Genomic DNA, 57,671 nt, shown 5'->3' on the forward strand with positions numbered 1-57,671 from the left:
TGCCGCCAGCGTTCAATCTGAGCCATGATCAAACTCTTCAATTTAAGTTTGATGCTCGTAGAATTAAACTTCGTAATGAATTACGTGTTCACTCTTTGAGACTTGGTATTCATTTATCGTCCGAGGACGTTAAGAATCCATGTCACTTTGAGTGCCCACACAGATTGTCTGATAAATTGTTAAAGAGCAGTGCAACGCGGCTTTCGCTCACCGTTGCGAGGTCCCGTATAATACATTTTCCTCTTTCAGAGTCAAGCGATTAATTTCGCTTTTCTCTTCTGACCCGGCGGCTTGTTTGCCGTTGTTCCGTGTCAGTGGTGGCGCATTATAGGGAGTAATTCTGAAGTGACAAGCATAAATTCAAAAAAACTTTTCGTTCGTTCACTTTTCACTCAAATCATGCGCCGGACAGTAAGTTTTGCCTGGTTTTTAAACAAAAACGAGCCCCGCAGGGCCCGTTTTTTTTGTTTTGTGACTTACTGCACTGCCACAATCTTGTCGTCTTTGACTTCCAGACGCACCGTTTTACCCGGAACCAACTCTCCGGACAGTATTTGTTGCGCCAGCGGGTTTTCAATCTGCTGCTGGATTGCACGTTTCAACGGACGCGCGCCATACACCGGATCGTAACCATTCTCGCTCAACAGCTTCAGCGCATCATCTGAGATGTGGACTTCATAGCCACGCTCCTCAAGACGTTTATAAAGACGCTGCAGCTGAATGCTGGCAATAGAAGCAATGTGTTTTTCACCTAACGGATGGAACACGACCACTTCATCAATACGGTTGATGAATTCCGGACGGAAGCTGTGGCTCACCACACCTAACACCAGATCCTTCATATGGCTATAGTCCAGCTCGCCGAAACGCTCCTGAATCAGATCAGAACCGAGGTTAGAGGTCATGATGACAACCGTGTTACGGAAGTCGACCGTTCTCCCCTGCCCGTCGGTCAGACGACCATCATCCAGTACCTGCAACAGAATATTGAACACGTCCGGATGCGCTTTCTCTACTTCGTCCAGCAAAATGACGGAATACGGACGACGGCGCACAGCTTCTGTCAGATAGCCCCCTTCTTCATAACCGACATATCCCGGAGGCGCACCGACCAGACGAGACACGGAGTGTTTCTCCATAAACTCGGACATATCAATACGCACCATTGCATCGTCGCTGTCGAACATAAAGTTAGCCAGCGCTTTGCAAAGCTCGGTTTTACCGACCCCGGTCGGCCCGAGGAACAGGAATGAACCAATCGGACGGTTCGGGTCAGACAACCCGGCACGGCTACGACGAATCGCATTTGATACCGCTTCAACCGCTTCGTTCTGGCCAATCACGCGCTGATGCAGGTCCTGCTCCATGCGCAGCAGCTTATCGCGCTCGCTTTCCATCATGCGAGCTACCGGGATCCCGGTCCAGCGCGCCAGCACGTCAGCAATTTCAACGTCGGTCACACGGTTACGCAGCAAACGCATGGTCTTACCTTCAGACTGCGTCGCCGAAGCAAGCTGTTTTTCCAGCTCAGGAATTTTACCGTACTGCAGCTCCGACATACGGGCGAGGTCACCCACGCGGCGGGCCTGCTCAATGGCAATTTTCGCCTGCTCAAGTTCTGCTTTGATCGTCTGCGTACCGGAGAGTGATGCTTTTTCTGCCTTCCACTCTTCTTCTAATACCGAATACTGCCGCTCTTTGTCGTCGAGCTCTTCGTTAAGCATATCCAGACGTTTACGGCTCGCTTCGTCGGACTCTTTCTTCAACGCCTGCTGCTCCAGCTTGAGCTGGATGATGCGGCGGTCAAGCCGGTCGAGCTCTTCCGGTTTAGAGTCAATCTGCATACGAATGCTGGACGCGGCTTCATCGATAAGGTCGATAGCTTTATCCGGCAGCTGACGGTCGGAGATGTAACGGTGCGAAAGCGTCGCCGCTGCCACAATCGCCGGGTCAGTGATCTGCACATGGTGGTGCAGCTCATAGCGTTCTTTCAGACCACGCAGAATGGCGATGGTGTCTTCTACCGTCGGTTCGGCAACAAACACTTTCTGGAAACGACGCTCAAGGGCAGCATCTTTCTCGATAAACTGGCGATACTCATCAAGCGTAGTCGCCCCCACACAGTGCAACTCCCCTCGCGCCAGCGCCGGTTTCAGCATGTTACCGGCATCCATCGCGCCGTCTGCTTTACCGGCCCCAACCATGGTGTGTAGTTCGTCGATAAACAGGATAACGTTGCCTTCCTGTTTCGCCAGATCGTTCAGCACCCCTTTCAGGCGCTCTTCAAATTCCCCGCGATACTTAGCACCGGCCACCAGCGCCCCCATATCGAGAGAAAGCACCCGGCGGCCCTTCAGCCCTTCCGGCACTTCGCCGTTGACGATCCGCTGCGCCAGCCCTTCAACGATAGCGGTTTTACCAACGCCAGGTTCACCAATCAGCACTGGGTTATTTTTGGTACGACGCTGCAGTACCTGGATGGTACGACGAATCTCTTCATCACGGCCGATAACCGGATCGAGTTTGCCCTGCTCAGCACGCTCGGTCAGATCGACGGTAAATTTCTTCAATGCCTGACGCTGATCTTCAGCCCCCTGGTCGTTCACGCTTTCACCTCCACGCATATGTTCAATCGCCTGAGTCACGTTGGCCGTTGTCGCGCCAGCGGATTTCAGTAAATCAGTCAGCGTGCCGCGCGAATCAAGTGCGGCCAGAACAAACAGTTCTGACGAAATAAAGTTATCACCTCGTTTTTGCGCCAGCTTGTCGCAAAGGTTCAGGACCCGGACCAGATCCTGTGAAGGCTGGACGTCGCCGCCGGTGCCTTCCACTTGTGGAAGACGGCTCAGCGCCTGCTCAATAGCAGTACGCAGCGAATCCGCATTAATGCCCGCCGAGGTTAATAAAGGACGTACCGATCCCCCTTCCTGATTCAGCAAGGCGCTCATTAGATGAAGAGGTTCGATGAATTGGTTGTCGTGCCCCAGTGCCAATGACTGGGCATCGGCAAGAGCAAGCTGGAATTTATTGGTAAGACGATCCAGACGCATAACTCCTCCCATAACAGGTCAAATTTGCTACTGGAGATTAAATGAGGTCATCCCTCAATTATTCAAGGTTAAAGACCTGGACTATGCGAAAAATAAATCTGCGTACTGGATCGTCTTGATTCTTTAGGTTATATCAGCCAAACGAAACTTGCCATACGACCTGTCGTTCTGTCGCGGCGATAAGAGAAAAAATCATCCTTTTGACTGAGCGTACAGTGGTCTCCACCGTAGACGCTATCAACCCCGACGTTTGCCAGACGCTGACGTGCAAGCTCATAAATATTCGCATAAAATTTTTCACCGACCGGACGAAATGCGCGGTTCGCGTTGGCATCTTTAGCCATGAACGCTTCACGTACTTCTGGCCCCACTTCAAACGCGTCAGGGCCAATAGCAGGCCCGAGCCAGGCCATGATGTTTTCCGGTTTATCAGCGAAACAGGCTACCGTTTCCTCCAGTACACCTTCACACAGCCCACGCCAGCCGGCATGAGCTGCAGCCACTTCCGTCCCATCACGATTACAAAACAGCACCGGCAGGCAGTCAGCGGTCATCACTGCGCACACCAACCCTGGCGTATTACTGTATGACGCATCCGCCCGCTTCGATGAATAAGATCCACCGTGTAATCTAAGCACATCTTTCCCGTGCACCTGCTCAAGCCAGACCGGGTTTGACGGCAAGGCACCTGCCGCAAACAGGCGCTTGCGGTTTTCGTCAACATGCTCAAGGTTATCGCCACAGTGGGCACCCAGATTCAGCGAATCATAGGGCGGCAGGCTTACGCCTCCGACACGTGTAGAACTACAGGCCGCAACTCCCTGCGGAGCAGGCCACTGTGGAACGATTACCTTAGTCATAACCAGTCAACTTCATCCTTATGAGCTTCAAAATCGGCGCGCATCGCGTTAATCAGATCCACCATATCCTGAGGGATAGGCGCATGCCACTCCATTTCAATACCGGTGATAGGATGATACAAACGCAGCATCGTTGCGTGCAGCGCCTGACGGTCAAATTTGCGCAGTTCGGTAATAAACTCGTCAGAGGCATGCTTCGGCGGGCGCGGACGGCCACCGTACAGCTGATCGCCCACCAGCGGGTGAGTGATATGCGCCATATGCACGCGGATTTGGTGTGTACGACCGGTCTCCAGACGTAACCGCAAACGCGTGTGCACACGGAAGTGCTCCATGATGCGATAGTGAGTAACCGCCGGTTTACCCATCGGGTGAACAGACATGTGGGTACGCTTGGTCGGATGACGGCTGATAGGCTCTTCCACCGTGCCACCGGAAGTCATATGACCGATGGCCACCGCTTCATACTCACGGGTGATTTCACGCAGCTGCAGCGATTCCACCAGGCGAGTCTGCGCCGGGATGGTTTTAGCCACCACCATCAGCCCCGTCGTGTCTTTGTCCAGACGGTGTACAATCCCCGCACGCGGCACGTCAGCAATAGGCGGATAGTAATGCAGCAGCGCATTCAGCACCGTGCCGTCCGGGTTACCGGCACCCGGGTGAACCACGAAATCACGCGGTTTGTTGATGACCAGAATATCGTCATCTTCATAAACAATGTTCAGGGGGATATCTTGCGCTTCGAAACGAACTTCTTCTTCGATCTCGACGTCGACCGCAATGATTTCACCACCCAACACTTTCTCTTTCGGCTTGTCGGTGACCTTGCCGTTAACCAGCACACGCTGGTCGAGGATCCATTCTTTTATCCGCGAACGTGAATAATCCGGGAACAATTCGGCCAAAGCCTGATCTAAGCGTTGACCGAGTTGGTTTTCGGACACCGTTGCGGTGAGTTGTACTCGTTGTGCCATATACAGCTTCTTCGTTTATCGTTGGGGTTTTACGGCTTTGCCGTTTAATATAGTGTGCTATTGTAGCTGGTCTTAACCGGGAGCAGGAACAGAGAATCTCCCGTATAAACATTTTGAGGAAAGTCAAAACGTCATGACGCGCATGAAATATCTGGTGGCAGCTGCCACGTTGAGCCTGGCTTTGGCGGGGTGCTCGGGTTCAAAGGAAGTGGTGCCTGATAATCCGCCGAATGAAATTTATGCCACCGCCCAGCAAAAGCTGCAGGACGGTAACTGGAAACAGGCGATAACGCAACTGGAAGCGTTGGATAACCGCTATCCGTTTGGCCCGTACTCGCAGCAGGTGCAGCTCGATCTGATCTACGCCTACTACAAAAACGCCGATCTGCCGTTGGCTCAGGCCACTATCGATCGTTTCATGCGCCTGAACCCGACTCATCCTAACATTGATTACGTCATTTACATGCGTGGTTTAACCAACATGGCGTTGGATGACAGTGCGCTGCAGGGCTTCTTCGGGGTTGATCGTTCTGATCGCGATCCGCAGCACGCTCGTGACGCGTTCCGTGACTTCTCGAAACTGGTTCGCGGCTACCCGCAAAGCCAGTACTCTACTGATGCCTATAAGCGCATGGTATTCCTGAAGGACCGTCTGGCGAAGTACGAGCTGTCCGTCGTAGATTACTACACGGCACGTGGCGCATGGGTCGCGGTGGTGAACCGTACCGAAGGCATGCTGCGTGACTACCCGGATACGCAGGCAACCCGCGATGCGTTACCGAAGATGGAAAACGCCTACCGCCAGATGCAGATGACTGCGCAGGCCGACAAAGTCGCGAAGATTATTGCCGCTAACGGCAGCAAAACCTGAGTCACTCGATGAACATAAAAACGGCAGCCAGATGGCTGCCGTTTTTTTATGCGATTTTGGCGTTGACGGAGGCGTAGTTTCGTCAGCGCATCCCATCAAATATGGCTCTCTTTTCGCAATCCGACAAGGTAAAAATCACTTCTTCCTGTCCTTTCTCACAAAAAGAATCCATTGACAAAAAGTGACAAAATAATGTGATTTACATCACACATTTTGACATTAGGAACGGTATGCTGGAATCACCAAGACGGGAAAGACAAGAGGTATAATTTATGACAATGAACATTACCAGCAAGCAAATGGAAATCACCCCGGCTATTCGCCAGCATGTCGCAGACCGTCTCACCAAATTGGAAAAATGGCAGACCCATTTAATTAACCCACATATCATTCTGTCGAAGGACCCACAGGGCTTCATCGCTGACGCCACAATAAATACGCCAAACGGACACCTGGTCGCCAGCGCTAAACACGAAGATATGTACACCGCGATTAACGATTTGATCAACAAGCTGGAACGGCAGCTCAATAAGGTACAGCACAAAGGGGAAGCACGTCGCGCCAATGCATCGGTGAAAGACGTTAACTTCGTTGAACAAGAGTAACCTTCACAATTGAGTGTATCGCCAACGCGCCTTCGGGCGCGTTTTTTGTTGACAGCATGAAAACAGTACGGGTACTGTTAAGTCAGGCAACTCAAGGAAATCGCCGTGAAATCTACACCGTTCTTCTTCGCATTCTTTTTTACCTTCCCCTGACTGGGAGGCGTTTCGTCGTATAAGAAAGAATGCGAAGACGAACAATAAGGCCTCCCAAGCGGGAGGCCTTTTTTATTGATAACGATAAAGGCAACACGACATGACATCTGAAAACCCGTTACTGGCGTTACGCGACAAAATCAGCGCCCTGGATGAAAAACTGCTGGCACTGCTGGCAGAACGCCGTGAGCTGGCGGTAGAGGTAGGTAAAGCGAAGCTGGCTTCACATCGCCCGGTGCGCGATATCGACCGCGAGCGCGATTTGCTGGAGCGCCTGATTGCCCTCGGGAAAGCTCATCATCTGGATGCCCACTACATCACCCGTCTCTTTCAGCTCATCATTGAAGACTCGGTGCTGACCCAGCAGGCTCTGCTTCAGCAGCATCTGAATAAAACCAATCCACATTCCGCACGCGTAGCGTTCCTCGGCCCGAAAGGTTCCTATTCACACCTGGCAGCCCGCCAGTACGCCGCGCGTCATTTCGAACAGTTTATTGAGAGCGGCTGCGCGAAGTTTGCCGACATCTTCAATCAGGTTGAAACCGGACAGGCTGATTACGCCGTTGTCCCCATTGAGAACACCAGCTCCGGCGCCATCAACGACGTTTACGATCTGCTGCAGCACACCAGCTTGTCTATCGTCGGCGAGATGACTATCCCTATCGATCACTGCGTACTGGTGTCCGGCTCTACCGATCTCAGCAAAATTGAAACCGTCTACAGCCACCCGCAGCCTTTCCAGCAGTGTAGCCAGTTCCTCAACCGCTATCCGAACTGGAAAATTGAGTACACCGAAAGCACCTCGGCAGCAATGGAGAAAGTCGCGCAGGCAAATTCTCCGCACGTGGCAGCTCTCGGCAGCGAAGCGGGGGGTGCGCTGTACGGATTACAGGTGCTTGAGCGTAACCTGGCAAACCAGACGCAGAACATTACCCGCTTCATCGTACTGGCGCGTAAATCGATTAACGTCTCTGACCAGGTTCCGGCGAAGACCACGCTGCTCATCGCCACCGGACAGCAGGCCGGTGCTCTGGTTGAAGCGCTGCTGGTCATGCGCAACCACAACCTCATCATGACCAAACTCGAGTCACGCCCCATCTACGGCAATCCATGGGAAGAGATGTTTTATCTGGATATCCAGGCCAACCTGGAAGCCGGGTCGATGCAGCACGCGTTGAAAGAGCTCTCAGACATTACTCGCTCGATGAAGGTGCTGGGCTGCTACCCCAGCGAAAACGTCGTCCCGGTCGACCCGGTTTAAGCGAGAAACAGAAAGCAAAAAGCCAGCGGAAATGCCGCTGGCTTTTATTATTTCAGGAAGCATTACAACCGGCTGTCATTCGCCTGACGCAGTAATCCCCGACTTTCATTCTGGAAGCGCTTCGCGTAATCGCCAAACCAGTGTTCGACCTTGCGGAAACTATCGATAAACGCCTGCTTGTCGCCCTGCTCCAGTAAACCTATCGCTTCACCAAAACGCTGGTAGTAGCGTTTAATCAGCGCCAGGTTACTCTGCGACGACATGATGATGTCGGCGTAAAGCTGCGGATCCTGGGCAAAGAGCCGTCCGACCATCGCCAGCTCAAGGCGATAAATCGGCGATGACAGCGCCAGAAGCTGTTCAAGCTGCACGTTTTCTTCCGCCAGATGCAGGCCATAGGCGAAGGTGGCAAAGTGACGCAGCGCCTGAATAAAGGCCATATTCTGATCGTGCTCAACCGCACTGATGCGATGCAATCGCGCGCCCCAGACCTGAATCTGCTCCAGGAACCACTGGTAAGCCTCAGGCTGGCGGCCATCGCAGTAGACGACCACCTGCTTTGCCAGGCTCCCGCTGTCGGGGCCAAACATTGGGTGCAGCCCGAGCACCGGACCACCGTGCGCCGCGAGCATCGCCTGCAGCGGCCCCGCTTTTACCGAAGCCAGATCGACCAGAATGCAATCAGCTGGCAGCGGTGGCAGCTTCGCGATGGTTTGCTCCGTCACGTGAATCGGTACACTGACAATCACCATCCCGGCATCGGCGACAATCTCTTCTGCCCGCGCCCAGTCCTCTTTCTCGAGGATGCGCACCTGGTAGCCAGAGAGCGTAAGCATCTTTTCAAAAAGACGCCCCATCTGCCCGCCGCCGCCGACGATCACCACCGGACGCAGGTTCGGCCGCAGTGTTTTAAAGCCCTTATCATTTTCGCTGGAGTAAGACTCCCGCATTACCCGACGCAGGACATCCTCAATAAGATCGGGAGGAACCCCGAGCGATTCCGCCTCCGCGCGGCGGGATGCCAGCATTGAGGCTTCGCGCTCTGGCACATAAATCGGCAAGCCGTATTTGCTTTTGACTTCGCCAACTTCTGCAACCAGCTCCAGACGGCGCGCCAGCAATCCCAGCAGCGCCTTATCCACTTCATCAATTTGATCGCGTAATGCGGTCAGTTCAGCAACCATAACTATCCTCTTACCCCTGGCGAGCGGACAGATGCCCGCGCAGGTCTTTATCAAGCTCACGCAGCAGCGCGTCAGTGGTTTCCCAACTGATGCAGGCATCGGTAACCGAGACGCCGTACTTCATATTGCAACGCGGCTGTTCGGAAGACTGATTGCCTTCATGAATATTGCTTTCAATCATCAGGCCAATGATAGAACGATTTCCGTCTTTGATCTGCGCGACGACGGATTCTGCCACCGCTGGCTGACGGCGGTAGTCTTTGTTCGAGTTTCCGTGGCTACAATCGATCATCAGCGACGGTTTGAGTCCCGCCTGCTCCATCTCTTTTTCGCACTGCGCAACGTCCGCCGGGCTGTAATTTGGCGCTTTACCACCGCGCAGGATCACATGACCATCCGGGTTGCCTTGGGTCTGCAGCAGGCACACCTGGCCCGCCTGGTTAATGCCGACAAAACGGTGCGGCATCGCAGCGGCACGCATCGCGTTAATCGCCGTCGCAAGGCTTCCATCAGTACCGTTTTTAAAGCCTACCGGCATCGAAAGGCCGGAGGCCATTTCGCGGTGCGTTTGTGATTCCGTGGTGCGCGCCCCAATCGCGGACCAGCTAAACAGATCCCCCAGGTACTGCGGGCTATTCGGATCCAGCGCTTCCGTCGCCAACGGTAGCCCCATGCTCACCAGTTCCACCAGCAGCTGACGCGCAATCTTCAGACCCGCTTCAACATCAAACGAACCATCCATATGCGGATCGTTAATCAGCCCTTTCCAGCCCACCGTGGTACGTGGTTTTTCAAAATAGACGCGCATGACCAGGTAGAGGCTATCGCTGACCTCTTCTGCAAGCGTTTTAAAACGACGAGCGTATTCCAGAGCCGCCTCTGGATCGTGGATAGAACAAGGACCGCACACCACCAGCAAGCGCGGATCGCGCCCGGCAATAATATTGGAGATGGTGTTACGCGACTGCTCGATCTGCGCTTCCTGTGATGCTGTCAGCGGGAATTCTGCTTTCAGCGATTCAGGCGTAATGAGGATCTGTTCGTCGGCGATATGTACGTTGTTCAGCGCGTCTTTTTGCATGATGGTGTCCTGTGTAGCTCGTTTGCGATAGTCATGTCTTAGTGAAGATGAAGTCACAATACCACAGACAGTAAAGATTACAAGCCACAATGCGTACACATAAGTTTACAGCAGGCAATTTATCGCCATTTAATTACCCATTATTATGTACACATTAATTTACACCCTCCATTTTCGTCAGTTCAACTATGCTGAGATCAGCGCAAGGAGAACCCAATGATCCGAATAATGATGGTGGTGATGCTGCTGTTGTTGAGCGGCTGTCAGATCAATCCTTATACCTTTTCACCTCACTGGACAAGCACCAACTGGTACGAAGCAGGCCGGGAAGATGGACTTTCGGGTATTAATGCTAAAAGTGACGACGATCTTGCCGATGACTGGAATGATAAAAAGGTCGATCGCGTTAGCTACATGAAAGGCTATAACGAGGGTCTGTCACATATCTGTCAGGAGAAGCTTCTGTATGGCTGGGGAATGAATGGGAAAATATATCCTGATGGCTGCGACTCGCGCGAAAATGCCCGTGAGTTGCGCGCATCATGGCAAAAAGGACTCGATGATGGCAGTCGTAATTCTCGACTTAATTAAATTTAACAGCACAAACTGCGATATTTTCGGCATTTAAGATTTAACTTAAGTACAAACAAACCGTTTCAGGACGTAATGACTGCCTGGAGCAATAATGATATCCTTAATATTACATTCACTTATGTTTTTATTTCAGGCTGTACGGCGGACCCTGGTGAGCAACCAACTGTTGAAATTTCTGTGCCAACTGATGTTGATGCTGCCCCTTATATTTATTGGCCCGCCACTGTTTGCCGGGACACAGCCTGTCCCGGAGAAATCAGTACGTGCTATTGTTTCAGGCATTGTCAGCTACACGCGCTGGCCGGCGCTCTCCGGACAGCCACGCTTATGCGTTTTTTCATCATCACGCTATGTGAGTGTGCTTACCGGAACAACTGCCGACCCGCAACCCTATTTCCCTGTGCTTATTCACAGCGAACAAGAAGCGCTAACGGCGCGCTGTGACGCGATATATTTCGGTCATGAATCGCCGTCACAACAAATAGCGCTGGTGGGAAAGTACCAACCAAAGCCTTTGCTAACCATCGCCGAGCAGAACCAGGATTGCACGGCGGGAAGTGCTTTCTGCCTGATATTTGATGCAAACGAAGTGAGATTTTCAGTAAACCTTGACGTGCTCTCCCGCAGCGGTGTCAGGGTTAACCCTGATGTGTTAATGCTTGCCCGGACTAAAAAGCATGAATAAGGATATTATCCCTCCTCAACGTCCAACGTTTAAAAGAACGTTGCGACGAATCAGCGTCATTAGCGTCATCATTACGATGGTGCTGGTGTGGCTGCTATTGTGCATTGCTTCTGTCCTGACGTTAAAACAGTATGCCCAAAAAAACCTCGAGCTGACCGGCGCCACCATGAGCCGTAGCCTTGAAGCCGCGCTGGTGTTTGGGGATAACACGGTCGCCAACGAAACGCTTGCAACGCTTGGCAAACAGGGGCAATTCTCTGAAGCCGAGGTCGTGGACCGCAATCACCAGCGTTTCGCCTACTGGAGTTACCGCCCGGGCGAAGAGCAGGACACGCTTAACCATTTGATCAACCGCTGGCTGTTCCCGGTGCCGGTCTCTCAGCCCATCTGGCACAATGAGCAGTTTGTCGGAGCCCTGCACCTGACGGCCCGAGCGAGTCTGATAAGCCACTTTATCTGGATGTCGCTGGCGGTACTAACCGCCTGTATCCTGCTCGCCTCGGCGGTAGCGCTGCTGGTGACGCGGCACCTGCATTCCGACGTGGTCACCGCGCTGCAAAACATTAACGACGTCGTGCACGATGTGCGCACCAACCGTAACTTTTCACGCCGGGTTCCTGAAGAACCCATTGAAGAATTTCACCATTTCGCCCAGGACTTCAACAGCCTGCTGGACGAAATGGAGGAATGGCAGTTGAAACTGCAGGCCAAGAACGCGCAGTTGCTGCGTACAGCCCTGCATGATCCGCTGACCGGGCTTGCCAACCGTGCCTCTTTCCTCAGCTGCATTGCCGCACTGATGAATGACAGCAACGCGAAGACCAGCTCAGCGCTATTGTTCCTTGATGGCGATAATTTTAAATATATTAACGATACCTGGGGCCATGCCGCAGGGGATTGTGTATTAATCGAAGTGGCCAGAAGGCTGATAGAATTTGGCGGTAAACGCCATATTGCCTATCGTCTCGGCGGCGACGAATTTGCTATGATCCTCTATGGTGTACATAGCGAGCATGAGGTTCAGCGTATTTGCACTGCCCTCGCACAGCACTTTGTTCATCCTTTTGATCTGCGTAATGGTCTATATACCCCATTCAGCCTGAGTGTCGGTTATGCCCTGACGTGGGAACATAATTCGGTAGAAAGCCTGCAGGAACTGGCCGATCGAAATATGTATTTAATGAAAAACCAACGCGCGAAGAAAACTACATAAGCAATAAGGAATCTATTATGCTCAGCCGTTATATCGCACCGGCTTTGCTGGCAACGCTCTTTCTGACGGGCTGCCAGGCGCCGCAAGGCAAATTCTCACCCGAGCAGGTTGCCGCCATGAAGTCATACGGCTTTAACGAGCTGAACGGTGACTGGTCGTTGGGGCTTTCTGACAAAATTCTGTTTGGCAAAAATGACTACCAGCTTAACAGCGACAGCCAGCAGCAGATTGCCGGAATGGCCTCCCGCCTGGCCGCAACCGGGATCACCCATGCACGCATGGACGGTCACACCGATAACTACGGTGAAGACAGCTACAACGAAGCGCTGTCGCTCAAACGTGCCAACATCGTGGCCGACGCCTGGGCTGAAGGCGCAAAAATTCCACGCAGCAACCTGACGACGCGGGGCCTGGGGAAACAGTTCCCGGTCGCCAGTAATAAAACCGCCCAGGGCCGCGCCGAGAACCGCCGTGTTGCGGTTGTTATCAGCGAGCCATAAGGCTTACTCCACTGACTGCGCCAGCGATGTTGTTACCGATTGTCGCCAGCGCAGCCAGTCAACCAGCATAAACAGCGCCAGACTTATTCCCATCAGCGGCATTGCCAGCCCAAATACCACTACCGTGGCCAGTACACCAGTCCGGGCCGTCCATGACAGCGCCAGCCAGGCCTGAGAAAGCGTCTGCAGAGGGCTATTGCTACCCTGCGCCGGACGCCGCATCCACCACAGTCGATACCCGAGCACGATAGCCACGCACAGCGCCGCGCCAAAGGCGATGAGCAGCAACTGGTTAAGCAGGCCAAACAATATACCCATATGGAAATCAACGCCCCAGCGGGTGAGTTTCGCCATCAGCGGGAAGCGCTCGAACTCTGTGCGGTCAATCACCCGCATTTGTTCAGGATCGATCGCCACCGCATCCACCTGAGTAGGCCAGCTACGGTCAATTTCGGTCACCGTCCACGCTTTATCGCTACGTTTCGCCGGGCGGATCTCCAGCTTACGGGCATCAATACCGGATTGCTGAGCAAGATGCAGCACTTTATCGAACAGCGCGCCGTCTACCGGCATCGACATCTCATCACCATTCATCATGTGCTCAGCATGCGGGTTATGCGCCATTGCCTGGCCCTGTAGCGAGGTATTCACCTGCGGCGTCAACCAGCCCATAGTGGCGCGCAGCTTATCGACGTTATTACCCGCCCACTGCGACCAGGTTAGCCCGGTGGCAGAGAACAGCAGCATCCCGGCCAGCAGGCACCAGCCTAGCGTCACGTGCAGCCGACGGGTATTCTGGAAGCGATTGTTGATACGCCGTTTCGGGCGGGTAAAACACCACAGCGCGATGCCACCGAGTGCCGCAATCCACATCCACGATGCCGCCAGCTCGCTGTAGTTCCGCCCTGCATCCCCCAACAGCAGCGAGCGGTGCGCGTAATCAATCCACTGGCGCAGCGGCAGGATCCCGCTGGTGCCATACACCGTGAGATCGCCTTTCACCGCCAGCGTTACCGGATCAATGAAAATAGCCCGATTCTCCGACTCCCCTAAAGACGGATCGGCATACATTACCCGGGTGGTTTCCCCGGCCGTTAACGCCGGACGTACCGCATGCAGGCGCAGATGCCCGCCGGTAAGCTGCTCGGCTACGGCTATTTGTGAGGCCAGCGGTTTCGGCTCCCCCTGTAATTCGCCCTGTAGCGCCTGACGATAAATCAGGCTCTCCAGCTGCGGGGCGGCAACGTACAGCGTGCCGGTTAGCGCCGCGACAAAAATGAACGGTCCGACAAACAGACCAATATAGAAATGGAAGCGCCGCAGCAGGTTCACCCATGCCGCACGCGAGGTGCAGGTCGTCATACTTTTCCTTTTAGAAAGCAGATTAAGATTGTTGTTATGTGAAGGAAAAAGCAGGACGACCAGGCGGAGCGCGGGTTTGCGGGTAGAGCCAGGGGAAGAAGTGCCAGAGTTGCACCACCGCACGCGCGATGCGCCGGCGGGTATAACGCTGGAGCACTGACACCAGCAGCGTAAGCACCATCAGCATTCCCGGCACATGAACCAGCAGAACGCAGTAGCCGCACGCCTCAGCGTGATCGACCGGCATCATCACCGGTGCACCGCTGTGGTGCTCCATCGGCATGCTCATTTCGTGATGCATACCCGGCATGGCGCTCATGGGATCTTTTTGCAACGAGACGGAGATAAGTGGCGCAATGATAATCAGCGCAACGGCGAACAGCGCCAGCCAGGCGGCAGCGCGTTGTAAGCGTAGATGCTGAAGGGGATTGCGGGTCACGACACCTCCGGTTGCGGAGGCCTAGTGTAAATGAATTACAGGGAAACTGTTAACGTAGAGATAAAAATCGCTTTATTGATACCTTTTTCTGGCTGCCAGTCAGAAGAGTAACACTTAGTTAAGACGCTCCTTTTATCACTCAGAAAAAAACATACACTTATCTTATCAAACAGAAGGTTAACGTTATATTTGGTGCAGTGAATTGCAGTGTTATGCAACCTCTGCCGCCACCTTGTCGCCAACATAGAGAGAAAGTGGATTGAGGGTAACCGCCTGTTCGAGATGGTCAGGGGCGAAGTGCGCATACTTCATCGTTTCGCGAATATTGGCATGACCGAGTATTTTTTGCAGAACCAGGATGTTTCCGCCATTCATCATAAAATGCGCGCCAAAGGTATGGCGTAAGACATGTGTTTTCTGCCCTTCGCTTAGCTCGATATTCGTCAGCCTGAGCATCTTTTTAAACTCCTGATAGCAGGGTTTAAACATCCTGCCCTGCCGCCCGGATAACTCATCGTAGAGCCATTCAGGTATCGGTACCGTTCGGTTCTTTTTGCCTTTTGTTTTGGTGAACGTCAGTTTGCACGGTGAGAGCTGCGGGCGTGTAAGTCTCTCCGCCTCGCCCCAGCGCGCGCCCGTTGCAAGGCACACTTTAACAATTATCGTAAGATGTTCTTTACCGTATTGCTCGCACGCTCGGAACAGCTCGGAGATTTGCGAAAGCGTCAGCCAGGACATCTCCTTCTCGGCTTCTTTGAACACCCGAACCCCATCTAGCGGGTTAGGCAAACTCCACTCCCCTAACCGCCGCAACTCATTAAACACCGCTTCAAGGTACTGCTGCTCGCGGTTGACGGTTATCGGCTTAGCGACCCATTTCGCCGGATCTTTATGGTATCCATTGTCTATCTCGCCACGCAGTCGACGGTCACGATAATGCGCCCAGTCTTTAGCGGTAAGACGGGATGCGACAGGGTCGCCCAACCCGTTACACACGATCTGAAGTTTTGCCAGCCGTGACTTGCTGGCAACTAGCGCCTGCCCATGTAAATTATGCCAAAGCTGGATAATCTCACTTAAGCGCCGGCGGTCCTCTTTCTTAGCGAGCCACGGCTTGTCGTCACTCTCATTTTTGGTGAATGACTCGAACGCCTCAGCTTCGCCTTTAGTATTGAACTGGCGACGAATGCGCCGCCCTTCCCGACCGTTCGGATAGAGCTCGCATAACCACTTGCCGTTTTTTTGTTTACTTACCGTCATAGCATTCCAGACTGAGGGACTCGCAGAAGATGCTCAAATAGGGGTAACGCTAAACCTGAGGTGTTCCCTCCCCCTTAAATATGTTTCTCCAGCGAGAAAATCACCGCTCCGGATGGCGTAATGTCCGCGATGTTGCACTCGAACTCTGCCGTCCGGTTAGACAATCTGACTTTATTACCCGGCAGGCGAATAACGTCAAATACGTCGAGAGCACCATCGATACTGATAAGCCAGCGCCCGTTGCTGATTTTTGACGCAGATTTATCGACGAGCCACGACGAACTCACCCCATCGATGTACATCAGCTCACCGTGGTTCTCAGGGATCATTGACGGATCCGGGCACCAATGTCCTGACGGCTTGAGCTCCCCGGCCTCAAGCCGGAATTTATTAATCTCAGGGCGGCTGACAGCCGGCGCTTCTTTGTTTTCCCACATGCTCCCTTTTCCTGTAGAAAGCCAGGCCAAAGACGCTCCGGTATCAAGGGCGCAGGTTACCACCACATCACCGGGGAAAAATTCACGCCGGACCCATGTGCTGATAGTGCCAGAAGAGATACCCAGTAAATCGCCCAACTCCTTCTGCATGGTGAATCCGTAGGCATCAAGGATCCGGCGTAAAACCGGCTTCCCACCGCTTGCCATTATCTCATCATAAAGCGGTTTGCCTTTGAGGTCGTTCTCGCGCCCACCATGATTTGCATTTGCAAACTCACCATTCACCAGCCAGCCTACATCAGCGCCAGTGTCCAGCGCACATTCAACAAAAACACTACTGGGGATTGTGTTTCTTGCAAGCCAACTACTGACGTTATTCGCATGAATGCCAAGCCTTTCAGCAAGTTCTTTTTGCTGCTTAAAGCCGTACGCGGAAAGCACGCGCTCAAGGGCTGCTGGCGCACTAACATCATTTTTAGACATATACCACCAACAATATTTTTGTTTACATCAAAATTTTAGCGATCTATATTGATGTTCATCGGCCAGGATGCACACCATTGCACTTCATTTCACACAACAGGAGATAATGCGACATGTCAGATGCAAAATCAATCTCGGCGTATGACTCGCAGAACTTACAAAATCAAACTGTGCTGTTAGATCCAGCACAGTTCAGCGCCATCGTCACGGCCATGCTTCCCGCAATGGAAAACATGATCCGCTCAGCAATGTCCGACACCATGACCGTGAAAGATTTTGCGGCCGCACGCGGTGTCAGTGAGCGTCTGGTCTGGCAATGGCTGGATGAGGGCATCTTACTCAAAGCCCCAACCAAAGACTTCTCGAACAAAGAAGAAGCTGGCAAACGTAGCCGCACACTCATCAACGTCAAAGCATGGCGCGACAAGTTGACTCAACAGGCGATTGATTGCCGCTACATCGATCACCGCTCCGCGGTGAACTTAGTTTGAATATGCAAACTTCATTGTCACTATCTGACGATATACCAACCTCACCACCGGTTAGCCTCTCTAACCTGAGACAGGGGGAATCATGGCTATCGAAGCTGCATCGGTAACGACCCCGCTGACAGCGGGAGAACGCCTGAACGGCCTCAATCATGTCGCTGAATTGCGTGCCAGATACTGGAGCGATAGCTGGAAAGACGTTGAGCAATTTGTCGATGATATGCGTGATAAACGTGACCCGCACGTTGTCGAAAATACCCGAGCGATGGCCGCCATTTTCTTTCTGGCAAAAATACCGGCGGCTCGTCATGAGCTCGAATTAAGTGAACTGACTACTGAGGAGAAAAAAGCGCTTATTACTGCCATGAACCATTTTCGCGCAGTAGTGAGTTTATTCCCCAAACGGCTAACCATGCCGAATTAACCCTAACCGCAAACAAATGGCGTAAACCCGCCGGGATTCTTATTGCCCAAAATCAGGAAAATTAACCATGCGAAATAACGAAAGCCATAACGTTAAAACCGATAGCGACACGCTGAGCGTATTACTGGCCGATGCCAAAAATGAAGAACGTAAAGACCGCGCTCGCGCCGTTGCAATGCGTCTGGAAACGCTGGCCTCTCACATTACCAACCGAGAACTGAACAGTACAGAAGCCGCAGAACTCCTGCGGCATGAGGCTGTGCGCTTTGCAAATGAATCACAGGAGCTGCACTAATGGCGGACGCGATGGATTTTGCACAACAGCGCGAGCAGGAGGACCGCGAGCGCCATATACATAACGCGCGAAGTCGTATTACTGCGCCCTCTCGATTCTTTTGCGAGGAGTGCGACGCCCCCATCCCGGAAGCTCGCCGAATCGCCATTCACGGGGTGACGTTATGCGTGACCTGCCAGCAAATCGCAGAGCTAAAAAGTAAACATTACCGTGGGGTATGAGTTGGCCATTCAATATGCTTACCCGTGGAATGCTCCGCGGCAGGCCATCGCCACACCTTATCTTACTCACGACCAACTGCAGCGCCGCGAACGTATGTTCGCGGCTTTGCTGCATGCGCGAAAAGCGCTTTCTCTCCAGCCCGAATGCATCCGCTTCGATGTTTATCGCAGCGCAGCGGCGCTGGAGCAATATCACGGCAGTCAACGAGCCAATGCTTTTTTAATCAGCTTCTGCAAAAAGGCATTGCCGCGTCTTGAACTGGTCGCAAAAAAATACGCGTGCGCGGGAATTACCTGTAACGTGTCCGCCGCTGTTTTTGGCGGGCATTTTGATAGCAGACTTATGCAGTACCTGGCGTCACGCATGGTCAATCTGGTCGCCAGATATAACCGTCTCCCGGATATGTCTCGCGCCGATATTGATCTACTGGCCGCAGACATCGCTAATTTCATTCGTGCCGAACTGGCCGACATTAATGACTCCGGTTTAAGTGAGCTTAAAACACTGCACAGCTGGTACATGCGAGCCGCGTTAATTTCACAGCAGTTCAATGTTCCCCCGCCACAATGGGAACGGGTAACGAAGAAATATGTCGGTGAGGAGGAAATCGCTCCGGCAGTGATGCGCATGTTTAACGAAATATGGTGGCGTGGCCGCCTGCGTCGCGCAGCAGCGGCATGGCGTGAACATCTGCAAATCGCTGTCGGTAATGTCAGCAAGAAAAGACACGTCTATGCGAGTAAAAAATGCGTGACGGAGTGGCGTGAGCAGAAACGCCGCACGCGCGAATTTCTTAAAGGAATGGAGCTCGAGGATGAAGATGGCAACCGTATTAGCCTGATAGAAAAATACGACGGCTCGGTCGCTAACCCTGCAATACGCCGCTGTGAGCTGATGACCCGTATTCGTGGTTTTGAAAACATCTGCAATGAGCTTGGCTATGTCGGCGAGTTTTACACCCTTACCGCCCCGTCTAAATACCACGCAACCACTAAAGCCGGCTATCGCAACAGCAAATGGAACGGCGCCAGCCCGTCAGACACGCAAGGTTATCTCACTCGTCTTTGGGCACGTATTCGAGCCAGGCTACATCGGGAGGAGATCCGCATTTTCGGCATCCGCGTTGCCGAACCCCATCACGATGGCACCCCGCACTGGCATATGCTGATGTTTATGCTGCCAGAGGACGCCCAACGCGCTCGCCGCATCATTCGTGACTACGCGTGGGAAGAAGACAACTACGAACTGAAAAGCGACAAGGCGAAAAAAGCGCGATTTCACAGTGAAACCATCGATCCGGAAAAAGGTAGCGCAACGGGTTATGTTGCTAAATACATCTCCAAAAACATCGACGGCTATGCCCTTGATGGCGAAACCGACGCCGAAAGCGGCGAACTCCTGAAAGAGACCGCACCCGCCGTTTCAGCCTGGGCCGCGCGCTGGCACATTCGTCAGTTTCAGTTTATCGGTGGTGCGCCGGTGACGGTTTACCGTGAACTGCGACGTCTTGCTGATAGTGAGACGGCACACGGCCTGAGCGTTGAGTTTGCCGCCGTCCATGATGCCGCCGACGCCGGTGACTGGGCTGGCTATGTAAATGCACAGGGGGGGCCCTTCGTGCGCCGCGATAACCTGCAGGTACGCACTCTTTATGAGCCCCGCAACGAATTCAACCGCTATGGCGAGGAAATGGTCTGCATCCGCGGCGTGTACGATCCCAGCATCGGGGCTGGCACCCCGATTTTAACCCGACTGACGCAGTGGAAAATTGTGCCAAAGCGGGCCGTTGACGTTAAGGGCGCTCCTGCGCCCTCTCGGAGTTCTGTCAATAACTGTACGGCAGGTGATTCTGATCCGCCTCTTATCGATTTAACAAAACCGTTGAACCGATACGAAAGACGGAAACTCACAAACCGGTTGAAGGTGCTAAAACCCGTTTCGGCGCCAGGAATATCCTCAAAAGAGCAGCGAACGTGTCAGTAGCCACAAAACCGATAGTGAGCTAATTCACATCCATATCATGCACATACATCATTTGCCTGATTGACATTTTTACTTCACATCATTTGCCAGAACGTGCTACTGTATAAATATACAGTAATTCGTATTGGGAGGGATTTCATGGTTGGGGAGCATTTCAGCCGAACGCAACAAAAATGGGCTTGCGTGCAATTCATCGCAGAGGTGTCTCTGATTGCAAACTGCAAACCGTCAGACCTTAAGCTCGCACTGACTCTTATTGCTGATTTAGCAAACAGCGAGAATATCGAACCAGAAAAAGAAATTTTTTATAAGGCTGAATAAAATATGGGGTTTCACCACATATCTGGCAGGGAAGCGCCAGGTGGTAGATTTCAACACCCCCTGAAAAACGAGAGCAAACAGTAATGACCTAATCGCGCTGACGCAAAGAAAGCCCTTTTGCGTCGGTGTGGTTGAATCCTGACCTCACAAAAACGCGTTCCCCCACTCCTTTCCCGTACTGGCGCCCTGCATGCCAGTTTTTTTGATCCCGCTTGATTTTCCATTTCTCCAGACACCACGCCGTAGCGCCTTCACCGCGGATGTTGTGCAAGACATCAGCAGGCCGTCATGAGTGGCCTGACATACCCGGAGTCTGGAAACTGGCGATAACCGCTCAGTCTGATGAGGTTGTCATGGCGACACGAGTATTGAAAAAATCCGATGCACAGCAGGATGCCCCCGGCGTGGTCAACCTCTCTTCTGACATCGGTGATGCAGTGATTAAAAACACGTTCTTCTTCCCTGATGTAGATCCAGCACGGATCCGCAAGCTGATGAGGCTGAAACAGCGCGTTTCTCCTCTTCGCCTTCGTCAGGTCATAAAAACCGTTATGGCAGAAATCAATGCTGAACTGTACGACTACCGGGCGCAGCAGATGGCGGCGGGGTTTGAGTTGTTGGCAGACGTACCGGCGGTAAAAATCGATGATGAGAGCGAACGCGTTTTCTACTACCTGAAGGCCGTGACCGCACTGGCAACGGCCACCCTGTCTGGACGCAACGGCAACATGATAGCGGCCGGCAATAACACACCATTCAACAATCCAGGACAACGCCGATGAAAGTTTACGCTCTGCAGGGCGACACCCTCGACGCACTATGCGCCCGCTACTACGGACGTACTGAGGGTGTGGTCGAGACTGTATTACAAGCTAATTCCGGATTATCTGAGCTGGACGTCGTCCTGCCGCACGGAACCGCCATTGACCTGCCTGACGTCCAGTCATCACCTGTTGCTGCCACGCTTAACCTGTGGGACTGAGAGGTATGACAGAAGGTGAAAAAGGTGTCCTGTCGTTATTTGTCATTGGAGCACTGATCGTCGTCGGGAAAGTACTGTCAGGTGGTGAACCTATTACTCCGCGCCTGTTCATCGGTCGCATGCTGCTTGGCGGGTTTGTATCGATGGTGGCGGGCGTAGTGCTGGTGCAGTTTCCCGACATGTCGTTACCCGCCGTGTGCGGAATAGGTTCCATGCTGGGCATTGCCGGTTATCAGACCGTTGAAATTGCCATTCAGCGTCGTCTCAAATCCCCGAGGAAAAAACAGGATGCCGAACATTAATACACACCCGAATATTGCGGCCTTCCTCGATATGCTGGCTTATTCCGAAGGGACCGCCACGCATCCGCTGACGAAAGATCGCGGCTACGACGTGATCGTCACCGGGATTGATGGCAAACCGGAGATTTTCACTGACTACCGCGATCACCCTTTTGCACAAGGCCGGCCTGCGAAAGTGTTTAACCGTCGCGGTGAAAAATCTACCGCCTCAGGCCGTTACCAGCAGCTTTATCGCTACTGGCCACACTATCAGCAGCAGCTCTCGCTGCCAGACTTTAGCCCGCTTTCACAGGACAAACTCGCCATTCAGCTCATCCGCGAACGTAGTGCGCTTGAGGATCTACGAGAAGGAAGGATTGAGAGCGCAATTTCACGTTGTTGCAATATCTGGGCCTCTTTGCCAGGTGCCGGTTACGGGCAGCGTGAACACAACCTCGAAAAGCTTATCACCGTCTGGCGCAACGCAGGTGGGGTAATGGCATGAAGATTTTGGCCATTTTACTGGCGCTGGCCGTATCCGGACTCCTGTGGATGCAGCGAACAAACAGCACGCTAACCCGCTCACTGGCGTCAGCAAATCACATCACCAGTCAGCAGAAATCAGAGATTGTCCTGCTGAATTCACAGCTCCGGGCAGCTGGCCAACTTGCCCGACGTAATGAATCTGCTCAGGTCACGCTGCGCGAACAACTCGCAAACGTCAACGAGGAGGCCCGGCGCCGCGAACAGGACATCACAAGGTTACTCAATGAAAACAAAGCATTTCAGCACTGGTACAACGCTCAGCTTCCTGATGCTGTGCGTCGGGTGCACATCCGCCCCGCCTGTGCCAGCGCCGGTGATTGCCATCCAGGGCTGCCCAAGGGTGAGCCTGTGCCCAATGCCGGAAAGTGATCCGAAAACCAATGGCGACCTGAGCGCGGATATTCGCCGCCTTGAAAGCGGGCTGACCGCCTGTGCGCTTCAGGTTAAAACTATCAAAGACTGTCAGGATGAACTCGATGCAGAAACCGAAAAACCTGCGCGACGCGCTGATTAACGCCGTACCGCAGCTAAGTACCCACCCGGAGATGTTACAACTCTCGGTTGAAAGCGGGCGCACAGACTCCCGGCTGGCCAGCTCACTGTCGTTTGAGAAGATCTACACGCTGAATATTCATATCACCAACTTCACCGGCGACCTTGACGCGATTTTCGTGCCAGTCCTGGTGTGGCTACGTGAGCATCAGCCAGACCTGATGACCACCGATGAGGGGCAGAAAAACGGGTTCACCTGGCTTGTTGCTGTCAACACCGACGACTCACTCAACATCACCCTCACCCTGAAGCTTACCGAGCGCACCCTAGTCAAAGAAGTGAATGGTGAGCTACACGCGAGCTATTCACCTGAGCCAGCGCTGCCGGAGCCGGTTACCCGACCGGTTGAGCTCTACATCAACGGCGAACTGATCAGTAAGTGGGTTGAGTGAAACAACCTTCTGAGCAAGTAAATATTGTGTGAGCCATCACCGCAGGCGCTACGGTTGGCGCCGCTGCAGACCAAAGGCATCCTTCCACTATGAATACATTATCTTCGATACAGGAACTCGCCCGCGCGGTACGCAACCTCATTCGTACCGGTGTGGTTATTGAGGTTGATACTTCACAGGCACTCTGTCGCGTCCAGAGCGGCGGGCTTCAGACGACCTGGCTTAACTGGCTGTCGGCGCGAGCGGGTCGCTCCCGCACATGGTGGGCTCCCTCTGTCGGTGAGCAAGTATTGCTGCTGGCCGTTGGCGGCGAGCTGGATACCGCTTTTGTCCTACCGGGAATTTTCTCCGATGACCACCCTGCACCTTCAGCCTCGGCGGATGCCTGGCATTCGGTATTCCCTGATGGTGCGGTTATCGAATACGAGCCCGAAACGGGCGCCCTGACCGCTAGCGGGATTAAAACGGCTGACGTCACCGCCTCAGCGTCGATTACCGCCACCGTCCCGGTCGTTCTGGTTAAAGCCTCGGAGCGCATTACCCTCGATACCCCGGAAGTCATCTGCACCAATAAGCTGACCACCTCATCGCTTGAGGTACAGAAAGGCGGGACGATGAGCGGCAGCATTCAACACACCGGTGGCAACTTTACATCGAACGGCGTGCAAGTGGATAACCACCGCCACGGCGGCGTGGAATCAGGCGGGAGCTGGACGGAGGGCACACAATGACCGAGCGATTTTTGGGGATGAACCGCAGCAGCGGAATGAGTATCACAGATGGTGAACATATCAGCCAGAGCGTACGCGACATATTGATAACGCCGATTGGTTCACGCGTGATGCGGCGCAACTATGGTTCCCTGCTCTCCGCCCTGATTGACCAACCGCAAAATGAGGCGCTCAGACTGCAAATCATGGTGGCGTGCTATTCGGCGGTCCAGAAATGGGAGCCACGCATGCGGCTTTCAAACATCACCTTCGAACGCGCAGAAACAGGGGCGATGTATGTCGACATTACTGGCACCCGGACAGACACCGGCCTGCCGTTTTCTTCCACCGTTTCACTGAGTTAAATCACTATGGCAACCGTAGACCTGAGCCTGCTCCCTGCCCCGGATATCGTTGAGGAGCTTGATTTTGAAAACATTCTCGCCGAACGCAAAGCAACGCTGGTTTCCCTCTATCCGGAGGATCAGCAGGAGGCCATCGCCCGAACGCTGACCTTTGAGTCGGAACCTCTCGTTAAGCTACTCGAAGAAAATGCGTATCGGGAAGTTATCTGGCGCCAGCGCGTCAACGAAGCCGCCCGGGCGGTGATGCTGGCTTATGCAGAAAAGCACGATCTTGATGTCCTTTGTGCAAACTCGAACGTTAAGCGCCTGGTTATCACACCGGCGGATAACTCGACCATTCCTCCAACTCCCGCGGTCATGGAGTCAGACACCGATTTACGCCTGCGCACGCAACAGGCATTTGAAGGATTCAGCGTAGCGGGACCGGTTGGTGCTTATCAATATCACGGCCGTAGCGCCGACGGTCGCGTCGCGGATATCTCGGTCATCAGCCCGTCTCCGGCCTGTGTGACGATTTCGGTGCTATCGCGAGAAGACAACGGTATCGCTTCTGAATCGCTGCTAGGCGTGGTGCGTAACGCCCTCAACAGTGAGGATGTACGCCCCGTCGCCGATCGTGTCACGGTCCAGTCAGCGAGTATCATCAACTACACCATTGACGCCACGCTGTTCCTCTATCCAGGCCCTGAGAGCGAACCCATCCGCAAAGCCGCAGAGCAGAAGCTAAAAACGTATATCTCCACACAGCACCGGCTCGGGCGGGATATTCGTAAATCGGCTATCTATGCCGCACTGCACGTTGAAGGCGTCCAGCGCGTCGAATTGACCGCGCCGGCTAACGATATTGTTCTCGATGAGACTCAGGCCTCTTTCTGCACCGAATACCACATTACGGTCGGAGGTTCTGATGAGTGATTCGCGCTTGCTGCCGGTTGGCTCTTCGGCACTTGAGGTAGCGGCCGCGCGAGCCTGCGCAGAAATTCAGGCAACGCCGGTGACTCTGCGCGTGCTCTGGAACCCTGATACCTGCCCGGTCAGCCTCTTGCCCTATCTGGCATGGGCGTTCTCCGTCGATCGCTGGGATGAAAACTGGCCAGAAGAGACCAAGCGAGACGTGGTGCGCAGCGCCTACTTCATCCACCGCCGTAAAGGCACGATTGGGGCAATCCGACGCGTTGTCGAGCCGCTCGGCTATATCATCAACGTCGCTGAGTGGTGGGAAACCAGCGATCCTCCAGGCACCTTTCGCCTTGATATCGGCGTACTGGAAAGCGGTATCACGGAGGAAATGTATTTCGAAATGGAACGGTTGATTGATGATGCAAAATCAGCCAGCCGTCATCTTATTGGCCTGAATATTACACAGGACGTCATCGGTAAAATGTACACCGGCGGCGTGGCCTGGGATGGCGACATTATTACGGTTTATCCTGAAAGCGAGGCGTTATGAGCACTAAATATAAGACGATTATCACCCACGCCGGTGCGGAGAAATTTGCTGCCGCAACGCTTCCGGGTGGGAAAAAAGTCAACATTACCGCGATGGCCATCGGCGACGGCGGCGGGAGCTTACCGGAGCCAAACGCCGGGCAAACAAAACTCATTAATGAGGTCTGGCGCCATACGCTGAATAAAATCAGCCAGGATAACAAGAGAAAGAATTACATCGTGGCCGAACTGGTTATCCCACCGGAAGTGGGTGGATTCTGGTCGCGGGAAATGGGGCTTTACGACGATACCGGTACCCTGGTCGCCGTGGCGAACATGGCGGAGAGCTATAAGCCAGAGCTGGCTGAAGGCTCCGGCCGCGCGCAAACCGTGCGTATGGTCATTGTGGTCAGCGATCTTGAATCCGTCGAACTGTCGATTGATGGCTCAGTGGTGATGGCAACGAAAGACTACGTGGACGATCTGCTCACCGAACACGAGAAGTCACGCCGCCACCCAGATGCCAGCCTGACCGAAAAAGGATTCACGCGGTTGAACAGCGCTGTCGACAGCGAAGACGAAACTACCGCAGCCACCCCAAAGGCGGTAAAAAAAGCGATGGATAACGCGAATGTGAGGCTGGCTAAAGATAGCAACCTCGCTGATTTGTCGAATCCAGCACAGGCACGCCAGAGCCTGCAACTGGGTGACAGTGCGACCAAAAACACCGGCACAACGGCCAATACCGTTGCCGCAGGTGATGACACCCGTATCGTTGACGCTATGCAAAAAGGCCAGAACGGCGCAGATATTCCAGATAAAGATTTATTCGTGCGTACCGCTGGTGCCGCAAGGGCGTACAGTGCCGGAATCAGTATTGGCGGCGACAGCAATCCATGGACTACCGCTGAATTGATTGCCTGGCTGGAGAGCCAGGGAGCATTTAATCACCCGTACTGGATGTGTAAGGGATCATGGGCTTATGCCAACAATAAGGTCATTACAGACACAGGATGCGGGGATATCTGCCTGGCTGGTGCGGTTGTTGAGGTGATGGGTACTCGTGGGGCAATGACTATTCGTATCACCACACCATCAACCACATCAGGTGGAGGCGTTGCTAATGCACAATTCACCTATATCAATCATAGTGATGCCTATGCACCAGGTTGGCGACGTGATTACAACACCGTGAATAAACCGTCTGCATCTGATGTTGGGGCAGTATCGGCGAATGGTGGAAGCTACAACCACACTTTCAAATTTGGTCGGGTTGAAACCCTGCCGCAGGATCAAAACGCCACGGCGCTATTCAGTCAGGAGACAACACCTGGTGGAATAGTTTCTGGCGCAGAGTTCAACTGGCACGCAAACAAAATTCAGGTCGGTATTGTCAGAACCGCCGATGACCACACAGGCGGCTTAGCTATTACGCTGAACGGCAACAGCCTAGTGAATATCACCCCAGAAGGAACCGCCTCGTTTACCGGAAACGTCTATTCCGCTGGCAACCTCATAGCTCTCAGGGGCGATGGTCGTGGTCACTTTGCCTTGTTCAATGCAGATGGTACGGCACGGGCTTATATCTACAAGGATAAAGGCGATACCGGTATCCGTGTTAATAACGGTGTGGATAGTGCTTCAGAGTTTGTTTTTGGTGTAGATAACAATTTCTACTCTCCGTCTCACATCCATGCAGGTGGTGCCACGCTTAACGCTAACGGCGATGTTAACGGCACTGTATGGAACGGCTGGTTAAGCGGCTGGCTGAATAATCAGTATGCCGCTCGCGATGTCAATATTAATACCCGCGCTACGTGGGACTACGTTAATGGCCGCACGCACTGGTGGACTGACGGCGAACGCGGTTGGTGGAAAGATGAAAACACCGGTTTGATCTACCAGTGGACTGTCGGCCCTTGGGTCAAAGATGACGAGACCGTTTACTCAGTGGGGTTCCCTCTTCGTTTCCCGAATCAATGCTGCACGGTAAACGTGGGTACTAATGGACAGGGTGAGGGTAACCGTAGCGATGCCAATGCTGTGGTTTATGGCTGGAATCAGGAAATCTGTCGGGTACAAATGAATATTCCTGGTGATAGTTCATGGTGGCAGCCTATGCGGGCAATCATTTTTGCGATTGGGAGGTAGCAATGACTGATCTCAACATACCAGCAACAGAGTTCAGTGCCAGAGCGATGGCTTTTTCAGCGATTCAACCTTCAGATGATATGGGAGAAAACTTAGAGAAAATGGAAGCAAATTTTAATTTTTCACCCTCTGAACTTGTGTTCGTCGCAAGTGCCTGGAAAAAGGATTACATCACAGCGGGTTCATGGCCGCAGGATGCTAAACCGGTTACTGATGAAATATATGCAAAATTTATCGCCGTTCCTCCGGAAGGAAAAGTACTGAGTTCGGATGTTCAAGACAATCCTTGCTGGGTCGACAAGCCAGAGCCGACACCTGAGCAACTCATTGCTGTGGCAGAACGAAAAAAAGATAGGCTCATGAGCGAGGCTGAGCGCGTGATGGGTCCTCTGGAACGAGCCATTAAACTTGATATGGCGACGGCTGAGGAAAAGGCACGACTTACTGAATGGGAAAAATACAGCGTTTTACTGAATCGAATTAACCCCGGAGATGCGCCAAAAATCGATTGGCCGCCGAAGCCGGAGTAATTAAGCCAAAGCGTTTTCTTATTCGATAACCATTCCTGGCGGGCTCAAGCCCGCCTTTCTTTTGTACCAGTACCCACCCACCGCGGATCAATAGCCTCGCGCCCACCCAGTAAGGAAAATAACCCTCGCCCATTAACCAAGGAGTTAACCGGATGAGTGATTTCCACCACGGCGTACAGGTGCTTGAGATTAACGACGGCACCCGCGTCATTTCCACAGTTTCGACCGCTATCATCGGCATGGTCTGTACGGCCAGCGATGCTGACGCGAAGCTATTCCCCCTCAATGAACCGGTTCTGATTACCAATGTCCAGAGCGCCATTGCGAAAGCCGGTAAAAAAGGCACCCTGGCAACTTCCCTGCAGGCGATCGCCGACCAGTCAAAACCGGTCACCATCGTCGTCCGAGTCGAAGAAGGCACCGACGAGAACCCGGAAGAAGCGCAGAAGAAAACCATCTCCAACATCATCGGCGGTACGGATGAAAATGGTAAATACACCGGTATTAAAGCACTTCTGACCGCCGAAGCGGTGACCGGCGTCAAGCCGCGCATCCTCGGCGTGCCGGGTCTTGATACTCAGGAGGTCGCCACCGCGCTTGCATCTGTGTGTATTAACCTGCGCGCGTTTGGTTATATCAGTGCCTGGGGCTGTAAAACCATCGCTGATGCTATCAAATATCGCGAAAACTTCAGTCAGCGCGAACTGATGGTCATCTGGCCTGACTTCCTCGCATGGGACACCACAGCAAACGCCACCGCAACGGCTTTCGCCACCGCACGGGCACTCGGTCTGCGAGCCAAAATCGACCAGACCGTCGGCTGGCATAAAACGCTGTCCAACGTTGGCGTGCAGGGTGTCACCGGCATCAGCGCCTCCGTATTCTGGGATTTGCAGGCATCCGGGACTGATGCAGATCTGTTGAACGAAGCCGGCGTCACCACGCTTGTACGCAAGGATGGTTTCCGCTTCTGGGGTAACCGTACCTGTTCTGACGATCCGTTATTCCTCTTCGAGAACTACACCCGTACTGCCCAGGTGCTGGCAGACACAATGGCCGAATCACATATGTGGGCGGTTGATAAACCGATCACCGCGACGCTCATTCGCGACATTGTTGATGGTATCAACGCCAAGTTCCGCGAGCTGCGTACCAACGGTTACATCGTTGACGGCGAGTGCTGGTTCGATGAGGAGTCCAACGATAAAGAGAGCCTCAAGGCAGGCAAACTGTATATCGACTACGACTATACGCCAGTCCCACCACTGGAAAGCCTGACAATGCGTCAGCGTATCACCGATAAGTACCTGGTGAATCTGGCCGAATCGGTCAACAGCTAAGGAGCCTGAAACCACATGGCACTACCTCGCAAACTTAAATACCTGAACATGTTCAACGATGGCCTGAGCTACATGGGCGTTGTTGAATCCGTGACCCTGCCGAAGCTCACCCGCAAGCTCGAGAACTACCGCGGAGGCGGTATGAATGGTGCAGCGTCGATTGACCTGGGTCTTGATGACGACGCGCTAACCCTCGAGTGGTCCGTCGGTGGCCTGCCGGATGTTGCACTGTGGGCACAATATGCGGCCCCGGGTGCAGATGCTGTACCGCTGCGTTTTGCAGGCTCTTACCAACGCGATGACACCGGTGACATTGTGGCGGTTGAAGTGGTCATGCGTGGCCGTCACAAAGAGATCGACGGCGGTGAAAATAAGCAAGGTGAGAATACCTCGACCAAAATGTCGACCGTCTGCACCTACTACCGCCTCTCTATCGACGGTAGCGACATCATCGAAATCGACACCATCAACATGGTTGAAAAGGTGAACGGTATCGACCGTCTGGAGCAACACCGCCGCGCTATCGGTCTGTAACCCCTGACCGGCCAGTACTGCTGGCCGGTTATTTATCCTGCCCATATTCGGAGCTGTAGACATCATGGTTAAAGAAAAAAACAAAACGCCGGGATCCGTAGAGACCGCCGCGGAAGACATGGCGACGGTAAACCCGAATACGGTTTTCCTCGATACGCCGATTAAGCGTGCTGGTCAGACGCTCGAAAGCATTACCCTGACAGAGCCGAATGCCGGCACCTTGCGCGGGGTCAGCCTGGCTGCCGTCGCACAATCCGAAGTTGATGCACTGATTAAGGTGCTGCCGCGCATGACCTATCCTGCGCTTACCGAAACCGAAGTCGCCGCGATGAAATTGCCGGACCTGCTGCAGCTTGCCGGCAAGGTGATCGGTTTTTTGTCACCGGTTTCGGCGGACTGAATTTTCCCCCAACTATGTCGGTTGATGATCTGATGGCGGATATCGCGGTGATTTTTCACTGGCCGCCGTCAGAGCTCTATTCCCTGAGTCTGGCCGAGCTCATCACATGGCGCGAAAAGGCGCTACAGCGTAGCGGAAACCACAATGAGTAAAAATCTGAGACTTGAGGTTTTGCTGAAAGCGGTCGACCAGGCGACCCGACCGTTTAACTCCATCCGGGTCGCGAGTCAGTCCTTGTCGGGTGATATTCGCGATACCGAACAAAAACTACGCGACCTGAACGTTCAGGCCGCGAAAATCACTGGTTTTCGCACTGCAAGCGCGCAGCTGGCCACCACTGGCCGCTCACTTGCGAACGCGAAACACGAAGCCGCCGAGCTTGCCGTACAGTTCAGGAGCACCGTCAATCCAACCCGGGCGCAGGCGCAGGCTCTGGAGGCTGCAATTCACACCTCCTCAAGATTGAAAAACCAGTACAACGATTTGAAGATCTCACTTCAGCGCCAACGCACGGAACTGGCCCAGACGGGCATCAATACCCGTACCCTGTCTTCTGACGAGCGCCGGCTGAAAAACAACATTAGTGCGACCACGGCGCAACGAAACCGCCAGCAAGAGTCGCTGCAGCGGGTCAATGCGCAGCAGGAAAGATTAGGTCGGGTAAAATCGCGCTATCAGTCAGGTACACAGCTTGCTGGAAAGATAAGCGCGGCGGGTAGTGCCGCAGCTGGGGTCGCCACTGCCGGAGTAACCGCAGGTGCAGGTCTGCTCAAACCTGGTTACCAACTGTCAACGAAAAGCGCTGAACTACAGGCAGTTCTGGGTCTGCAAAAGCAATCTCCAGAACTGGCGGCGCTAAAAAGCCAGGCAAAATCGCTGGGAGCAAACACCACGGTATCACCAGCGGATGCGGCTGCGGCGCAGCTGGTCGTCGCGAATTCTGGCGCGGATGCGAATGGCATTCTGGCGCAAACCCCCGCGATCCTTAATATGTCGCTGGCGAACAAAAAAGCGCTGGAGGAAAGTGCCGCTTTAATCATCGGTACGAAATCAGCCTTTGCGCTGACCGACGACAAGGCTTCGCATATCGCCGACGTTATCTCGATGACGATGGAAAAAACACAGGCCACGTTTGAAGGAATCAGTGACTCACTGGCGCTCGTTGCACCAGCTGCACAAAAGGCCGGCGTAAGCCTGGAGGAGGCCGCCGCGATGGTAGGCGTCCTGCATGATAAAAACATCACCGGCTCAGCTGCAGGTGCCGGTAGCAATGCCGTATTGCAGCATCTGCAGGCTCCCACCGGTAAAGCCAGCGATGCGCTTAACTCACTCGGCGTTAACACCACGGACAGCCAGGGTAACTCTCGCTCCATCGTCTCCATCCTGAAAGATATTCAGGCCAGTTTTGTGCGTAATAAGCTCAGCGCTGGTCAGCAAGACCAATATACAAACGCCATTTTCGGTGCCGAGGGGAGCCCCGCCGCCGGGGTGTTGATGGATGCGGCTGCCAGCGGAAAGCTCGAGAGTTTAACCCACCAGAATAAAACCTCTGACGGCAAAACCGCAGGGAAAATCAGCGTATTGCAGGATAACCTTGGCGGCGATTTGGCAAAACTACAGTCCGCTTATCAGTCAATCGGCACGGATGTTTTTGACCAGCAGGAAGGCTCGCTACGTAAGTTGACGCAAACCGCCACGCAGTATGTGTTAAAGCTTGACGGCTGGATAAACAACAACAAAGGCCTGGCGCAAACTATTGGCGTCATTGCCGGCGGGGCAATGATGCTGATTGGTATCATTGGCAATATTGCGCTGGCCGCAGGGCCAATATTGATGGGCATTAACGCCATTACTTTGGGAGCCAACATGCTGGGCATCGTGTTCAGTACGGTTGGTGGTGCCATTGCAACGGTTCTTGGTGCTATGACCTGGCCGATTGTCGCCGTTGGCGTAGCGATCGTCGCCGGAGCATTACTTATTCGCAAATACTGGGAGCCTATAAGCGCCTTTTTCTCCGGCGTCATAGAGGGTATCTCCGCCGCCTTTGCCCCCATAGCCACTCTATTCGAGCCACTGCTGCCTGTTTTTGACTGGCTAGGTGAAAAGCTGAGCGGCATCTGGGATTGGTTCACAAAACTGATTGAACCCGTCAAATCTACCCAGGAGACGCTCGACAGCTGCAAAAATGCAGGAGTCATGTTCGGGCAAGCGCTGGCCTCAGCGCTCACGGCCCCTCTTGATGCGTTTAATAAACTGCGCAGCGGTGTCTCCTGGCTCCTCGAAAAAATCGGAGTAATTAATAAAGAGTCGAACGACCTCGACAAAAAAACGGAGAACGCCAGAGCCCAACAGCAGGATAACGCCGACTCCCAGCCCTCCTTTGCAAATAATGGCAACCAAAATTATCAGCCGGTGAAAACATCGGTTGCTAACTCATATTCCGATCAAAGCCATCACACCTACAACGTCACAATACAGGCTGGAAATACCCCCTCCCTGGAGCTTGCCCGAATAGTGTCTGATGAGCTCGATAAACGTCAGCAAGAAAGCCGCGCAAGAAGAAACAGCCAATTTGCGCTAAACGGCTAAGGAGATAACCGAAAATGATGCTTGCACTTGGTATGTTTGTATTTGAACGGCGAACCCTGCCCTATCAATCGACACAGTACTCGAAGGATTATCGCTGGGCGTCTAATGACCGGGTTGGCAGACCTCCGGCGTATCAGTTTCTTGGTGACGGAGAAAGTGCTCTTCAACTTTCAGGAACACTTTATCCAGAGATAACCGGCGGCCGAATCTCCCTGCAGGCACTCGAGCTCATGGCAAATGAAGCCAGAGCCTGGCCACTCATCGAAGGGACCGGCAACATTCTTGGGATGTTTATCGTCGATAAGATAACGGCCGCAAACACCGAACTTCTCAGCAATGGCGCGGCCAGGAAAATTGATTTCACGATTTCGCTGAAACGCGTCGATGAGTCAATGATTGCAATGTTTGGCGACCTGAAGAACCAGGCAAGCGAGCTACTCGATTCCGCCATTAAGCAGGCGGAAAAATGGCAGGGTTCATTCGGAGGAATAGCAGGATGATAATCGGCATGGCGATTGATGCTGGCGCCAGGATCGCCCCCGCATTCATATTAGAGCTGAACGACAAGGATATTACCCACAACTTTTACGACCGGCTAATTTCTCTGACAATGACCGATAACCGAGGGTTTGAAGCTGACCTGCTCGACATAGCGCTTGATGACATCGACGGGCAAATCGAGCTCCCACAACGCGGCGCTGTACTGACGCTGTACCTCGGCTGGAAGGACTCGGCGCTTCTGAAAATGGGGGTTTTTACCGTAGATGAAGTACAACATAGTGGGGCTCCGGACACGCTGACCATTCGCGCCCGCAGTGCTGATTTCCGTGGTTCGCTCAACTCCCGTCGGGAAGAGTCATGGCACGACACCACGCTCGGAGAACTGGTTGATGCGATTGCCAGACGTAACAAGTTAACGGCAAGGGTAGCAGCGCCACTGCAGAAAATACCGATCCCCCACATTGACCAGTCGCAGGAGTCCGATGCGGCATTTCTGAGCCGCCTGGCCGTTCGCAACGGAGCCAGCGTGTCGGTGAAAGCGGGGAAGTTATTGATGTTGAAAGCGGGTAGCGCAGTGAACGCCAGCGGTAAGCCTATTGCACAATTAACGCTGACCCGCAGCGATGGCGATCGTCACAGGTTTGCAATTGCCGACCGAAGTGCGTACACCGGCGTGACTGCAAAATGGCTGCAGACCAGGAATCCGAAGCGGCAACAACCGGAGGTCGCCATCAAGCGTAAGCCTGAGCAACCGGCCACGGGTACACAGGAACACCCGAATGCGAAACCCGTCAGTAAACAAACGAAAGACAAAAAGGACCAGGAAGCTAAGCCGCGCGAATACATGGCCGGCGAGCCTGAAAATGTGCTGGCGCTAACGACGGTCTTTGCTTCAAAGGAACAAGCCATGCGCGCCGCTCAGGCAAAGTGGGACGAGCTTCAGCGAGGCATTGCAGAGTTCTCTGTCACGCTGGCGTTCGGTCGAGCTGATTTGTACCCCGAAACGCCAATCCAGGTATCCGGTTTTAAGAGCGTCATCGATGAACAGGACTGGTTAATCAGTAAGGTCACGCATAGCCTCAACAACAAGGGTTTTACGACGAGTTTAGAGCTTGAGGTCAGGACCACAGAGGTAGAGTATGACGCGGCCGATGTTGAAAATGACACTTAAACTTGCAAATGCAAGTTAAGAGTTTATTATCTCTCTTAGAATTACTGCAGGGAGAAACGACTATGATGCACTGTCCGCTATGCCAGAATGCTGCACATGCACGTACCAGCCGATATTTGAGCGCCGAAACAAAAGAGCGTTACCACCAGTGTCAGAACATCAATTGTGGATGTACGTTTATCACCTTCGAAACGCTTTCACGCTTTATCGTCAGACCTGGAGAGGTTGAACCCGCCCCACCTCATCCAGCGAAAAGCCAACAACAGAAACTGGCGCTTTAAACCTGCTTCGGCAGGTTTTTTTATGCCTGCCGCCAAAGGCGGATTTCTCCATCGCCACTTTGCCGCCATCGCCAATAAAAAAGGGGTTAGCATATTGCTAACCCCTTGTTTCATAACACGCTTAGGATGCAGCGTGAGTGCGTTATTAGTTAAGACGCTCTTTGATACGAGCAGACTTACCAGTACGCTCACGCAGGTAGTACAGTTTAGCTTTACGAACGGCACCACGACGTTTGACAGAGATGCTGTCAACTACCGGAGAGTGAGTCTGGAAGACACGCTCAACGCCTTCGCCGTTGGAAATTTTACGAACAGTGAATGCAGAGTGCAGACCGCGGTTACGAATAGCGATAACCACGCCCTCGAATGCCTGCAGACGTTTTTTGGAACCTTCAACAACCCATACTTTCACTTCCACGGTATCACCCGGACGGAAGGAAGGTACGTCCTGCTTCATCTGCTCTTGTTCAAGTTGCTTAATAATGTTGCTCATAATTTAATCTCTTATCCTGGGTAAACTGATATTTGGGGGCTTACGCCTGCCCATCATGTTTATGTTGCTGTTGCGAGTGTTCAGTTTTGAACTCTGCCAGCAACCTTGCTTGCTCTTCAGTCAGAGCCAGGTTTTCCAGAAGTTCAGGTCTTCTCAGCCAGGTACGGCCCAGCGACTGTTTCAGGCGCCAGCGGCGAATCTCAGCGTGGTTACCAGACAGTAAAACTGCCGGGACTTCCATACTTTCCAGCACTTCAGGACGCGTATAGTGTGGGCAATCCAGCAATCCATCGGCAAAGGAATCTTCCGTTGCCGAAGCCTCATGTCCCAGAACACCCGGAATAAACCGGGCGACGGAGTCAATCAGCGTCATCGCTGGTAACTCACCACCGCTGAGAACGTAATCGCCGATAGACCATTCTTCGTCAATCTCGGTTTGGATCACGCGCTCATCTACGCCTTCGTAGCGACCGCACACCAGAATCAGTTTCTGATTCGTTGCCAGTTCGCTGACGCCCGCTTGATCAAGCTTGCGCCCCTGAGGTGACAGGTAGATTACCTTAGCACCTTCTCCTGCCGCGGCTTTTGCTGCATGAATAGCATCCCGTAAAGGTTGCACCATCATTAACATCCCCGGTCCGCCGCCGTAAGGACGATCGTCCACGGTACGGTGCCGGTCATGAGCGAAATCACGAGGACTCCAGCTCTGGATGTTCAGCAGGCCATTTTTTACAGCCCGGCCAGTTACCCCGTAATCGGTAATCGCGCGGAACATTTCTGGAAACAGGCTAACAATACCAATAAACACGAGCCAATCCCCACTGAACCGTCTTTCACCGTTTATCCGGAGAATTTAAAAACCAGGATCCCAATCTACTTCAATCGTTTGAGTAGTGAGATCGACTTTCTTGATAACCTGCCCATCGAGGAACGGAACCAACCGCTCCTTGATACCAAACGCATCTTTCAGGTTTGCCTTAATGACGAGAACGTCATTTGACCCGGTTTCCATCATGTCGATGACTTTACCCAGATCGTAGCCTTCAGTCGTCACTACCTGGCAGCCCATCAGGTCTTTCCAGTAGTAGTCACCCTCTTCGAGCTTCGGCAACTGCGAGGAATCCACGACAATTTCACAATTAGTCAGCAGATTCGCGGCATCGCGATCGTCAACGCCTTTCAGCTTGATGACGATATCCTGATTGTGGTGACGCCAGCTTTCCAGCTCGACCTCTTGCCACTGACCCGCCTTCTGGATAAACCAGGGCTGATAGTCAAAAATGCTTTCGGTGTCTTCGGTGGAGGAAAACACTCTGAGCCAACCACGGATACCGTAGGAAGAACCCATTTTTCCCAATACGATCGGGTCGACGGGCGCTTTTGCGGTGAGTTGCTTGCTCATCATGACCACCGTGACAGATTAAGCTGCTTTGTTAGCGGCTTTGATCAGCGCAGCAACGCGATCGGAAATAGTAGCGCCCTGGCCAACCCAGTGAGCGATACGATCCAGATCCAGACGAGTTTCTTCTTCCGCGCCAGAAGCGATCGGGTTGAAGAAACCAACGCGCTCGATGAAGCGACCGTTGCGTGCATTACGGCTGTCGGTAACAACAACCTGGTAGAACGGACGCTTTTTAGCGCCGTGACGTGCTAAACGAATAGTAACCATAACATCCTCTTGTGTGAATAAAACACCGGGCCCCATCGAGGAACGGAGCCCGGTGTCATATTAAAAGCCCGAAAATTTTACTGATTTCTGGGGAAATTGCAATCTATAAAGCGATTAACGCCCCGGGAATCCTGGGGGCATCATCCCCTTCATACCACGCAGCATCTTCGCCATTCCGCCCTTCTTCATTTTCTTCATCATGCGCTGCATGTCGTCGAACTGTTTCAGAAGGCGGTTAACGTCCTGCACCTGCATACCGCAGCCTGCGGCGATACGGCGTTTACGCGAACCTTTGATGATTTCCGGTTTAGCGCGTTCTTTCAGCGTCATCGAGTTGATGATGGCTTCCATTCGCACCAGAACCTTGTCATCCATCTGCGATTTCACGTTGTCCGGGATCTGGCCCATGCCCGGCAGTTTACCCATCAGGCTTGCCATGCCGCCCATGTTCTTCATCTGGCGCAGCTGCTCAAGGAAATCGGTCAGGTCGAACCCGTCGCCTTTTTTGAGTTTAGTCGCCAGTTTTTCCGCCTGAGCGCGGTCAACTTTGCTCTCGATATCTTCGATAAGCGACAGCACGTCGCCCATGCCGAGAATACGGGAAGCGATACGGTCCGGGTGGAACGGCTCCAGCGCTTCGGTTTTCTCACCGACGCCGAGGAACTTAATAGGTTTGCCGGTAATATGACGAATAGAAAGTGCCGCACCGCCGCGCGCATCACCGTCCACTTTAGTCAGAACCACACCGGTGAGCGGCAGCGCTTCGTTAAACGCCTTTGCGGTGTTCGCCGCATCCTGACCGGTCATGGCATCGACCACAAACAGGGTTTCTACCGGGTTAATCGCGGCGTGTACCTGTTTGATTTCGTCCATCATCGCTTCATCAACGTGCAGACGACCGGCGGTATCCACCAGCAGCACGTCGTAGAATTTCAGCTTCGCTTCTTTCAGCGCCGCGTTGACGATATCAACCGGCTTCTGTCCGACGTCTGACGGGAAGAAATCAACTTCAACCTGCTCTGCGAGCGTTTCCAGCTGTTTGATCGCCGCCGGGCGATAAACGTCTGCCGATACCACCAGCACTTTCTTTTTATGCTTCTCACGCAGGAATTTACCGAGCTTACCCACGCTTGTGGTTTTACCGGCACCCTGCAGGCCCGCCATCAGCACCACGGCCGGCGGCTGAGCGGCAAGATTCAGCACCTGGTTCTCTTCGCCCATCGCCGCAACCAGCTCGTTGCGAACGATTTTGACGAACTCCTGACCCGGGGTCAGGCTCTTATTCACTTCGTGACCAACCGCTTTCTCTTTTACGCGATTGATAAATTCACGCACGACCGGCAGCGCCACGTCGGCTTCGAGCAGCGCCATGCGCACTTCACGCAGCGTCTCTTTTACGTTGTCTTCGGTAAGACGGCCGCGACCGCTGATATTACGCAGCGTACGCGACAAACGATCGGTTAAATTATCAAACATTGTCTCTCGCCTGAGGTGGAAACGTTCAGTCGCTAGCGCGACGATAAGCCAGAATTTTGCCGCAGTATAACACGACCCGCCCTGAGATGTGATGCAACGGTTGGAGCAGACGTCAGCTAACGCTATACTGCTTCTCTTTCTTATGAACCAACCATCGACGCCTATATGCCTGTTTTTGCCCTGCTTGCTCTGGTCGCCTACTCCATCAGCCTTGCGCTGATCGTTCCCGGTTTGCTGCAAAAAAATAGCGGCTGGCGGCGAATGGCTATTTTCTCCGCGGTCATTGCGCTGGTGTGCCACGCCTTCGCGCTGGAATCACGCATCTTCCCGGGCGGCGAATCCGGGCAGAACCTGAGCCTGCTGAACGTCGGCTCGCTGGTGAGTCTGATGATCTGTACGGTGATGACGATTGTTGCCTCACGCAACCGCGGTTGGCTGCTGTTGCCGATTGTCTATACCTTTGCGCTCATCAATCTGGCGTTCGCAACGTTTATGCCCAACGAATTCATCACCCATCTCGAGGCAACGCCGGGGATGATGGTGCATATTGGCCTGTCGCTGTTTGCCTACGCCACGCTGATTATCGCCGCCCTCTACGCCCTGCAGCTCGCCTGGATTGACTACCAGCTCAAGAATAAAAAGCTCGCCTTCAGCAGCGAAATGCCGCCGCTGATGAGTATTGAACGTAAAATGTTCCACATCACCCAGGTAGGCGTTGTGCTGCTGACATTAACGCTCTGTACCGGCCTGTTTTACATGCACAACCTGTTCAGCATGGAGAACATCGATAAAGCCGTGCTGTCTATTGTCGCCTGGTTTGTCTATATCGTTCTGCTGTGGGGCCACTATCATGAAGGATGGCGCGGTCGCCGCGTAGTCTGGTTCAACGTCGCGGGTGCCGGCATTCTGACCCTGGCCTACTTTGGTAGCCGGGTTATCCAGCAGTTCGCAGGCTAAGTCACAAAGGAATTCTCATTGGAACACATCTCAACCACCGAGCTAATCGTTACGCTGATTATCATGGTGGTCATCTCAGCCTACTTCTCTGGTTCCGAAACCGGCATGATGACGCTGAACCGCTACCGGCTGCGTCACCTCGCTAAACAGGGCAATCGTCAGGCCCGCCGCGTGGAAAAACTGCTGCGTAAACCCGACCGCTTAATCAGCCTGGTACTTATCGGCAATAACCTGGTCAACATCCTCGCATCGGCTCTCGGCACCATTGTCGGGATGCGCCTGTATGGCGACGCTGGCGTCGCGATTGCCACCGGGGTACTCACCTTCGTGGTACTGGTGTTTGCCGAAGTTCTGCCGAAGACCATTGCCGCGCTGTACCCGGAAAAGGTCGCCTACCCGAGCAGCTTCCTGCTGGCCCCGCTGCAGGTCATCATGATGCCGCTGGTGTGGTTGCTGAACTCCATCACCCGCGTACTGATGCGCATGATGGGCATTAAAACCGACACCGTCATCAGCGGAGCGGTCAGTAAAGACGAACTGCGCACCATCGTTAACGAATCCCGCTCGCAGATTTCCCGCCGCAACCAGGACATGCTGCTGTCGGTGCTGGATCTGGAAAAGGTCAGCGTCGACGACATCATGGTGCCGCGCAACGAAATCGTCGGTATCGACATCAACGACGACTGGAAAGCCATCGTGCGCCAGCTCACCCACTCGCCGCATGGCCGCATCGTGCTGTATCGCGATTCGCTGGATGACGCCATCAGCATGCTGCGCGTGCGCGAAGCCTATCGTCTGATGACCGAGAAAAAAGAGTTCACCAAAGAAGTCATGCTGCGCGCCGCCGACGAAATCTACTACGTTCCGGAAGGTACGCCGCTCAGTACCCAACTGGTAAAATTTCAGCGCAATAAAAAGAAGGTTGGCCTGGTGGTGGATGAATATGGCGACATTCAGGGGCTGGTCACGGTTGAGGATATTCTGGAAGAGATCGTCGGCGACTTCACTACTTCAATGTCCCCGTCGCTTGCCGAAGAGGTCACCCCGCAGAACGACGGTTCGGTGATTATCGACGGCAGCGCCAACATTCGCGAACTCAACAAGGCCTTCAACTGGCATATGCCGGAAGATGAAGCCCGCACCATGAACGGCATGATTCTGGAAGCACTGGAAGAGATCCCCGCCGTTGGCACGCGCGTGCGCATTCAGCAGTACGATATCGATATTCTCGACGTACAGGACAATATGATTAAGCAGGTGAAAGTGGTGCCAGTGAAATCGCTGCGTGAGAGCGTGGCAGAGTAGCTAAGGAATGATACCCTCTCCCCGCGGGGAGAGGGTTAGCGTAAAGCGCGTATTAGCCCTTCGCTTTGGCAACCGACACCATCGCCGCGCGAATGGTACGACCGTTCAGGGTATACCCCTTCTGCATCACCATCAGCACGTTACCCGGCGCCACGTCGTCAGACTCCACCATCGCAATGGCCTGGTGAACGTTCGGATCCATCGGCACATTGATGTCGCCCACCACCTGCACGCCAAACTTACCGACCACGTCGAGCATGGATTTACGGGTCAGTTCGATACCTTCAACCATCGCGGCCATGTCGGTGTTGTTTTTGTCAGCCACTTCCAGCGCGCGATCGAGGCTGTCGAGCACCGGCAGCAGTTCATTGACGAATTTTTCCAGCGCAAACTTGTGCGCTTTTTCAACGTCCAGCTCGGTACGACGACGCAGGTTTTCCATTTCCGCTTTCGCGCGCAGCAGCGCCTCACGTTCACGGTTCTGTGCTTCAGCAAGCTGAGCTTCCAGATTCGCAATTTGTTCCTCGCGCGGATCCACCTGCTCAGTCGATGCATCAGCCTCTACGGCCTCAACTTCATCGTGCTGTTCCTTGATAATTTCTTCCGGGGCTTGCCCGTCAGGCGTTTTCTGTTCTTTACTACTCATGAATTTCTCCGCGTTTTTTCGTTTTCGTCTCGCTAACATCGCTTATTATGGGGATCAGTTTCCGGGATTCAAGGGAAGCAGGCACATTGTCATCACACATTGGCTACAAGGACCTCGAGAGAATGAATAATCATTTCAAGTGTATTGGGATTGTGGGACATCCGCGTCACCCTACTGCGTTGACGACACATGAAATGCTGTACCGCTGGCTGAACACCAAAGGCTACGAAGTCATCATCGAGCAACAGATTGCCCGGGAACTGCAGCTGAACAACGTGCGTACCGGCACGCTGGCGGAAATCGGCCAGCAGGCAGATCTGGCCGTCGTGGTCGGTGGTGATGGCAACATGCTGGGCGCAGCGCGCACCCTCGCGCGCTACGATATCAAAGTCATTGGTATCAACCGTGGCAACCTGGGGTTCCTGACCGACCTCGATCCGGACAACGCCCATCAGCAGCTCGCCGACGTGCTGGAAGGCCACTACATTGCCGAGAAACGCTTTTTGCTGGAGGCACAGGTCTGCCAGCAGGACTGCCAGAAGCGCATCAGCACCGCTATTAACGAAGTGGTGCTCCATCCGGGAAAAGTGGCGCATATGATTGAGTTCGAAGTCTATATCGATGAGATCTTCGCTTTCTCGCAGCGCTCTGATGGCCTGATCATTTCTACTCCGACCGGTTCCACCGCCTATTCACTCTCGGCGGGTGGCCCTATTCTTACCCCACAGTTAGACGCCATCACGCTGGTGCCGATGTTCCCGCACACGCTCTCGGCCAGGCCGCTGGTGATCAACAGCAGCAGCACCATCCGTCTGCGTTTCTCGCACCGTCGCAGCGACCTTGAAATCAGCTGCGACAGCCAGATTGCGTTGCCGATTCAGGAGGGAGAAGATGTGCTGATTCGCCGCTGCGACTACCACCTCAATCTTATCCACCCGAAGGACTACAGCTATTTCAACACGTTGAGCACCAAACTGGGCTGGTCAAAAAAATTATTCTGATTTCGGACCAGGGGCTTTACTGTATAAAAAACCAGTTTATACTGTATTAAAACACAGTTATGGTTTTTCATACAGGAAAACAGCTATGCTGGCACAACTGACCATCAGCAACTTCGCCATCGTTCGTGAACTGGAAATCGACTTTCACCACGGCATGACCGCCATCACCGGGGAAACCGGTGCCGGTAAGTCCATCGCCATCGATGCCCTCGGGCTCTGCCTCGGGGGTCGTGCCGACGCCGACATGGTTCGTGCCGGTGCCAGCCGTGCTGACCTCTGCGCGCGTTTCTCGCTGAAAGACACCCCTGCTGCCCTGCGCTGGCTCGAAGATAACCAGCTTGAAGAGGGCCGCGAATGCCTGCTGCGCCGCGTCATCAGCGCCGACGGCCGCTCCCGTGGCTTCATTAACGGTACCGCCGTGCCATTGTCGCAGCTGCGCGAGCTGGGCCAGTTGCTTATCCAGATCCACGGCCAGCATGCCCATCAGTTGCTGATAAAACCCGAACACCAGAAATCACTGCTCGATGGTTATGCCGGTGAATACCAGCTTACCCAGCAAATGGCGGAACGCTACCAGCAGTGGCATCAGAGCTGTCGCGACCTGGCGCAGCACCAGCAGCAGAGCCAGGAGCGCATCGCCCGCGCGGAGCTGCTGCAATATCAATTGAAAGAGCTCAACGAATTCAACCCGCAGCCCGGCGAATTTGAGCAGATTGATGAAGAGTACAAGCGCCTCGCTAACAGTGGTCAGCTACTCTCCACCAGCCAGCACGCGCTGGCGATCCTCGCCGATGGCGAAGAAGCTAACCTGCAAAGCCAACTCTATACGGCGAAGCAGCTGGTCGAAGAGCTTGCCGGTATGGACAGCAAACTCGCCGGTGTGCTCGATATGCTCGAGGAAGCCGCCATTCAGCTCAGCGAAGCCAGCGACGAACTGCGTCACTACTGCGACCGCCTCGATCTCGATCCCAACCGCCTGTTCGAGCTCGAACAGCGTATCTCGCGCCAGATTGCCCTCGCGCGTAAGCATCAGATTAGCCCAGAGGCGCTGCCCGATTTCCACCAGGCGCTGCTCGACGAGCAGCAACAGCTTGACGATCAGGCCGATTCTCTCGAAACCCTGAGCCTTGCGGTCACGAAGCATCACCAGCTGGCGCTGGAAACCGCACAGCAGCTGCACGAGCTGCGTCAGGCTAATGCCGAGGAGCTGTCAGAACTCATTACTGACAGCATGCATATGCTCGCTATGCCGCACGGGCAGTTCACTATCGACGTCACCTTTGAGGAGAAACACCTCACCGCCGAAGGGGCAGATCGCGTCGAGTTTCGCGTGACCACCAACCCGGGGCAGCCACTGCAGCCCATCGCCAAAGTCGCCTCCGGCGGTGAACTCTCCCGTATCGCGCTCGCCATTCAGGTGATCACCGCCCGGAAAATGGAAACCCCGGCGCTGATCTTCGATGAAGTGGATGTCGGTATCAGCGGACCAACCGCCGCCGTGGTCGGCAAATTGCTGCGCCAGCTGGGTGAATCTACCCAGGTCATGTGCGTAACCCACCTTCCGCAGGTTGCGGGATGTGGTCATCATCATTTTTATGTCAGCAAAGAGACCGACGGCGCGATGACCGAAACCCACATGCAGCCGCTCGACAAAAAGGCACGTTTACAGGAGCTGGCCCGCTTGCTGGGCGGCAGCGAGGTCACTCGCAACACCCTGGCGAATGCCAAAGAGTTGCTGGCGGCATAAACTTTTTGGGCTTCCCGGAGTCTGAGTTCACAATAAAAACGCCGTCAGACATAACGTCAAAGGTTTTAAACTGACTAAAGGTCTATTATCATCGGCATAATACATATGAGCCGCGTACTGCCCGGACCCGAAAAGGAATCAAATCACTATGCGCTGTAAAACGCTGACTGCTGCCGCAGCAGTTCTTCTGATGTTGACCGCAGGCTGTTCCACTCTGGAGCGAGTGGTTTACCGTCCTGATATCAACCAGGGCAACTACCTGGCACCGAACGATGTATCAAAAATCCGTGTGGGTATGACGCAACAGCAGGTTGCGTATGCGCTGGGAACCCCGATGATGTCGGATCCGTTTGGCTCCAACACCTGGTTCTACGTCTTCCGTCAGCAGCCGGGCCATGAAAACCCGACGCAGCAGACCCTGACTCTGACCTTTAACGGTAGCGGCGTGTTGACCAACATCGACAACAAACCGGCGCTGAGTAAGTAATTCCGCTGGCTGAAATGCAAAAAAGCGCTCTTCTGAGCGCTTTTTTATTATTCTGAAACCAGGGCATCACTTCCCGCTGGATTTCTCAGCCCGCTGGCGACGGAGCTCTTTCGGATCCGCAATCAGTGGACGATAGATCTCAACGCGATCGCCGTCATGGACTTCATCCTGCAGCTTAGCCGGGCGGCTATAGATACCGGTTTTATTCTGGCTAAGATTAATGTCCGGACGCAGCTCCAGGATGCCGCTGGCGAGGATCGCCTGCTCCACCGTCGCCCCCTCTTCCAGGGTCACACGCTGCAGATATTGTTTTTCCGGCAGCGCATAGGCCACCTCGACAACTATCTTAGGCGACACGATAAACCTCTTTTGCACGTACGGTAAACGCCTGCACCATATTGGTCGCGAGCTCTTTAAACACCCGACCAAACGCCAGCTCAATCAGCTTATTGGTGAACTCAAAATCGAGATGAAACTCAATTTTGCAGGCGTCATGGCTCAGCGGAGTGAACTTCCAGCCGCCAATCAGTTTTTTGAACGGCCCGTCGACCAGATGCATCAGGATGCTCTGGTTATCGGTCAGGACGTTGCGGGTAGTAAACGTCTTACTTATTCCCGCTTTCGAGACATCAACTGCCGCCGTCATCTGCGTAGGACCGGCTTCCAGCACCCGGCTTCCGGTACAGCCGGGCAAAAACGCAGGATAGGATTGTACATCGTTGACCAGTTGATACATCTGTTCCGCGCTGTAGGGCACCAGCGCAGTGCGGCTAATCTGAGGCATAACAATTTCCATTCTCGAACACGCCGAAATAATACCATTTATCCCTGCTTAAAAACACGCTCGCCCACAACTCGTGCTAAGATAGCGCATCACACCCGCAGGATGGACCGGGGTTAATGAGTACCAGATAAGCGATGACTTCAGGAAATTATGACTAAGAAGAAAACACACAAACCTGGATCAGCCACCATTGCGCTGAATAAACGCGCCCGTCACGAATACTTTATCGAAGAAGAGTTCGAAGCAGGCCTGTCTTTACAGGGCTGGGAAGTAAAATCACTGCGTGCCGGTAAAGCCAACATTGGCGACAGCTACGTGATCATGAAAGAAGGTGAAGCGTATCTGTTTGGCGCTAACTTTACCCCGCTGGCGGTCGCGTCTACTCACTACGTCTGCGACCCAACGCGCACCCGTAAGCTGCTGCTGAATCAGCGCGAGCTGGACACCCTGTATGGCCGGATTAACCGCGAAGGCTACACCATCGTTGCGCTGTCGCTGTACTGGAAAAACGCCTGGTGCAAAGTCAAAATCGGCGTGGCGAAGGGTAAGAAACAGCACGACAAACGTTCTGACGTGAAAGAGCGTGAGTGGCAGGTTGATAAAGCCCGTATTATGAAAAATGCCGGGCGCTAAAACAGCCCAAATCAGCAGGTGGCCAGGTGCCACCTGTTTTTTTACTGAGATTCTATTCCAGCGCAAATATTGACAGATAGTCGTCAGCAATTATATTTAATAATTAGCTGGGACATCTATCACAATATATCATATTTCAGTTAATCATTTTTTCAGCTCAACAGGACCTGGAATTTTAATTAACACATTCCGCTCATATAAGCCGTACATTATTTATTGCGACAAATATCACAATATTCTCTCCTTAGTTTTCGTAGGGTTTAGCACTATCCCTGCACTTAAAGCCCATAAAAAGAAGGGGCAAGTGTCAGCAGAAATATCCATATTAATCAAAAAGATAAAAATAAAACTTAAACTTTAAAAAAATTCTATCACTACAACTAGTACTTTTCTCATACCTGCAAGATTTGTATTTAACTCTATCTAATCTTTATTTCACTTTGGCTTAAGTTGCGGTCCTACCCATTCCTGACTATATCTTTTTTAACTGCCAGATTAAAAAGACGATTTTAAGATCCGTCGTTACGGATAATCACACAGCGTTATTTTTACCATCTGAGCGATAAAAATATCCGCCCAACGACGGCGGGTGAAGTGTTTTTTACACATTTTAAATTGCAAATGGACCTGTTGTTTTAAGCCCTGTCATCAGGGTCATTGTTGCACGCCAGTACACGGCGATTGCAGTACAACCACGCTCTCAATGACGGAGTGATAACAATGCGTCCTATATCTATAATTTCAAAATTAACTGGCGTGAGTAACAAGGTTGAAGCCTCTGAAATTACGCTAAGTGCACCTTCTATCGTCAAGCTGCAGCTTGAGCGTTCAGACATCACCAGCATTGTCCGCTCCGGTCAGGACATGATTATCACCCTGCACTCTGGTGAAAAAATCACCATTCATAATTTCTATGCCGGTGGTAATCAGGATCCCAGTCAGCTGGTGCTTGAAGATAACCACGGTGCATTGTGGTGGGTTCAGGACACCGACGGTGCCTTCCACTTCGAACATATTGATGATTTAACCTCGCTGATGGCCGCCGAAGGGAGTCATGACGGCGCTGCCGCCTGGCCGTGGGTGCTGGGTGCACTCGCTGTTGGCGGTGGTGTTGCTCTGGCAGCCAGCGGCGGCGGGGGTGGCGGCGGAGGAAGTGACAACAACTCAGGCAATAACGGTAGCGGAAATGGCAACGGAAATGGCAATCCAGGAAGCGTCAACCCTGGTGGCAGCAAAGATCCTGATCCCTCCAACCCGGATCCTAAAGCCCCTTCTGTACCTGTCCTCGGCAGCATTACCGATAACGTCGCCCCGGTAACCGGCACGCTGCAACCCGGCCAGGCAACCAATGACAACACGCCGACCCTGCAGGGTACCGGTACCGCGGGCTCCACGGTACATATCTATGATAACGGCACTGAAATAGGTAGCGTGGTGGTCGATGGCAACGGCAACTGGTCATTTACCCCGACAACCCCGCTGGCCGACGGTTCGCACCAGATAACGGTCAGCGCATCTAATGGGTCGGGCAGCAGCGAAACCTCTGCCGGGTGGCCCATCGTCGTGGATACCGACCCACCACCGGCGGCGACCGTCAGCCAGGAAATTGATAACGTCGGCTCCATTCAGGGCGCCATCCCCAGCGGCGGCGTCACCGACGATGCCACGCCAACGCTCACCGGTACCGGCGTCGCCGGATTTACTATTTCGGTTTACGACAATGGCGGCGTACTGCTTGGTACCACCGTTGTGGATAGCAGCGGTAACTGGAGTTTCACCCCGGGCACACCGCTGAGCGACGGTGTCCATAACCTGACGGTGATTCAGTCAGATGCCGCGGGCAACCCGAGCGTTGCCACCACGGTTCCAGCCTTTACTGTCGATACCACCCCGCCGCTGGCCGCGACGATCACCGGGATTAACCCTGAAGGGACTACCGTCACCGGTAGCGCAGAGCCCGGCAGCACGGTTACGATCATCGACAGCAATAATCATGTTCTCGGTTCCGTTGTCGTTGATAACAGCGGCAACTTCAGTATCGGTATTACGCCTGCGCAAACGCATGGCGAAGCCCTGACCGCAGAAATTCACGATGCCGCCGGTAACACAGGCCCGGATACTCCGTTCAACGCCACCAGCTCCGGCCTCCCGACGGTACCGGTGATTGTCAGCATCGTGGACGATGTTGCACCGGGCACGGGTCCGTTAAGCAACAATCAGTCCACCAATGACTCTACCCCGACCATTTCAGGTACTGCGGACCCAAATACCACCGTTAATATCTATAACAACGGTGCTCTGCTGGTCAGCGTCTCCGTTGACGGTAGCGGGAACTGGAGCTGGACGCCGCTGGTCGCGCTACCGGATGGCCCACATGCCTTTACGGTGACCGCCACCAACGCGGCGGGCACCGGCGCGAGTTCCGGGGCATTCACCGTTAACATCGATACCACGCCACCGGCACCACCCACCGACCTGGCCGTCTCACACGATGGCGTCACGGTCACCGGTATCACAGAAGCCGGAAACACAGTGGTCATTAACGACAGCCACGGTAACCCGATTGGTACCGGCACCGCCGGACCTGATGGCCATTTCAGTATTACCATCGCCCCGCCACAGACCAACGGTGAAACGTTGACGGCGGTGGCGACGGATCCTGCCGGAAACCCAGGTTTACCGGGCATAGCCACCGCCCCGGACACCACCGCTCCGGTACCGCCTTCCAACCTGGCCATAAACCATGCAGGGGATCAGGTCACCGGTACCGCAGAGCCGAACAGCACCGTGCATATTCTTGATCCGCACGGCAATATCATCGGCACCGCCACCGCCGACGGCAGCGGGGCCTTCACCGCCACGCTGGTTCCACCACAAACTAACGGCGAAGTGCTGGAAGCAAACGCGACCGATGCGGCGGGTAACACCAGCACCGACACGCCGGTTACCGCACCGGATACCACACCACCAAACGCCCCGACAGGCGTCGTCGTCGCCGGTGATGGCGCCTCCGTTACCGGCAGCGCTGAAGCGGGTAGCACGGTTATCATTAAAGACGATCACGGAAATACTATCGGCCAGGGCCAGGCAGATGCCGGCGGTAACTTCACGATCCCAATTTCACCGGCGCAGACTAACGGTGAAACGATAGATCTGACGGCAACCGACGGCAGCGGCAACACCAGCCCGAACGCCTCGGCGGTTGCCCCGGATATCACCCCACCCGCCACGCCGATTATCAGCGCGGTCATCGACGACGTGGCCAACGGCCTGGGGCCGATTGGCAATGGTCAACTGACCAATGACGACAAACCCACGCTGCAGGGCACGGCGGAAATTAACTCGCAGGTGAAGATCTACGATAACGGTGTCCTGCTGGCAACCGTAGGTACTGATGGCAGCGGTAACTGGAACTACACGCCGGGGACGTCGCTGGGTCAGGGCGCACACGTGCTGACCGTGACCGCTACCGATGCGGCGGGTAATACCAGCCCCGCCGCCAGCTGGAACATCATCGTCGACTCTGTCCCGCCGCAGGTCCCGGTATTAACCCTGGTGAACGATGATGTGGGCACCATTACCGGCAACGTCCTCAACAACGGTAACGTGACCAACGATACGACCCCGACCCTTTCCGGTACCGGCGAACCCGGCACGCAGGTGAGTATCTACGACGACGGGGTCCTGATGGCCACCGTCACCGTCGACAGCGGAGGAGCCTGGAGCTACCCGGTGCCGGTTGGTCAGGCGCTGGGCGATCGCGATCACAACATCACCCTCACCGCCACCGACGCGGCGGGTAACGTCACTACCTCTCCTACAACGGTAACCATTACCGTTGACACTCAGGCACCTTCGGCACCCGTTATCATCGCTGCGGCAGACAATGTCGGCAGCGTGCAGGGCGATCTGCCGACCACCTCGCGCTCTGACGACACCCTGCCGCTGCTGAAAGGCACCGGCGACGTCGGTTCCACCATTACCATTTACGATGGCGCGACCCCCATCGGTACCACCACCGTTATCGCCGGCGGCACCTGGAGCTTCCAGGTGACGCAGCCGCTGAGCGAAGGGGCGCACGCGCTCTCCGCCGTCGCCAGCGACGCTGCTGGCAACACCAGCGCCGCCGGAAACTTTGCCCTGACTATCGACACCACCCCGCCAGCCGCACCGGTTATTCTCTCGGCGCAGGGGCTGGTCGGCAGTACCACCGTCACGCTCGTTGACGGCGGCAGCACCAAAAGTACGGCTCCAACTATTTCCGGCACCGGTGAGGCTGGAGCGAGAATTATCATTTCGGATAACGGTACGGTGATTGGCAACACGACGGTGCAGCCAAACGGCACCTGGACGTTTGTTCCGTCACCGCCGCTGACCGATAATGCCCAGCACCACTTCACCGCCACCGCCACCGATGTGGCAGGCAACATTAGTATTCCATCCGCCGACTTCACGCTGACGGTCGACAACCTGCCGCCGTCGCAGCCGCTGCCGCCGACCATTACCGATGATGTCCTGCCGGTGGTCGGGGTCGTGACCAACGGCAACACCAACGACACCACACCAACCTTCAGCGGCACGGGCGCGAACCCGGGCGATACTATTTCGGTCTATCTCGATGGCAATGCTGCCCCGCTTGGCACCGCGCTGGTGGCCGCTGATGGCACCTGGAGCTTTACGCCAGGCACCGCGATAAACCCGGACAGCTATCAGATTACGATCACCGCGACCGACGCCGCCGGCAACGTCAGCCTGCCGTCGCTGCCGATTACGCTGAACATCGATATCACCCCTCCGGGTAACCCGACGATCCTCGCGGCGAACGACAACGTCGGTACCATCCAGGGCGACCTGGCACCTAACGCTATCACCGACGACAACACGCCAACCATTCGCGGGACCGGAGATAACGGAGCGACCATCACTCTGTACAACGGTAGCACCGTGATCGGCACCACCACCGTCGTCGGCGGACTGTGGAGCTTTACCCCTGGTACCGCCCTTGCCGACGGCAGCTACACCATCACCGCCATCGCCACCGACGCGGCCGGTAACCCCAGCGGCAGCTCCAACAGCATCTCGTTTACCGTTAACACCGTGCCGCTGACCCTGCCACAGGTGACCGATATTCAGGATAACGTAGGGGTCATTACCGGTTCCGTAAGTAACGGTGGGGTAACCGACGACACCACGCCAACCTTCAGCGGCACCGGTACACCAGGCAGCACCGTACTGGTTTATGTTGATGGCCTGCCGATTGCCGTAGCCGTTGCCACGGTGGGGGCAAATGGTACCTGGAGCGTCGATGTTCCGCTGGGCGTGGTCAACGGCCCGCACACCATCACCTTCGGCACCCAGGATGCCGCAGGCAATAGTCTGCCTGCCGGTAACCCGATAGTCCTGAATCTGGACACCAGCCCGCCGGCCCCTCCGCTGGTCACTATCGTCGATCCGAACGGTACACTGGTCAGCGGTACCGCCGAGCCCGGCAGCACCGTGATTATTAAAGACAACGGTGGCAATGTGCTTGGCACCGGCCTGGCGAATGCGATCACCGGGGCATTTACCGTCACTATCTCTCCGGCGCAAACCACCGGAACGGCGCTGACGGCGACCGCGCAGGATACGGCGGGCAACCAGAGTCTCCAGACGCCGTTTATTTCCGCCATCTCAACGGTCCCGCATCCGCCAACGCTTGAAGTGTTTGATGACGTCAGCCCGATTACCGGCGTCGTCGGTAACGGTAAAACCACCAACGACACGCTGCCTACCCTGCAGGGGGTTGCCACCGCGGGCGCAACGGTGCATATCTACCAGGACGGCGTACTGATTACCTCCGTTCCGGCTGATGCCACCACCGGGGCGTGGAGCTACACGCTCCCGACGCCGCTGGTGAACGGCAGCACCCACAGTTTTGCGGTGTCCCAGACCGTCACCGGGGTCGACAGCGGCCAGTCGCCGACCTACAGCATCACCATCGATACCAGCGCACCGCTGGCACCGGCCATTACCTCGGTCACTGACGACGTAGCACCGGTTGTCGGTACGGTGAATAATGGTCAGGCAACCAACGACGCGCAGCCAACCATTAACGGTACCGGCGAAGTCGGCGCCACCATCACCATTTACGATGGTGGCGTGGCCATTGGTACCACGGTGGTGAACGGCAGCGGTAACTGGAGCTTTACCCCGACGGGTACGCTCGGTGACGGTAGCCACACCTTTACCGCCCGCGCCACCGATGCGGCAGGTAACCAGGGCGTGGCATCCGGTAGCTACCAGATAACCATCGATACGGCTGCACCTTCCGCTCCGGCCATCGTGACCGTAACCGATGATGTCGGTACCGTGGTGAACCTCACCCCAGGTCAGGTGACCAACGACAACACCCCGACGCTGACCGGCACCACCGAACCTAACGCACTCGTGACCATCCGCGACAACGGTACGGTAATCGGCACCGCCACCGCCGACGGCTCCGGGAGCTGGACCTTCACCCCGGGCACTGCACTCGGTGACGGAAACCATTCGCTGACCGCCACCGCAACCGATGCGGCAGGCAACATCGGTACTGCCTCGACGGCGTTCCCGATTGTCGTCGACACCACGCCGCCGCCTCCACCGGCAATCGTCACGGTGGTGGACGACGTGGGGGGTACCGTACAGCTGACTAACGGCCAGCTCACCAATGACGCCCAGCCAACGCTTAACGGCACCGGCGAAATCGGTGCGACCATCACCATTCGCGATAATGGCGCACCTATCGGCACCGCTGTCGTCGATGGCTCCGGCAACTGGACCTTCACCCCGGGCACCGCCCTCGGTCAGGGACCGCACGTATTCACCACCGTCGCCACTGACCCGGCGGGCAACACCGGTTCACCGTCGGCGTCCTTTACCATTCAGGTGGACTCCATTGCGCCGCCGGCCCCGGCCATTGTGACGGTGCAGGACAATACCGCGCCGGTGACCGGCCCGATCGCCGGCGGTGGCATCAGCAACGAAAGCCATCCGGGTCTGACCGGGACCGGCGAAATCGGGGCGACTATCACCGTAATGAGCGATGGCGTGGCAATCGGCACCACCATCGTGGGGGCGGGTGGCACCTGGAGCTTTACGCCAGGTACCGCGCTCACTAACGGCCCGCACACGCTGACCGTCACCGCGACGGACAGCGCAGGCAACGTCAGCGCACCGTCCGCCGGGTTTACCTATACCGTGGATACCGCCGCGCCGGGGATCCCGGCGATCGGTCAGGTGGTTGACGATGTGGGCGCGCTGCAGGGTGACCTCAGCAGCGGCCAGGCAACGGACGATACCCGTCCGGCGCTCAGCGGCACCGCTGAGGCCAACTCAACGGTGAAAATCTACGATAACGGCAGCCTGATAGGCACCGTCACGGCGGATGGCACCGGAGCCTGGAGCTTCACGCCGGGTACCGGGCTTACCAACGGCCCGCATGCGCTGACCGTCACGGCAACGGATGCAGCAGGTAACGTCAGTGCACCATCGACGGCGTTCAACATCGTGGTAGATACGGTAGCTCCTCCGGCACCGGCGATTATTCAGGCGGTTGATGATGTGCAGCCTGGCACCGGGATCCTGCTAAGCGGTGCGTTCACTAACGACACCCAACCCTTGCTGAGCGGTACGGCGGAAGCCAACGCGAAAGTGGCTATCTATGATAACGGCACCCTGCTGACAACGGTTACCGCAGCGGCGGACGGCAGCTGGAGTTATCTGCCAGCGGCGCTCGGGAACGGGCAGCACGTGTTCACCGCCATTGCCACCGATGCCGCCGGTAACGTCGGCCCGACGTCGCCGGGCTTCACCCTCAATATAGATACCGTTGCACCACCAACGCCGGTGCTGCTGACGGTTGTCGATGACGTTGCGGGTGGCGTCTTCAACGCCGCGCTGACCAACGGCGGTCTGACCAACGATGCCCGCCCAACCCTGAGCGGCACCGCTGAGGCAGGCAGCACCGTCAATATTTATGACGGCGGCACCCTGCTCGGTACCGCTCTGGTTCAGGGCAACGGTAGCTGGACGTTTACCCCAACCGCCCCGCTCGGCACCGGTTCGCACAGCTTCACGGTGACCGCGACCGATGCCGCAGGCAATACCAGCGGCGCCACCGCGGGCTTCGGTATCGTCGTCGACACCACACCACCGGCCACGCCGTCGATCACCAGCATCATTGATGATGTCGCCGGCGGTATCTTCAATGGCCCGATCGGTAACAACCAGCTAACCAACGATGCGCAGCCGACGCTGAACGGCACTACCGAAGCCAACGCCACGGTCAACATCTATGACAATGGCACCTTCGTCACCAGCGTCACCGCCGACGGCAGCGGTAACTGGAACTACACCCCGCCGACCGCGCTGGCACAAGGCTCGCACTCGTTCACCATCACCGCGACCGACGTCGCCGGTAACACCAGCGGCATGTCAGCAGCGGCAGCCATTATCGTTGATACCGTGCCGCCGCCGGTTCCGACCGGCCTGACGGTGAACGCCAACGGTACGCTGCTCACCGGGGTGGCGGAGCCGAACAGCACCGTCACGATTACGTCGAGCACCGGGACGGTACTTGGCACCGCGACGGCGAACGGCTCTGGTAACTTCAGCTTTACGCTGAGCCCACCGCAGATAAGCGGACAAACGCTGCTGGTCACCGCTCAGGATGCCGCAGGCAACGTTGGCGCAGCAGGCAACGCGCTGGCACCGTTCACCGGCGCCCCACCAGCACCGCTGCTTATCAGTGTGATTGACGACGTCGGCCCGATCCTCGGCACGGTGGCCGCCGGTGCCAGCACCAACGACACCCGTCCGACCATCACCGGTACGGCGCAGGCAAACGCCACCGTCAACGTCTTCAACAATGGCGTACTGATGGGCAGCACTACCGCCGACGGCAACGGCAACTGGAGCTTCACCCCAACCAACGCTATCAGCGAAGGAGCGCACGCCTTTACTGCAACCGCGACCAACGTCAACGGCACAGGGGTTCTGTCCACCTCCTACAGCGTTGTTGTCGACACCACCCCTCCGGGGGCACCGACGGCGCTTATCAGCACCGACGGCGGCACCATTACCGGGGTCGCGGAAGCAGGCAGTACGGTCACTATCACCCTGCCGGGTGGTGGCACGGTTACGGCTATCGCCAACAGCAGCGGAGTGTACAGCGTCACCCTGCCGGTGCGCCAGATTGAAGGGCAACTGCTCTCCGCGACGGCCACCGACTCGGCGGGCAACACCTCATCGCCAACGTCGATTACCGCACCGGTACTGCCGCTGCTGGCGGAAGACAACATCACCACTCTGGCGCTGCAAACCAACGCCACCGTCACGACCCAGCATCTGGACGACTACGGCTTTATGCTGGTGAACGCGCTGGGAACGGTCGCGAACGTGCTGGGCAATAATACCGCCTCGGTAAACTTCAGCGTCGACCCGAACGGCAGCGGCTCCGTCACCATTAACGCCGCCGCCACCGGGATCGTGCTGTCGCTGCTCAGTACCATGGAGATTGTGATCCAGCGCTTCGACACCGGTCTGAACGCCTGGGTCACGGTAGTTGATACCTCGAATCCGCAGTTCGCCAACCTGCTGACCATCGGCTCCAGCGGCGTGACGCTCAACTACGGCGGTTTAACCGGCGGCGACTATCGGGTGGTGACCTACAACACCAACCTGCTGGCCACCGGGTCCTATACCAGCCTCGATGTCGCACTGGTGAAAACCAGCGCCGGGACCATCACCGGTAACACCTCGGAAACGGGGAACGTGATCACCGACACCGACCCGACCAACGGCCAGGACAACGCGCCGTCGGGTACCGTGGTGACCTCCATTACCGATGCCAACGGCAATACCATCACCGTGCCGGTCGGCGGGATTGATGTTCAGGGTCAATACGGCACCCTGCATATCAACCAGAACGGCAGCTACACCTACACCCTGACTAACACCTCGGCGTCGGTGTATGGGCGTACGGAAAGTTTCACCTACACCCTCACCCACGGCACCGATCACTCTTCGGCGAAGCTGGTGGTTTCCCTTGGCCAGAGCCCGGCGGCGAGCACCGTCACGGCGGTTGATGACACGGCATCGCTGACCTACAGCACCACCGTCGCGTCGGTCGATAACGGTACCTCGCACCAGGCGGGCTTCACGCTTGCCAACGTCGGGCTGGGTAACGTGCTGGACGTGAGCCTGGTCAACGGCTTAACCGACCCGGTGAAGTTCAACGTTGATGCCGGTGCCACCCGTACTCTGACGGTACAGGCCAGCGTGCTCGGGGTGACGGTCGGCGGGTTCGATCTGTACGTCTACCGCTTCAACCCGGCCATTCAGCAGTACGAGCAGTATCGCGTACAGCCGAACTGGATAACCGCGCTGCTCAGCGGTAACTCCACGGCCTACACCATCACGCTGCCGGGCGGGGACTATCTGTTCATGCTCCTCGCCTCCGGCGGGCTGGCGCTGGCCACCAGCTACACCATGAATATTCAGGCGGATCACACCTACGCGGTGGACAGCACTACCGCCTCCACCAACGGGAATATTCTGGCGAACGACTCGGCGCCGGCAAATACCGTGGTGACGGAGGTGAACGGTGTGGCGATCAACAGCACCGGCACCACCACCATCACCGGTCAGTACGGGACATTGACCATCGATGCGCAGGGCCACTACACCTACACCCTGAACAGCGGCGTGGGCGCCGACACCATCAGTACGCCGGACAGCTTCGTCTACACCGTCCGCGCGCCGAACGGTGATGTCAGCAGTGCGTCGCTGAATATCACCGCAACGCCGCTGGCGCTGGATGCGGTCAACGACGTCAGCAGCCAGATTGCGGTCACCACCCTGCAGGACACCTCGCAGCCGTTCACCGACAGCAGCGTCGGCAACGCCAGCTGGAGTGCACAACTGCTTTCCCCGACCTCGCAGAACGGGACCG

At 55.0% G+C, this 57,671-nt stretch carries 59 protein-coding genes and 1 other annotated feature (1 of these 60 running past the window's edge); of the genes, 42 read left to right on the plus strand and 17 right to left on the minus strand.

The features are described from left to right. Nucleotides 1-476: 476 nt before the first annotated feature. The 3 genes from clpB to rluD form a co-directional block, all read right to left on the minus strand. Nucleotides 477-3,050, minus strand: a complete 2,574-nt coding sequence (gene clpB / locus C7387_RS11405; RefSeq protein ID WP_038255024.1) for an ATP-dependent chaperone ClpB — start codon at nt 3,048-3,050, stop codon at nt 477-479. 128 nt (nt 3,051-3,178) lie between these two features. After that, nucleotides 3,179-3,910, minus strand: coding sequence for a purine nucleoside phosphorylase YfiH (gene yfiH / locus C7387_RS11410; RefSeq protein ID WP_006817506.1), 732 nt, complete (start codon nt 3,908-3,910; stop codon nt 3,179-3,181). Further along, the gene (gene rluD, locus C7387_RS11415) at nt 3,907-4,887 is read right to left on the minus strand and encodes a 23S rRNA pseudouridine(1911/1915/1917) synthase RluD (protein WP_006817505.1); all 981 of its coding nucleotides are present in this window, start codon (nt 4,885-4,887) and stop codon (nt 3,907-3,909) included. The genes yfiH and rluD overlap by 4 nt, the downstream gene beginning before the upstream one ends. 133 nt (nt 4,888-5,020) lie before the next feature. Between rluD and bamD the strand changes: the two genes are divergently transcribed. From bamD to pheA, 4 genes are all read left to right on the plus strand, one after another. Then, nucleotides 5,021-5,758, plus strand: coding sequence for an outer membrane protein assembly factor BamD (gene bamD, locus C7387_RS11420; protein ID WP_006817504.1), 738 nt, complete (start codon nt 5,021-5,023; stop codon nt 5,756-5,758). Nucleotides 5,759-6,030: 272 nt separating this feature from the next. Then, nucleotides 6,031-6,363, plus strand: a complete 333-nt coding sequence (gene raiA, locus C7387_RS11425; protein ID WP_006817502.1) for a ribosome-associated translation inhibitor RaiA — start codon at nt 6,031-6,033, stop codon at nt 6,361-6,363. Nucleotides 6,364-6,467: 104 nt separating this feature from the next. After that, nucleotides 6,468-6,592: a sequence feature (Phe leader region), on the plus strand. Continuing rightward, a complete protein-coding gene (pheL, locus tag C7387_RS11430) occupies nt 6,469-6,516 on the plus strand; it encodes a pheA operon leader peptide PheL (RefSeq protein WP_112471513.1) in 48 nt (15 codons plus the stop codon). (Overlaps the previous feature by 48 nt.) A 24-nt stretch (nt 6,593-6,616) precedes the next feature. Then, nucleotides 6,617-7,777, plus strand: a complete 1,161-nt coding sequence (gene pheA / locus C7387_RS11435; RefSeq protein ID WP_006817501.1) for a bifunctional chorismate mutase/prephenate dehydratase — start codon at nt 6,617-6,619, stop codon at nt 7,775-7,777. 62 nt (nt 7,778-7,839) lie between these two features. Here the strand turns inward: pheA and tyrA are convergent, their stop codons facing one another. Next, the gene (tyrA, locus tag C7387_RS11440; protein WP_006817500.1) at nt 7,840-8,961 is read right to left on the minus strand and encodes a bifunctional chorismate mutase/prephenate dehydrogenase; all 1,122 of its coding nucleotides are present in this window, start codon (nt 8,959-8,961) and stop codon (nt 7,840-7,842) included. 10 nt (nt 8,962-8,971) lie between these two features. Further along, nucleotides 8,972-10,042 carry a 3-deoxy-7-phosphoheptulonate synthase AroF gene (gene aroF / locus C7387_RS11445; RefSeq protein WP_120816746.1) on the minus strand — a complete coding sequence of 357 codons (1,071 nt, stop codon included), beginning with the start codon at nt 10,040-10,042 and terminating at the stop codon, nt 8,972-8,974. 216 nt (nt 10,043-10,258) lie between these two features. On the opposite strand from aroF, the gene C7387_RS11450 reads away from it, so the two are divergent. From C7387_RS11450 to C7387_RS11465, 4 genes are all read left to right on the plus strand, one after another. Further along, nucleotides 10,259-10,633 (plus strand): DUF2799 domain-containing protein, encoded by a 375-nt coding sequence (locus tag C7387_RS11450; RefSeq protein ID WP_038255028.1) that lies wholly within the window; start codon nt 10,259-10,261, stop codon nt 10,631-10,633. A gap of 169 nt (nt 10,634-10,802) precedes the next feature. Further along, nucleotides 10,803-11,321, plus strand: coding sequence for a regulatory sequestration protein YfiR (gene yfiR / locus C7387_RS11455; RefSeq protein WP_038255103.1), 519 nt, complete (start codon nt 10,803-10,805; stop codon nt 11,319-11,321). Then, on the plus strand, nt 11,314-12,534 hold the full coding sequence (gene dgcN / locus C7387_RS11460; protein ID WP_120816747.1) for a diguanylate cyclase DgcN/YfiN: 1,221 nt from the start codon (nt 11,314-11,316) through the stop codon (nt 12,532-12,534). The genes yfiR and dgcN overlap by 8 nt, the downstream gene beginning before the upstream one ends. Nucleotides 12,535-12,551: 17 nt before the next feature. After that, nucleotides 12,552-13,034 (plus strand): OmpA family protein, encoded by a 483-nt coding sequence (locus C7387_RS11465; RefSeq protein ID WP_006817495.1) that lies wholly within the window; start codon nt 12,552-12,554, stop codon nt 13,032-13,034. A 3-nt stretch (nt 13,035-13,037) separates the two neighbouring features. Here C7387_RS11465 and C7387_RS11470 read toward each other — a convergent pair whose 3' ends face one another. From C7387_RS11470 to C7387_RS11485, 4 genes are all read right to left on the minus strand, one after another. Continuing rightward, a complete protein-coding gene (locus tag C7387_RS11470; protein WP_038255030.1) occupies nt 13,038-14,396 on the minus strand; it encodes a PepSY-associated TM helix domain-containing protein in 1,359 nt (452 codons plus the stop codon). A 34-nt stretch (nt 14,397-14,430) separates the two neighbouring features. Further along, nucleotides 14,431-14,835, minus strand: coding sequence for a DUF2946 domain-containing protein (locus C7387_RS11475; protein ID WP_120816748.1), 405 nt, complete (start codon nt 14,833-14,835; stop codon nt 14,431-14,433). 210 nt (nt 14,836-15,045) lie between these two features. Further along, nucleotides 15,046-16,095: a site-specific integrase gene (locus C7387_RS11480; RefSeq protein WP_120816749.1), complete on the minus strand. Its 1,050-nt coding sequence runs from the start codon at nt 16,093-16,095 to the stop codon at nt 15,046-15,048. Nucleotides 16,096-16,169: 74 nt separating this feature from the next. Next, nucleotides 16,170-17,015, minus strand: coding sequence for a phage repressor protein CI (locus C7387_RS11485; protein WP_038255035.1), 846 nt, complete (start codon nt 17,013-17,015; stop codon nt 16,170-16,172). Nucleotides 17,016-17,128: 113 nt separating this feature from the next. Here C7387_RS11485 and C7387_RS11490 point away from each other — a divergent pair, with 113 nt between their 5' ends. The 27 genes from C7387_RS11490 to C7387_RS11620 all read left to right on the plus strand — a co-directional run bounded on the left by C7387_RS11490 (nt 17,129) and on the right by C7387_RS11620 (nt 35,501). Continuing rightward, nucleotides 17,129-17,506, plus strand: coding sequence for a hypothetical protein (locus tag C7387_RS11490; protein WP_006817489.1), 378 nt, complete (start codon nt 17,129-17,131; stop codon nt 17,504-17,506). A gap of 82 nt (nt 17,507-17,588) precedes the next feature. Beyond that, nucleotides 17,589-17,927 (plus strand): DUF5347 domain-containing protein, encoded by a 339-nt coding sequence (locus C7387_RS11495; protein ID WP_006817488.1) that lies wholly within the window; start codon nt 17,589-17,591, stop codon nt 17,925-17,927. Nucleotides 17,928-17,994: 67 nt separating this feature from the next. Further along, a complete protein-coding gene (locus C7387_RS11500; protein ID WP_006817487.1) occupies nt 17,995-18,222 on the plus strand; it encodes a DUF2732 family protein in 228 nt (75 codons plus the stop codon). After that, nucleotides 18,222-18,443, plus strand: a complete 222-nt coding sequence (locus tag C7387_RS11505) for a TraR/DksA family transcriptional regulator (RefSeq protein WP_006817486.1) — start codon at nt 18,222-18,224, stop codon at nt 18,441-18,443. Before C7387_RS11500 ends, C7387_RS11505 begins: the two co-directional genes overlap by 1 nt. A gap of 1 nt (nt 18,444) precedes the next feature. Beyond that, nucleotides 18,445-20,427, plus strand: a complete 1,983-nt coding sequence (locus C7387_RS11510) for a replication endonuclease (RefSeq protein ID WP_244922370.1) — start codon at nt 18,445-18,447, stop codon at nt 20,425-20,427. 138 nt (nt 20,428-20,565) lie between these two features. Further along, nucleotides 20,566-20,748, plus strand: coding sequence for a hypothetical protein (locus tag C7387_RS11515; protein WP_038255040.1), 183 nt, complete (start codon nt 20,566-20,568; stop codon nt 20,746-20,748). A 353-nt stretch (nt 20,749-21,101) separates the two neighbouring features. Continuing rightward, nucleotides 21,102-21,530: a head completion/stabilization protein gene (locus C7387_RS11520; protein ID WP_120816751.1), complete on the plus strand. Its 429-nt coding sequence runs from the start codon at nt 21,102-21,104 to the stop codon at nt 21,528-21,530. After that, nucleotides 21,527-21,730 carry a tail protein X gene (locus C7387_RS11525; protein WP_006817481.1) on the plus strand — a complete coding sequence of 68 codons (204 nt, stop codon included), beginning with the start codon at nt 21,527-21,529 and terminating at the stop codon, nt 21,728-21,730. Before C7387_RS11520 ends, C7387_RS11525 begins: the two co-directional genes overlap by 4 nt. Nucleotides 21,731-21,735: 5 nt before the next feature. Beyond that, on the plus strand, nt 21,736-22,032 hold the full coding sequence (locus C7387_RS11530) for a phage holin family protein (RefSeq protein WP_006817480.1): 297 nt from the start codon (nt 21,736-21,738) through the stop codon (nt 22,030-22,032). After that, nucleotides 22,019-22,516 (plus strand): glycoside hydrolase family 24 protein, encoded by a 498-nt coding sequence (locus C7387_RS11535; RefSeq protein WP_038255044.1) that lies wholly within the window; start codon nt 22,019-22,021, stop codon nt 22,514-22,516. Before C7387_RS11530 ends, C7387_RS11535 begins: the two co-directional genes overlap by 14 nt. Beyond that, complete coding sequence (gene lysB / locus C7387_RS11540; protein ID WP_006817478.1) at nt 22,513-22,926, plus strand: Rz-like lysis system protein LysB; 414 nt, start codon at nt 22,513-22,515, stop codon at nt 22,924-22,926. The genes C7387_RS11535 and lysB overlap by 4 nt, the downstream gene beginning before the upstream one ends. After that, entirely contained in the window at nt 22,826-23,071 is a 246-nt protein-coding gene (gene lysC, locus C7387_RS11545) for an Rz1-like lysis system protein LysC (protein ID WP_081874645.1), read from the plus strand. Before lysB ends, lysC begins: the two co-directional genes overlap by 101 nt. Beyond that, complete coding sequence (locus tag C7387_RS11550; protein WP_038255049.1) at nt 23,034-23,501, plus strand: phage tail protein; 468 nt, start codon at nt 23,034-23,036, stop codon at nt 23,499-23,501. Before lysC ends, C7387_RS11550 begins: the two co-directional genes overlap by 38 nt. Before the next feature lie 89 nt (nt 23,502-23,590). Continuing rightward, nucleotides 23,591-24,232, plus strand: a complete 642-nt coding sequence (locus tag C7387_RS11555; protein ID WP_006817475.1) for a phage baseplate assembly protein V — start codon at nt 23,591-23,593, stop codon at nt 24,230-24,232. Next, nucleotides 24,229-24,576: a GPW/gp25 family protein gene (locus C7387_RS11560; protein ID WP_038255051.1), complete on the plus strand. Its 348-nt coding sequence runs from the start codon at nt 24,229-24,231 to the stop codon at nt 24,574-24,576. Before C7387_RS11555 ends, C7387_RS11560 begins: the two co-directional genes overlap by 4 nt. Nucleotides 24,577-24,582: 6 nt before the next feature. After that, nucleotides 24,583-25,491: a baseplate assembly protein gene (locus tag C7387_RS11565; protein WP_038255053.1), complete on the plus strand. Its 909-nt coding sequence runs from the start codon at nt 24,583-24,585 to the stop codon at nt 25,489-25,491. After that, complete coding sequence (locus C7387_RS11570; protein ID WP_038255055.1) at nt 25,484-26,026, plus strand: phage tail protein I; 543 nt, start codon at nt 25,484-25,486, stop codon at nt 26,024-26,026. Before C7387_RS11565 ends, C7387_RS11570 begins: the two co-directional genes overlap by 8 nt. Beyond that, the gene (locus C7387_RS11575) at nt 26,023-28,155 is read left to right on the plus strand and encodes a phage tail-collar fiber domain-containing protein (protein ID WP_120816752.1); all 2,133 of its coding nucleotides are present in this window, start codon (nt 26,023-26,025) and stop codon (nt 28,153-28,155) included. Before C7387_RS11570 ends, C7387_RS11575 begins: the two co-directional genes overlap by 4 nt. Nucleotides 28,156-28,157: 2 nt before the next feature. Then, nucleotides 28,158-28,685, plus strand: a complete 528-nt coding sequence (locus C7387_RS11580; RefSeq protein WP_244922371.1) for a tail fiber assembly protein — start codon at nt 28,158-28,160, stop codon at nt 28,683-28,685. Between the two features lie 152 nt (nt 28,686-28,837). Then, on the plus strand, nt 28,838-30,025 hold the full coding sequence (locus C7387_RS11585; RefSeq protein ID WP_006817466.1) for a phage tail sheath protein: 1,188 nt from the start codon (nt 28,838-28,840) through the stop codon (nt 30,023-30,025). A gap of 15 nt (nt 30,026-30,040) precedes the next feature. Next, a complete protein-coding gene (locus tag C7387_RS11590) occupies nt 30,041-30,559 on the plus strand; it encodes a phage major tail tube protein (protein ID WP_006817465.1) in 519 nt (172 codons plus the stop codon). Nucleotides 30,560-30,623: 64 nt separating this feature from the next. After that, complete coding sequence (locus C7387_RS11595) at nt 30,624-30,959, plus strand: phage tail assembly protein (protein ID WP_120816753.1); 336 nt, start codon at nt 30,624-30,626, stop codon at nt 30,957-30,959. 14 nt (nt 30,960-30,973) lie between these two features. Next, nucleotides 30,974-31,111: a GpE family phage tail protein gene (locus tag C7387_RS11600; protein WP_006817463.1), complete on the plus strand. Its 138-nt coding sequence runs from the start codon at nt 30,974-30,976 to the stop codon at nt 31,109-31,111. Continuing rightward, a complete protein-coding gene (locus C7387_RS11605) occupies nt 31,104-33,548 on the plus strand; it encodes a phage tail tape measure protein (RefSeq protein WP_120816754.1) in 2,445 nt (814 codons plus the stop codon). Before C7387_RS11600 ends, C7387_RS11605 begins: the two co-directional genes overlap by 8 nt. Nucleotides 33,549-33,562: 14 nt before the next feature. Continuing rightward, nucleotides 33,563-34,048, plus strand: a complete 486-nt coding sequence (locus tag C7387_RS11610) for a phage tail protein (protein ID WP_120816755.1) — start codon at nt 33,563-33,565, stop codon at nt 34,046-34,048. Next, nucleotides 34,045-35,220 carry a phage late control D family protein gene (locus C7387_RS11615; RefSeq protein ID WP_120816756.1) on the plus strand — a complete coding sequence of 392 codons (1,176 nt, stop codon included), beginning with the start codon at nt 34,045-34,047 and terminating at the stop codon, nt 35,218-35,220. Before C7387_RS11610 ends, C7387_RS11615 begins: the two co-directional genes overlap by 4 nt. A 62-nt stretch (nt 35,221-35,282) precedes the next feature. Beyond that, nucleotides 35,283-35,501 (plus strand): DNA-binding transcriptional regulator, encoded by a 219-nt coding sequence (locus C7387_RS11620; protein ID WP_072009061.1) that lies wholly within the window; start codon nt 35,283-35,285, stop codon nt 35,499-35,501. A gap of 145 nt (nt 35,502-35,646) precedes the next feature. Here the strand turns inward: C7387_RS11620 and rplS are convergent, their stop codons facing one another. The 5 genes from rplS to ffh form a co-directional block, all read right to left on the minus strand. Beyond that, complete coding sequence (rplS, locus tag C7387_RS11625) at nt 35,647-35,994, minus strand: 50S ribosomal protein L19 (protein ID WP_004104634.1); 348 nt, start codon at nt 35,992-35,994, stop codon at nt 35,647-35,649. 40 nt (nt 35,995-36,034) lie between these two features. Continuing rightward, nucleotides 36,035-36,802 (minus strand): tRNA (guanosine(37)-N1)-methyltransferase TrmD, encoded by a 768-nt coding sequence (gene trmD, locus C7387_RS11630; protein ID WP_038255070.1) that lies wholly within the window; start codon nt 36,800-36,802, stop codon nt 36,035-36,037. 45 nt (nt 36,803-36,847) lie between these two features. Continuing rightward, complete coding sequence (rimM, locus tag C7387_RS11635; RefSeq protein WP_038255072.1) at nt 36,848-37,396, minus strand: ribosome maturation factor RimM; 549 nt, start codon at nt 37,394-37,396, stop codon at nt 36,848-36,850. A gap of 18 nt (nt 37,397-37,414) precedes the next feature. Then, on the minus strand, nt 37,415-37,663 hold the full coding sequence (gene rpsP / locus C7387_RS11640) for a 30S ribosomal protein S16 (RefSeq protein WP_038255074.1): 249 nt from the start codon (nt 37,661-37,663) through the stop codon (nt 37,415-37,417). Nucleotides 37,664-37,777: 114 nt separating this feature from the next. Further along, nucleotides 37,778-39,139, minus strand: a complete 1,362-nt coding sequence (gene ffh / locus C7387_RS11645; RefSeq protein ID WP_006817455.1) for a signal recognition particle protein — start codon at nt 39,137-39,139, stop codon at nt 37,778-37,780. A gap of 165 nt (nt 39,140-39,304) precedes the next feature. On the opposite strand from ffh, the gene C7387_RS11650 reads away from it, so the two are divergent. Both C7387_RS11650 and C7387_RS11655 read left to right on the plus strand, forming a co-directional pair. Next, nucleotides 39,305-40,096, plus strand: a complete 792-nt coding sequence (locus C7387_RS11650) for a cytochrome C assembly family protein (RefSeq protein WP_006817454.1) — start codon at nt 39,305-39,307, stop codon at nt 40,094-40,096. A gap of 18 nt (nt 40,097-40,114) precedes the next feature. Next, the gene (locus C7387_RS11655) at nt 40,115-41,401 is read left to right on the plus strand and encodes an HlyC/CorC family transporter (RefSeq protein ID WP_006817453.1); all 1,287 of its coding nucleotides are present in this window, start codon (nt 40,115-40,117) and stop codon (nt 41,399-41,401) included. A 52-nt stretch (nt 41,402-41,453) separates the two neighbouring features. On the opposite strand, the gene grpE is transcribed toward C7387_RS11655, so the two are convergent. Further along, nucleotides 41,454-42,047 (minus strand): nucleotide exchange factor GrpE, encoded by a 594-nt coding sequence (gene grpE / locus C7387_RS11660; RefSeq protein ID WP_120816757.1) that lies wholly within the window; start codon nt 42,045-42,047, stop codon nt 41,454-41,456. Nucleotides 42,048-42,169: 122 nt separating this feature from the next. On the opposite strand from grpE, the gene nadK reads away from it, so the two are divergent. The 3 genes from nadK (at nt 42,170) to bamE (ending at nt 45,282) form a co-directional block, all read left to right on the plus strand. Beyond that, on the plus strand, nt 42,170-43,048 hold the full coding sequence (nadK, locus tag C7387_RS11670; RefSeq protein ID WP_038255078.1) for an NAD(+) kinase: 879 nt from the start codon (nt 42,170-42,172) through the stop codon (nt 43,046-43,048). A gap of 85 nt (nt 43,049-43,133) precedes the next feature. Continuing rightward, complete coding sequence (gene recN, locus C7387_RS11675) at nt 43,134-44,795, plus strand: DNA repair protein RecN (protein ID WP_120816758.1); 1,662 nt, start codon at nt 43,134-43,136, stop codon at nt 44,793-44,795. Between the two features lie 148 nt (nt 44,796-44,943). Continuing rightward, complete coding sequence (gene bamE, locus C7387_RS11680) at nt 44,944-45,282, plus strand: outer membrane protein assembly factor BamE (RefSeq protein WP_006817449.1); 339 nt, start codon at nt 44,944-44,946, stop codon at nt 45,280-45,282. A gap of 66 nt (nt 45,283-45,348) precedes the next feature. Here bamE and C7387_RS11685 read toward each other — a convergent pair whose 3' ends face one another. Further along, nucleotides 45,349-45,639, minus strand: a complete 291-nt coding sequence (locus C7387_RS11685) for an RnfH family protein (RefSeq protein WP_006817448.1) — start codon at nt 45,637-45,639, stop codon at nt 45,349-45,351. Continuing rightward, nucleotides 45,629-46,066: a type II toxin-antitoxin system RatA family toxin gene (locus C7387_RS11690; protein ID WP_038255080.1), complete on the minus strand. Its 438-nt coding sequence runs from the start codon at nt 46,064-46,066 to the stop codon at nt 45,629-45,631. The genes C7387_RS11685 and C7387_RS11690 overlap by 11 nt, the downstream gene beginning before the upstream one ends. A 150-nt stretch (nt 46,067-46,216) precedes the next feature. Between C7387_RS11690 and smpB the strand changes: the two genes are divergently transcribed. Together smpB and C7387_RS11700 are read left to right on the plus strand one after the other, a co-directional pair. After that, nucleotides 46,217-46,699, plus strand: a complete 483-nt coding sequence (smpB, locus tag C7387_RS11695) for an SsrA-binding protein SmpB (protein WP_006817446.1) — start codon at nt 46,217-46,219, stop codon at nt 46,697-46,699. A 720-nt stretch (nt 46,700-47,419) separates the two neighbouring features. After that, nucleotides 47,420-57,671, plus strand: the 5' portion of a protein-coding gene (locus C7387_RS11700; protein WP_120816759.1) for a BapA/Bap/LapF family large adhesin. 986 nt of this gene lie beyond the right edge of the window; only the first 10,252 of its 11,238 coding nucleotides appear in the window; its start codon is at nt 47,420-47,422; its stop codon lies beyond the right edge, outside the window.

This window comes from Yokenella regensburgei (assembly GCF_003634235.1).
Lineage (GTDB): Bacteria > Pseudomonadota > Gammaproteobacteria > Enterobacterales > Enterobacteriaceae > Yokenella > Yokenella regensburgei.

Coding starts and splice junctions, on each gene's coding strand:
- C7387_RS11595 (WP_120816753.1), top strand. CDS start 30,624: ATGGTTAAAGAAAAAAACAAAACGCCGGGATCCGTAGAGACCGCCGCG.
- tyrA (WP_006817500.1), bottom strand. CDS start 8,961: ATGGTTGCTGAACTGACCGCATTACGCGATCAAATTGATGAAGTGGAT.
- C7387_RS11485 (WP_038255035.1), bottom strand. CDS start 17,015: ATGTCTAAAAATGATGTTAGTGCGCCAGCAGCCCTTGAGCGCGTGCTT.
- rimM (WP_038255072.1), bottom strand. CDS start 37,396: ATGAGCAAGCAACTCACCGCAAAAGCGCCCGTCGACCCGATCGTATTG.
- C7387_RS11480 (WP_120816749.1), bottom strand. CDS start 16,095: ATGACGGTAAGTAAACAAAAAAACGGCAAGTGGTTATGCGAGCTCTAT.
- C7387_RS11525 (WP_006817481.1), top strand. CDS start 21,527: ATGAAAGTTTACGCTCTGCAGGGCGACACCCTCGACGCACTATGCGCC.
- rpsP (WP_038255074.1), bottom strand. CDS start 37,663: ATGGTTACTATTCGTTTAGCACGTCACGGCGCTAAAAAGCGTCCGTTC.
- C7387_RS11550 (WP_038255049.1), top strand. CDS start 23,034: ATGCAGAAACCGAAAAACCTGCGCGACGCGCTGATTAACGCCGTACCG.
- C7387_RS11450 (WP_038255028.1), top strand. CDS start 10,259: ATGATCCGAATAATGATGGTGGTGATGCTGCTGTTGTTGAGCGGCTGT.
- C7387_RS11570 (WP_038255055.1), top strand. CDS start 25,484: ATGAGTGATTCGCGCTTGCTGCCGGTTGGCTCTTCGGCACTTGAGGTA.
- bamE (WP_006817449.1), top strand. CDS start 44,944: ATGCGCTGTAAAACGCTGACTGCTGCCGCAGCAGTTCTTCTGATGTTG.
- C7387_RS11600 (WP_006817463.1), top strand. CDS start 30,974: ATGTCGGTTGATGATCTGATGGCGGATATCGCGGTGATTTTTCACTGG.
- nadK (WP_038255078.1), top strand. CDS start 42,170: ATGAATAATCATTTCAAGTGTATTGGGATTGTGGGACATCCGCGTCAC.
- C7387_RS11650 (WP_006817454.1), top strand. CDS start 39,305: ATGCCTGTTTTTGCCCTGCTTGCTCTGGTCGCCTACTCCATCAGCCTT.
- pheA (WP_006817501.1), top strand. CDS start 6,617: ATGACATCTGAAAACCCGTTACTGGCGTTACGCGACAAAATCAGCGCC.
- C7387_RS11610 (WP_120816755.1), top strand. CDS start 33,563: ATGATGCTTGCACTTGGTATGTTTGTATTTGAACGGCGAACCCTGCCC.
- C7387_RS11530 (WP_006817480.1), top strand. CDS start 21,736: ATGACAGAAGGTGAAAAAGGTGTCCTGTCGTTATTTGTCATTGGAGCA.
- C7387_RS11615 (WP_120816756.1), top strand. CDS start 34,045: ATGATAATCGGCATGGCGATTGATGCTGGCGCCAGGATCGCCCCCGCA.
- C7387_RS11490 (WP_006817489.1), top strand. CDS start 17,129: ATGTCAGATGCAAAATCAATCTCGGCGTATGACTCGCAGAACTTACAA.
- lysB (WP_006817478.1), top strand. CDS start 22,513: ATGAAGATTTTGGCCATTTTACTGGCGCTGGCCGTATCCGGACTCCTG.
- C7387_RS11575 (WP_120816752.1), top strand. CDS start 26,023: ATGAGCACTAAATATAAGACGATTATCACCCACGCCGGTGCGGAGAAA.
- C7387_RS11620 (WP_072009061.1), top strand. CDS start 35,283: ATGATGCACTGTCCGCTATGCCAGAATGCTGCACATGCACGTACCAGC.
- rluD (WP_006817505.1), bottom strand. CDS start 4,887: ATGGCACAACGAGTACAACTCACCGCAACGGTGTCCGAAAACCAACTC.
- yfiH (WP_006817506.1), bottom strand. CDS start 3,910: ATGACTAAGGTAATCGTTCCACAGTGGCCTGCTCCGCAGGGAGTTGCG.
- C7387_RS11505 (WP_006817486.1), top strand. CDS start 18,222: ATGGCGGACGCGATGGATTTTGCACAACAGCGCGAGCAGGAGGACCGC.
- C7387_RS11585 (WP_006817466.1), top strand. CDS start 28,838: ATGAGTGATTTCCACCACGGCGTACAGGTGCTTGAGATTAACGACGGC.
- C7387_RS11470 (WP_038255030.1), bottom strand. CDS start 14,396: ATGACGACCTGCACCTCGCGTGCGGCATGGGTGAACCTGCTGCGGCGC.
- lysC (WP_081874645.1), top strand. CDS start 22,826: ATGCTGTGCGTCGGGTGCACATCCGCCCCGCCTGTGCCAGCGCCGGTG.
- C7387_RS11590 (WP_006817465.1), top strand. CDS start 30,041: ATGGCACTACCTCGCAAACTTAAATACCTGAACATGTTCAACGATGGC.
- clpB (WP_038255024.1), bottom strand. CDS start 3,050: ATGCGTCTGGATCGTCTTACCAATAAATTCCAGCTTGCTCTTGCCGAT.
- C7387_RS11555 (WP_006817475.1), top strand. CDS start 23,591: ATGAATACATTATCTTCGATACAGGAACTCGCCCGCGCGGTACGCAAC.
- ffh (WP_006817455.1), bottom strand. CDS start 39,139: ATGTTTGATAATTTAACCGATCGTTTGTCGCGTACGCTGCGTAATATC.
- C7387_RS11495 (WP_006817488.1), top strand. CDS start 17,589: ATGGCTATCGAAGCTGCATCGGTAACGACCCCGCTGACAGCGGGAGAA.
- bamD (WP_006817504.1), top strand. CDS start 5,021: ATGACGCGCATGAAATATCTGGTGGCAGCTGCCACGTTGAGCCTGGCT.
- rplS (WP_004104634.1), bottom strand. CDS start 35,994: ATGAGCAACATTATTAAGCAACTTGAACAAGAGCAGATGAAGCAGGAC.
- C7387_RS11500 (WP_006817487.1), top strand. CDS start 17,995: ATGCGAAATAACGAAAGCCATAACGTTAAAACCGATAGCGACACGCTG.
- C7387_RS11535 (WP_038255044.1), top strand. CDS start 22,019: ATGCCGAACATTAATACACACCCGAATATTGCGGCCTTCCTCGATATG.
- dgcN (WP_120816747.1), top strand. CDS start 11,314: ATGAATAAGGATATTATCCCTCCTCAACGTCCAACGTTTAAAAGAACG.
- grpE (WP_120816757.1), bottom strand. CDS start 42,047: ATGAGTAGTAAAGAACAGAAAACGCCTGACGGGCAAGCCCCGGAAGAA.
- raiA (WP_006817502.1), top strand. CDS start 6,031: ATGACAATGAACATTACCAGCAAGCAAATGGAAATCACCCCGGCTATT.
- C7387_RS11580 (WP_244922371.1), top strand. CDS start 28,158: ATGACTGATCTCAACATACCAGCAACAGAGTTCAGTGCCAGAGCGATG.
- C7387_RS11515 (WP_038255040.1), top strand. CDS start 20,566: ATGGTTGGGGAGCATTTCAGCCGAACGCAACAAAAATGGGCTTGCGTG.
- C7387_RS11690 (WP_038255080.1), bottom strand. CDS start 46,066: ATGCCTCAGATTAGCCGCACTGCGCTGGTGCCCTACAGCGCGGAACAG.
- smpB (WP_006817446.1), top strand. CDS start 46,217: ATGACTAAGAAGAAAACACACAAACCTGGATCAGCCACCATTGCGCTG.
- recN (WP_120816758.1), top strand. CDS start 43,134: ATGCTGGCACAACTGACCATCAGCAACTTCGCCATCGTTCGTGAACTG.
- C7387_RS11520 (WP_120816751.1), top strand. CDS start 21,102: ATGGCGACACGAGTATTGAAAAAATCCGATGCACAGCAGGATGCCCCC.
- C7387_RS11565 (WP_038255053.1), top strand. CDS start 24,583: ATGGCAACCGTAGACCTGAGCCTGCTCCCTGCCCCGGATATCGTTGAG.
- C7387_RS11605 (WP_120816754.1), top strand. CDS start 31,104: ATGAGTAAAAATCTGAGACTTGAGGTTTTGCTGAAAGCGGTCGACCAG.
- C7387_RS11465 (WP_006817495.1), top strand. CDS start 12,552: ATGCTCAGCCGTTATATCGCACCGGCTTTGCTGGCAACGCTCTTTCTG.
- C7387_RS11560 (WP_038255051.1), top strand. CDS start 24,229: ATGACCGAGCGATTTTTGGGGATGAACCGCAGCAGCGGAATGAGTATC.
- aroF (WP_120816746.1), bottom strand. CDS start 10,042: ATGCAAAAAGACGCGCTGAACAACGTACATATCGCCGACGAACAGATC.